Origin of the sequence: Synechococcus sp. 63AY4M2 (assembly GCF_002760475.1) — a bacterium.
Classification (GTDB): Bacteria; Cyanobacteriota; Cyanobacteriia; order Thermostichales; family Thermostichaceae; genus Thermostichus.
In genome coordinates this window covers 1,353,865-1,406,670 of the sequence record NZ_AXUX01000001.1, presented here as the reverse complement: position 1 = coordinate 1,406,670, position 52,806 = coordinate 1,353,865, and the positions used below count along the sequence as shown (strand labels likewise).

Annotated in this window: 46 protein-coding genes, 1 tRNA gene and 2 pseudogenes; 26 read left to right on the top strand and 23 right to left on the bottom strand. The window is 61.3% G+C overall.

Annotated features, from left to right (window positions below):
- Positions 1-103 precede the first annotated feature (103 nt).
- Together SYN63AY4M2_RS06260 and SYN63AY4M2_RS06255 are read right to left on the bottom strand one after the other, a co-directional pair.
- Positions 104-955, bottom strand: coding sequence for a DNA-formamidopyrimidine glycosylase (locus tag SYN63AY4M2_RS06260; protein WP_011429118.1), 852 nt, complete (start codon positions 953-955; stop codon positions 104-106).
- 45 nt (positions 956-1,000) lie between these two features.
- A complete protein-coding gene (locus SYN63AY4M2_RS06255; protein ID WP_011429119.1) occupies positions 1,001-1,222 on the bottom strand; it encodes a photosystem I reaction center subunit IV in 222 nt (73 codons plus the stop codon).
- A gap of 279 nt (positions 1,223-1,501) precedes the next feature.
- Between SYN63AY4M2_RS06255 and SYN63AY4M2_RS06250 the strand changes: the two genes are divergently transcribed.
- A complete protein-coding gene (locus tag SYN63AY4M2_RS06250) occupies positions 1,502-1,654 on the top strand; it encodes a chlorophyll a/b-binding protein (protein WP_011429120.1) in 153 nt (50 codons plus the stop codon).
- A gap of 271 nt (positions 1,655-1,925) precedes the next feature.
- On the opposite strand, the gene SYN63AY4M2_RS06245 is transcribed toward SYN63AY4M2_RS06250, so the two are convergent.
- The 4 genes from SYN63AY4M2_RS06245 to SYN63AY4M2_RS06230 form a co-directional block, all read right to left on the bottom strand.
- The gene (locus tag SYN63AY4M2_RS06245) at positions 1,926-3,596 is read right to left on the bottom strand and encodes an NAD+ synthase (protein WP_099887492.1); all 1,671 of its coding nucleotides are present in this window, start codon (positions 3,594-3,596) and stop codon (positions 1,926-1,928) included.
- Positions 3,597-3,676: 80 nt separating this feature from the next.
- On the bottom strand, positions 3,677-5,542 hold the full coding sequence (gene uvrC / locus SYN63AY4M2_RS06240) for an excinuclease ABC subunit UvrC (RefSeq protein ID WP_099884344.1): 1,866 nt from the start codon (positions 5,540-5,542) through the stop codon (positions 3,677-3,679).
- Between the two features lie 332 nt (positions 5,543-5,874).
- Positions 5,875-8,208, bottom strand: a complete 2,334-nt coding sequence (locus SYN63AY4M2_RS06235) for a transglycosylase domain-containing protein (protein ID WP_011429123.1) — start codon at positions 8,206-8,208, stop codon at positions 5,875-5,877.
- A 3-nt stretch (positions 8,209-8,211) separates the two neighbouring features.
- Positions 8,212-10,056 carry a serine/threonine-protein kinase gene (locus SYN63AY4M2_RS06230; RefSeq protein ID WP_011429124.1) on the bottom strand — a complete coding sequence of 615 codons (1,845 nt, stop codon included), beginning with the start codon at positions 10,054-10,056 and terminating at the stop codon, positions 8,212-8,214.
- Between the two features lie 128 nt (positions 10,057-10,184).
- On the opposite strand from SYN63AY4M2_RS06230, the gene SYN63AY4M2_RS06225 reads away from it, so the two are divergent.
- Entirely contained in the window at positions 10,185-11,102 is a 918-nt protein-coding gene (locus SYN63AY4M2_RS06225; RefSeq protein ID WP_011429126.1) for a histone deacetylase, read from the top strand.
- A gap of 11 nt (positions 11,103-11,113) precedes the next feature.
- Here SYN63AY4M2_RS06225 and SYN63AY4M2_RS06220 read toward each other — a convergent pair whose 3' ends face one another.
- The 12 genes from SYN63AY4M2_RS06220 to SYN63AY4M2_RS06165 all read right to left on the bottom strand — a co-directional run bounded on the left by SYN63AY4M2_RS06220 (position 11,114) and on the right by SYN63AY4M2_RS06165 (position 21,075).
- Complete coding sequence (locus tag SYN63AY4M2_RS06220; RefSeq protein ID WP_011429127.1) at positions 11,114-11,833, bottom strand: Stp1/IreP family PP2C-type Ser/Thr phosphatase; 720 nt, start codon at positions 11,831-11,833, stop codon at positions 11,114-11,116.
- On the bottom strand, positions 11,833-13,536 hold the full coding sequence (locus SYN63AY4M2_RS06215) for an AarF/ABC1/UbiB kinase family protein (protein ID WP_240530505.1): 1,704 nt from the start codon (positions 13,534-13,536) through the stop codon (positions 11,833-11,835). Before SYN63AY4M2_RS06215 ends, SYN63AY4M2_RS06220 begins: the two co-directional genes overlap by 1 nt.
- A 29-nt stretch (positions 13,537-13,565) precedes the next feature.
- A complete protein-coding gene (locus SYN63AY4M2_RS06210) occupies positions 13,566-13,877 on the bottom strand; it encodes a DUF6825 family protein (RefSeq protein ID WP_011429129.1) in 312 nt (103 codons plus the stop codon).
- 139 nt (positions 13,878-14,016) lie between these two features.
- A complete protein-coding gene (locus SYN63AY4M2_RS06205) occupies positions 14,017-14,742 on the bottom strand; it encodes a phycobilisome rod-core linker polypeptide (RefSeq protein WP_011429130.1) in 726 nt (241 codons plus the stop codon).
- Between the two features lie 42 nt (positions 14,743-14,784).
- The gene (locus SYN63AY4M2_RS06200) at positions 14,785-15,426 is read right to left on the bottom strand and encodes a HEAT repeat domain-containing protein (protein ID WP_099812571.1); all 642 of its coding nucleotides are present in this window, start codon (positions 15,424-15,426) and stop codon (positions 14,785-14,787) included.
- A gap of 87 nt (positions 15,427-15,513) precedes the next feature.
- Positions 15,514-16,284 carry a HEAT repeat domain-containing protein gene (locus tag SYN63AY4M2_RS06195; protein WP_228375394.1) on the bottom strand — a complete coding sequence of 257 codons (771 nt, stop codon included), beginning with the start codon at positions 16,282-16,284 and terminating at the stop codon, positions 15,514-15,516.
- Positions 16,285-16,356: 72 nt separating this feature from the next.
- Positions 16,357-16,617 (bottom strand): phycobilisome linker polypeptide, encoded by a 261-nt coding sequence (locus SYN63AY4M2_RS06190; RefSeq protein WP_011429133.1) that lies wholly within the window; start codon positions 16,615-16,617, stop codon positions 16,357-16,359.
- Positions 16,618-16,905: 288 nt separating this feature from the next.
- Positions 16,906-17,394 carry a phycocyanin subunit alpha gene (locus tag SYN63AY4M2_RS06185; protein WP_011429135.1) on the bottom strand — a complete coding sequence of 163 codons (489 nt, stop codon included), beginning with the start codon at positions 17,392-17,394 and terminating at the stop codon, positions 16,906-16,908.
- Positions 17,395-17,541: 147 nt separating this feature from the next.
- Positions 17,542-18,063 (bottom strand): phycocyanin subunit beta, encoded by a 522-nt coding sequence (locus SYN63AY4M2_RS06180; RefSeq protein ID WP_276307372.1) that lies wholly within the window; start codon positions 18,061-18,063, stop codon positions 17,542-17,544.
- 411 nt (positions 18,064-18,474) lie between these two features.
- Entirely contained in the window at positions 18,475-19,290 is an 816-nt protein-coding gene (trpA, locus tag SYN63AY4M2_RS06175) for a tryptophan synthase subunit alpha (RefSeq protein WP_011429138.1), read from the bottom strand.
- Between the two features lie 53 nt (positions 19,291-19,343).
- Positions 19,344-20,744 carry an ABC transporter substrate-binding protein gene (locus tag SYN63AY4M2_RS06170; RefSeq protein WP_011429139.1) on the bottom strand — a complete coding sequence of 467 codons (1,401 nt, stop codon included), beginning with the start codon at positions 20,742-20,744 and terminating at the stop codon, positions 19,344-19,346.
- A gap of 115 nt (positions 20,745-20,859) precedes the next feature.
- A complete protein-coding gene (locus tag SYN63AY4M2_RS06165) occupies positions 20,860-21,075 on the bottom strand; it encodes a hypothetical protein (protein ID WP_011429140.1) in 216 nt (71 codons plus the stop codon).
- A 28-nt stretch (positions 21,076-21,103) separates the two neighbouring features.
- Between SYN63AY4M2_RS06165 and SYN63AY4M2_RS06160 the strand changes: the two genes are divergently transcribed.
- The gene (locus SYN63AY4M2_RS06160; protein ID WP_011429142.1) at positions 21,104-21,916 is read left to right on the top strand and encodes a class I SAM-dependent methyltransferase; all 813 of its coding nucleotides are present in this window, start codon (positions 21,104-21,106) and stop codon (positions 21,914-21,916) included.
- A 10-nt stretch (positions 21,917-21,926) separates the two neighbouring features.
- Here the strand turns inward: SYN63AY4M2_RS06160 and SYN63AY4M2_RS06155 are convergent.
- Positions 21,927-22,331: pseudogene (locus SYN63AY4M2_RS06155) on the bottom strand (ATP-binding cassette domain-containing protein); the annotation flags it as partial.
- 9 nt (positions 22,332-22,340) lie between these two features.
- Between SYN63AY4M2_RS06155 and SYN63AY4M2_RS13785 the strand changes: the two are divergent.
- The 4 genes from SYN63AY4M2_RS13785 to SYN63AY4M2_RS06135 all read left to right on the top strand — a co-directional run bounded on the left by SYN63AY4M2_RS13785 (position 22,341) and on the right by SYN63AY4M2_RS06135 (position 25,912).
- Entirely contained in the window at positions 22,341-22,496 is a 156-nt protein-coding gene (locus SYN63AY4M2_RS13785; protein ID WP_168173320.1) for a hypothetical protein, read from the top strand.
- A 440-nt stretch (positions 22,497-22,936) separates the two neighbouring features.
- Positions 22,937-23,182, top strand: coding sequence for a gas vesicle protein GvpG (locus tag SYN63AY4M2_RS06145; RefSeq protein ID WP_011429145.1), 246 nt, complete (start codon positions 22,937-22,939; stop codon positions 23,180-23,182).
- Between the two features lie 72 nt (positions 23,183-23,254).
- Positions 23,255-23,872: a DUF3727 domain-containing protein gene (locus tag SYN63AY4M2_RS06140; protein ID WP_011429146.1), complete on the top strand. Its 618-nt coding sequence runs from the start codon at positions 23,255-23,257 to the stop codon at positions 23,870-23,872.
- A gap of 219 nt (positions 23,873-24,091) precedes the next feature.
- Entirely contained in the window at positions 24,092-25,912 is a 1,821-nt protein-coding gene (locus SYN63AY4M2_RS06135) for an NFACT RNA binding domain-containing protein (protein ID WP_011429147.1), read from the top strand.
- On the opposite strand, the gene SYN63AY4M2_RS06130 is transcribed toward SYN63AY4M2_RS06135, so the two are convergent.
- Positions 25,899-27,197: a serpin family protein gene (locus tag SYN63AY4M2_RS06130; RefSeq protein WP_099835676.1), complete on the bottom strand. Its 1,299-nt coding sequence runs from the start codon at positions 27,195-27,197 to the stop codon at positions 25,899-25,901. The two genes, SYN63AY4M2_RS06135 and SYN63AY4M2_RS06130, sit on opposite strands and share 14 nt — an antisense overlap.
- A 211-nt stretch (positions 27,198-27,408) precedes the next feature.
- Between SYN63AY4M2_RS06130 and SYN63AY4M2_RS06125 the strand changes: the two genes are divergently transcribed.
- The 8 genes from SYN63AY4M2_RS06125 (at position 27,409) to SYN63AY4M2_RS06090 (ending at position 36,021) form a co-directional block, all read left to right on the top strand.
- The gene (locus SYN63AY4M2_RS06125; protein WP_099812568.1) at positions 27,409-27,975 is read left to right on the top strand and encodes a DUF192 domain-containing protein; all 567 of its coding nucleotides are present in this window, start codon (positions 27,409-27,411) and stop codon (positions 27,973-27,975) included.
- A gap of 265 nt (positions 27,976-28,240) precedes the next feature.
- Positions 28,241-29,506, top strand: a complete 1,266-nt coding sequence (locus tag SYN63AY4M2_RS06120; protein WP_099887269.1) for a bifunctional sterol desaturase/short chain dehydrogenase — start codon at positions 28,241-28,243, stop codon at positions 29,504-29,506.
- Between the two features lie 174 nt (positions 29,507-29,680).
- Complete coding sequence (locus SYN63AY4M2_RS06115; RefSeq protein ID WP_228375396.1) at positions 29,681-30,481, top strand: DUF4397 domain-containing protein; 801 nt, start codon at positions 29,681-29,683, stop codon at positions 30,479-30,481.
- A 74-nt stretch (positions 30,482-30,555) separates the two neighbouring features.
- Positions 30,556-31,413, top strand: coding sequence for an FAD-dependent thymidylate synthase (locus SYN63AY4M2_RS06110; protein WP_011429152.1), 858 nt, complete (start codon positions 30,556-30,558; stop codon positions 31,411-31,413).
- 26 nt (positions 31,414-31,439) lie between these two features.
- Positions 31,440-32,213, top strand: a complete 774-nt coding sequence (locus SYN63AY4M2_RS06105; protein ID WP_240530504.1) for a class I SAM-dependent methyltransferase — start codon at positions 31,440-31,442, stop codon at positions 32,211-32,213.
- A 141-nt stretch (positions 32,214-32,354) separates the two neighbouring features.
- On the top strand, positions 32,355-33,815 hold the full coding sequence (locus SYN63AY4M2_RS06100) for a sugar transferase (RefSeq protein WP_099812565.1): 1,461 nt from the start codon (positions 32,355-32,357) through the stop codon (positions 33,813-33,815).
- A gap of 9 nt (positions 33,816-33,824) precedes the next feature.
- Positions 33,825-34,601 (top strand): phosphoribosylaminoimidazolesuccinocarboxamide synthase, encoded by a 777-nt coding sequence (gene purC, locus SYN63AY4M2_RS06095; protein ID WP_099812564.1) that lies wholly within the window; start codon positions 33,825-33,827, stop codon positions 34,599-34,601.
- Positions 34,602-34,608: 7 nt separating this feature from the next.
- Positions 34,609-36,021 carry a DUF2157 domain-containing protein gene (locus SYN63AY4M2_RS06090; protein WP_099812563.1) on the top strand — a complete coding sequence of 471 codons (1,413 nt, stop codon included), beginning with the start codon at positions 34,609-34,611 and terminating at the stop codon, positions 36,019-36,021.
- Between the two features lie 959 nt (positions 36,022-36,980).
- Here SYN63AY4M2_RS06090 and hemC read toward each other — a convergent pair.
- Positions 36,981-37,967, bottom strand: coding sequence for a hydroxymethylbilane synthase (gene hemC, locus SYN63AY4M2_RS06085; protein ID WP_206337006.1), 987 nt, complete (start codon positions 37,965-37,967; stop codon positions 36,981-36,983).
- A 275-nt stretch (positions 37,968-38,242) separates the two neighbouring features.
- On the opposite strand from hemC, the gene SYN63AY4M2_RS06080 reads away from it, so the two are divergent.
- From SYN63AY4M2_RS06080 to SYN63AY4M2_RS06030, 10 genes are all read left to right on the top strand, one after another.
- On the top strand, positions 38,243-38,704 hold the full coding sequence (locus SYN63AY4M2_RS06080; protein ID WP_011429159.1) for a YlqD family protein: 462 nt from the start codon (positions 38,243-38,245) through the stop codon (positions 38,702-38,704).
- 149 nt (positions 38,705-38,853) lie between these two features.
- Complete coding sequence (locus SYN63AY4M2_RS06075; protein ID WP_228375397.1) at positions 38,854-40,338, top strand: glycosyltransferase family 2 protein; 1,485 nt, start codon at positions 38,854-38,856, stop codon at positions 40,336-40,338.
- A 73-nt stretch (positions 40,339-40,411) separates the two neighbouring features.
- Entirely contained in the window at positions 40,412-41,404 is a 993-nt protein-coding gene (ilvC, locus tag SYN63AY4M2_RS06070; RefSeq protein ID WP_099813279.1) for a ketol-acid reductoisomerase, read from the top strand.
- A gap of 27 nt (positions 41,405-41,431) precedes the next feature.
- Positions 41,432-42,739, top strand: a complete 1,308-nt coding sequence (gene serS / locus SYN63AY4M2_RS06065) for a serine--tRNA ligase (RefSeq protein ID WP_099812562.1) — start codon at positions 41,432-41,434, stop codon at positions 42,737-42,739.
- Positions 42,740-42,830: 91 nt separating this feature from the next.
- The gene (locus tag SYN63AY4M2_RS06060) at positions 42,831-43,265 is read left to right on the top strand and encodes a BlaI/MecI/CopY family transcriptional regulator (protein WP_011429163.1); all 435 of its coding nucleotides are present in this window, start codon (positions 42,831-42,833) and stop codon (positions 43,263-43,265) included.
- Positions 43,262-44,134 (top strand): M56 family metallopeptidase, encoded by an 873-nt coding sequence (locus tag SYN63AY4M2_RS06055; RefSeq protein ID WP_011429164.1) that lies wholly within the window; start codon positions 43,262-43,264, stop codon positions 44,132-44,134. Before SYN63AY4M2_RS06060 ends, SYN63AY4M2_RS06055 begins: the two co-directional genes overlap by 4 nt.
- Positions 44,135-44,283: 149 nt before the next feature.
- Positions 44,284-44,355 (top strand) — tRNA-Asn (locus SYN63AY4M2_RS06050).
- A gap of 384 nt (positions 44,356-44,739) precedes the next feature.
- Positions 44,740-45,258 (top strand): inorganic diphosphatase, encoded by a 519-nt coding sequence (locus tag SYN63AY4M2_RS06040; protein ID WP_041438773.1) that lies wholly within the window; start codon positions 44,740-44,742, stop codon positions 45,256-45,258.
- 98 nt (positions 45,259-45,356) lie between these two features.
- Positions 45,357-46,106 carry a cytochrome c biogenesis protein CcdA gene (locus SYN63AY4M2_RS06035; RefSeq protein ID WP_011429166.1) on the top strand — a complete coding sequence of 250 codons (750 nt, stop codon included), beginning with the start codon at positions 45,357-45,359 and terminating at the stop codon, positions 46,104-46,106.
- A 76-nt stretch (positions 46,107-46,182) separates the two neighbouring features.
- Positions 46,183-47,619: a cytochrome c biogenesis protein gene (locus SYN63AY4M2_RS06030; RefSeq protein ID WP_011429167.1), complete on the top strand. Its 1,437-nt coding sequence runs from the start codon at positions 46,183-46,185 to the stop codon at positions 47,617-47,619.
- Here the strand turns inward: SYN63AY4M2_RS06030 and SYN63AY4M2_RS06025 are convergent.
- Both SYN63AY4M2_RS06025 and SYN63AY4M2_RS14445 read right to left on the bottom strand, forming a co-directional pair.
- Positions 47,616-49,925, bottom strand: a complete 2,310-nt coding sequence (locus SYN63AY4M2_RS06025) for a GAF domain-containing protein (RefSeq protein ID WP_346426064.1) — start codon at positions 49,923-49,925, stop codon at positions 47,616-47,618. The genes SYN63AY4M2_RS06030 and SYN63AY4M2_RS06025 overlap by 4 nt on opposite strands.
- 3 nt (positions 49,926-49,928) lie before the next feature.
- Positions 49,929-50,123, bottom strand: a pseudogene (locus SYN63AY4M2_RS14445) (PAS domain-containing protein); the annotation flags it as partial.
- 1,290 nt (positions 50,124-51,413) lie between these two features.
- Between SYN63AY4M2_RS14445 and SYN63AY4M2_RS06015 the strand changes: the two are divergent.
- Complete coding sequence (locus SYN63AY4M2_RS06015; protein WP_011429169.1) at positions 51,414-52,568, top strand: FAD-binding oxidoreductase; 1,155 nt, start codon at positions 51,414-51,416, stop codon at positions 52,566-52,568.
- Positions 52,569-52,806: the final 238 nt, after the last annotated feature.

The following is a 52,806-nucleotide window of genomic DNA, read 5'->3' as shown; positions in this document are numbered from 1 at the left end:
GACTCCGTCCCGCTAACGCGAATGGAAACAAGCAGAATGCTATCGCTGCATAGTTGAACAGTGATGTTCAGCAGTGTTCAGCGTAAATGTATCAGATACGCCATCAAGTCTCAACCCGGCCTGGAGGCGGCTGGCAGCGGGGGCAAAAGTGGGCCGAGCGGCCCGAGAGCTTACTCCGCTGAATGGGGGTGCCACAGAGGCGACAGGGATCCCCTTCTCGACCGTACACCCACGCCTGCCCCTGGTAGTTGCCGTTGAGCCCACGCAGATCCCGGTAATCCCGCAGGGTGGTGCCCCGCTGCTCCAGCCCGGCCCGTAACACCTGGATCAGGCTTTCTCGCAGGCGGCTCTTGGCAGCGTCGGAAAGCTGCGCGGCGGGTGTTGAGGGGTGGATGCCGCTCAGAAACAGGGCCTCGTCGGCGTAGATGTTGCCCACCCCCGCCACCAGCGACTGATCCAGCAAGGCGGCTTTGATGGGGCGGCGGCTCTTCTGCAAGGCAGCTTGGAAATAGGCCTCGGAAAAGGCCGGCGAAAGCGGCTCCGGCCCCAAGCTCTGCAGGGCAGGGATCACCGTCTCCGGCTCCACCCCGGCGGGCACCAGCCACATCTGGCCAAAGGTGCGCAGATCAACAAAGCGCAGCTCCCACCCCTGCTCCAAATGCAGCCGGACGCGAGTGTGGATCGGCAAAGGCGCGGATCCCTGAACCCAGAGCAGTTGCCCGGTCATGCGCAGATGCACGCCCAGAACCGCTCCAGAGTCCAGGGATCCCAGAAGATATTTGCCTCGCCGCTGCCACTGGGTCAAACAGCTGCCTGCCAGCCCCTGCGCAAACTCGTCTTTGCCGGGGTAGGCCACGGTGCGAGGGAGAAGCACCTCCACCGACAGGATGCACAGACCCAGGGTGAGGCGCTGCAGATCCCGCCTGACGGTTTCAACTTCCGGCAGCTCGGGCACAGGAAGAGGAAGCCAAAGAGCTTGGTTGAGTTGGCAGGGGCAGCCTTAGCTGGAAGCTTTGGCTTTGGGCTTGGGCTCCTCCACCACTTCCAGCTCATCTTCGCGGAAGTTGTTGGTGTTGATGTTGTAGTAGTTGATCTTGTCGAAGCGGACGATCACCGGGTAGAGAATGCCGCTGGTATCCACCGCCGCAACCGTTCCCACATCCCGATACCAGTAGGATTCTTTCCGCAACACCCGGACTTTGGCACCACGCTGAATCGCCATAGAGGTTCTCTCCATTGACCTGCCCTTCAGATTACCCTAGTCCGTGAGAAGGCTGCGATTTCCGAATTTTTGTAACGGGGATCCCTGTGGCTTCCCTGCAGGTGGGAATCTTCTGGACGCTGGTGCCGCCCCTGCGTTAGGGCAAAGCCCAGCCCCCAAGGCTGCCACTCCCCTGCTGCCGTCGGAAGCGGCTGGTGTTGCGATGTGAAGAAATGCAAACTATACTGAAGGGCAGGTGCTCCTCTTGTAGCCCTTCCCAAGCCCTAACTGGAGGTTTCCATGTCCAACCCCAACTTGTCTGAGCCCAAGTTTGGCTTTAACGAATATGCCGAGCGTCTCAACGGCCGCGCGGCCATGATCGGCTTTGTGTTGGCCATTGTCATCGAAGCGGTGACGGGCCAAGGCGTCGCCTCCTGGCTGGGCCTGATCTAGAAAACTCAGCTTGCCGCGCTATGGAGTCGCTCCCGAAGCGGTAAACGCGAGATTCTGGGATCCCTGTGAGCAAAGAGGCAAGCTTGAAAGCCCTGCTCTCTCTGTTTTTTGTTGAGTTGAGGAAAAGCTTTGTTCTGGGGTCTGCCGGCCGGCAGGCCCTCATTCACAGAAAACATACCCGCACCCCTACCCCAATCCTTGCAGGAAAAGCGAAACCGGTTGCGCTCTCCCAACCCTCCTCTCCCTCTGGGAGAGGGACCGGGGGTGAAGGTCAACTGATCCCTTCCTGGCGTTTGGCAATGGGCATGCGCCAGCCGGTGCCAAAGGCGCGATCGGTCACGCGCAGGCCAGGGGGAGCCTGGTGGCGCTTGAACTCGGCACTCTGCACCAGGTGCAGCACCTGCTGAACAGTGTCGGGATCAAACCCTTGGGCCACCAGCTCGGCAGCGGATTGGTGCTGCTCGATGTGCCGCTGCAGGATGGCATCCAGCACGTCATAGGGGGGCAGGCTGTCGCTATCTTTCTGGCCGGGCCGCAGCTCTGCCGAGGGGGGCTTGGTGAGGATGGGGAGGGGAATCCGTTCCTGGTGGCGGTTGATCCAGCGGGCCAGGCGGTAGACCCAGGTTTTGGGCACATCGGAAATCACGGCCAGGCCACCGGACATATCCCCGTAGATGGTGCAGTAGCCCACCGCCAGCTCCGACTTGTTGCCCGTGGTCAAGAGCAGCCGGCCAAACTTATTGGAGAGGGCCATGAGCAGGGTGCCGCGAATGCGCGATTGCAGGTTCTCTTCCGTGATGTCGGGGGGCAGGCCAGCGAAGGGCTCAGCCAGGAGGTGCTGGTAGCTCTCCATAATCGAGTGGATGGGCAGCTTCAGGGTAGGGATCCCCAGGTTTTGCGCCAGTTGGTAGGCGTCCGTCAGGCTGCCCGGGCTGGAATAGGGAGAGGGCATGAGCACCCCCAGCACCCGCTCTGGCCCCAAGGCGTCGGCGGCAATGACGGCAGTTACCGCTGAGTCAATCCCCCCCGACAGGCCCAGCAACACCTCGCGAAAGCCGCATTTGCTGACGTAGTCGCGGGTGCCTAAGACCAGCGCCTCGTAGAGCTCTGCTTCCGGCTCCGTTGGCCAGCGGGATCCCTGAACTTCCGGGCCTTCCTCAGGAGGGTGAACCAGCGCCTCCACATCTACCATCAGGCAGTCCGGCTGAAAGGCAGCGGCTTGGGCCACCAGCCGGCCCCGGCAGTCTAGGGCGCAACTGGCCCCGTCGAAAATGAGGTCGTCGTTGCCCCCCACCTGGTTGACATAGAGGATGGGCAGGGCGTGCTTGCGGGCCAGGGATCCCAGCATCTGCACCCGCAATTTTTGCTTGCCCAGGCTAAAGGGAGAGGCCGACAGGTTGATCAGCACATCGGCGCCGCAGCGGGCCATCTCTTCCACCGGATCCCGGTGGTAGCGGCGGTGTTGCCAAAAGTCGCGGTCGTTCCAGATGTCTTCACAGATGGTGAAGCCCACTCGGCGGCTACGGTACTCAATGGGCTGGGGCGGGGATCCCGGCTCAAAGTAGCGGTCTTCGTCGAAGACATCGTAGGTGGGCAGGAGCGACTTCTGGAACCAGTGGCGGATCTGCCCCCCTTCCAGCCAGGCCGCGGCGTTGTAGAGGGGTCGCCCCTCCGGCAGCGGGTTGGGCTGCACGGATCCCACCACCACCGGAATGCTCTCCCGCAGCCGGGCCGCCAACTGCTGCAAAACTTGGCCTACCCTCTCAATCAGGGCCGGGTAGAGCAACAGATCCCGGGGCGGGTACCCCAACAGGGCCAGCTCAGAAGTAATGGCCAGCTCCGCTCCTGCCGCTGCCACCGCCTCGACCGCCGCACGGATGCGCTCGGCATTGCCGCTGAGATCGCCAACGGTATAGTTGAGTTGCAACAGCGCTACCTTCACTTGGCCCCCTTGGCCGAGAATGGCGGACTCCACGATGATAGGCCAGCTCAGGTCGTTCGGCTTGCCCACAGGCGGGTCGGCTACTCCGCTGTTGCTGGCAACTCTGTTTCGGCTTCTGGATGGAAGTAGCGGTAGATCTGGCGGGCCAGCTTGGGGCCAATGCCAGGTACTTGGGCCAACTGCTCCTCAGTAGCCATCTGGATGCGGGCAAGGGAGCGAAACGCCTCCATGAGCAGCTTTTGCCGCTGCTTGCCTAGACCAGGGATCTCCTCCAGAACCGAAGCCTGTTGGCGTAGTTTCCGCTGCTGGCGATGGTAGGCAAGGGCAAAGCGGTGGGCCTCATCCCGCAGACGCTGCAACAGCAGGCGGGCCGGATCCTGGGGCGGCAGCCGCAGCGGCTCAGGATCCCCAGGCCGAAAGATCTCCTCTTCCCGCTTGGCCAGGGCAAAGACCGGCAGGTGATCCAGCCCCAGCTCTGCCAAGACGGCCATCACTGCTGCCAGTTGCCCCTTGCCCCCGTCGATGAGCACCAAGTCCGGCTGATCCTCGGAAGTCATCTTGCTGAAGCGACGCCGCGCCACCTCGGCATGGCTGGCAAAGTCGTCGGAGTGGCCAGGCCGCACCTGGGGGTTGCGAATCTTGTAGCGGCGGTAGTGTTGCTTGGCCGGCAGGCCATCGATAAACACCACCTGGCTGCCCACAGCGTCGGATCCCTGGATGTGGGAGATGTCGTAGGCTTCTAGGCGACGGGGCGGCTCTGGCAGATCCAAAACTTCCGCCAAGCGCTCCAGCGCTGCTGCCTCCCGCTCCGCCAGGCGCTGGCTGCGGGCTAGCTCTAGCTGGGCGTTCCGCTCCACCAGTTCGATTAGCTCGGCTTTGCTCTGCCGCTGCGGGGCAAGGAGGCTGACCTTGCGCCCCTTTTTCTGGCTCAGCCAAGATTCCAAAAAATCGCGATCCGGCAACTCATACTGGGTCAAAATCTCGGAGGGAATTTCCACCGGGTCGCAATATTGGTAATGTTCCTGCAAAACCCGCTGCAAAATAAGAGCCGGGTCGTCGCCGCGGTTTTCGGCCACAAACCCTAGCCGTCCCACCAACTTGCCCGCCCGCACCTGAAACAACTGGATGCAAGCCCGCGAGTCGTTCATGGCCAAAGCTATGGCATCGCGGCTGGCGGTAGAGTTGGGCAAAGAGACCTTCTGGGATTGGCCCAGTTGCTCTAGGCCGCGGATTTGATCCCGATAGCGCGCCGCCGCCTCATAGTTTTCTTGCTGCGCTGCCTGGGCCATTTTCTCCTTCAACTCACGGATAAGCTCGTCCGTCTGGCCTTGGAAGATCATCGCCACTTGAGCAACGGTCTTGCGATACGCTTCCGGGCTAATCAAGCCCTGACAGACACCAGGGCAACGCCCGATGTCATAGTTCAAACAGGGGCGGTCCTTGTAAAGCGGCTTGGGGCGCTGGCGCAAGGGAAAAATGCGCTTTACCAGACCGAGGGTGTAACGCAGCAGGCCCACATCGGTATAGGGCCCGTAGTACTTATCTTGATTTTGGTTGAGACGGCGGTGGCGGGTAATGTAAATCTGCGGGTAAGGCTCTGACCACGTAATGCACAAATAGGGGTATTTTTTATCCTCTTTGAGGAGAACATTGTAGGGCGGCTGATAGGTTTTAATGAGATTGTCTTCCAGGGCTAGAGCTTCGCTTTCGTTATCAGTGACGATAAACTCGATCTCGCAAACCTGAACTACCATGCGCTGAATACGAGGAGACAGGTCGCCGGTAAAGCGAAAATAGGATCGCACGCGAGATCGCAACTTTTTGGATTTGCCCACATAGAGAATCTGGTCGGTGGCATCCCGCATCAAATAGACACCAGGTTCGGCAGGAATCTCCTTAAGGCGGCTTTCTAGAACCTCAGGGTTTTGAATCAGAGGGACAGTCATACAGCTTCGCTCCAACAGGCAAAGCCAGGGATCCCAAGGCTTTCATTCAGTGATGACCAAGTCACTCCCATCTTAAAATCATCCCATCGCCCAGTTGGCTGCAGTTCATTTTCTGGCCGGCTAAGTGTAGCTATCACTCGACTGAAAAACCTCCCAAGCGTTTCGCAACGCTGCCGGGCCGCAGCCCTGCCGCCCCTAAGCCCGTTTCCTTCGGGGGAGGAGATGTGACAGACGGTTTCGCGACAGCTTGCAACGCTCCCACCGGGCACTTCCCCCTGGAGAAGGGGGAGAGGTTTTCTGTCAAGTTGTTAGAACTTGTTTGCCAAGGTCGCCTATTGAATGACTTGGCTCATGTAGTTTCTCCAAGTTTGGGCGGCGATGCTGCTGCTGCCGCGGGTGGGGCTGGCGTCGTCGTTGCCCAGCCAAATGCCGGTTACCAGAGGCGGATTGGGCGTGTAGCCGACAAAGAGCAGATCCCTGTTGGCGGTGGTGGTGCCCGTTTTGCCGGCCTCCCCGATCCCAAGGCGGGCGGCGGTGCCGGTGCCGGAGCGGATCACCCCTTGCAATACGGCGGTCATCTGCTGGGCGACGCTCTCCGACAAAACCAGCCGCTGCGAGCGGGGATCCTCGCGACCGGGGTAGATCTCGCGGCAGGTGCGAAAGTCGTCGGGGTTGGCGCAATCGCTGCTATCCAGGATGCGGCGGATGGTGTGGGGCCTAGACCAAAGGCCGCGATTGGCCAAAGGGGCAAAGGCCGCGGTCAGCTCCAGCAGGTTCACCTCCATCGTGCCGAGAACCAGGGAAGGATAGGGCTGTAAGGGGGATTGGATGCCCATTTGCCGCGCCATGGCCACCACCCGCTCCAGCCCTACCTGTTGGGCCAGCCGCAGGGCGATCACGTTTTCGGAGAGGATCAGGCCGCGGGCCAAGTCCATGGGGGCACTTCCCGAGCGGCAGCCCTGAAAGGTGAGGTTGCCCCAAGTAAGCGGCTCACAGGAGAGCACCTGCGACAGCGGGATCCCCTGGCTGAGGGCAGCGGCATAGGCGAAGACTTTGAAGGTGGATCCGGGCTGCCGTTGGGCTTGGGTGGCACGGTTAAAGGGGCTGGCGGTGTAGTCGATCCCGCCCACGAGAGCTAGGATCTCGCCGTTGCGGCTGTCGAGGCTGACCAAGGCGCCTTGGTTGAAGCCCAGGCGGGATCCCACCTCGCGCACCGTTTGGGCCAGGGCCTGCTCCGCCAGCCGCTGGTAGGGCAAATGCAGCGTCGTCTCGATGACGAAGTTGCCCTCTGCCGAGAGATCTTGCCCCAAAAGCTGCCGCAGCTCCTGGAAGACGGTGCTGTAGAAGTAGGGGGCAACTGTCGAGGTCTGGGAGCGCAGGTTGGGGTTGAGGGTGAGGCGGCTGCGCCGGGCCCGCCGAATCTCCTCTTCCGGGAAAACTTTGAGCTCGCTGAGGCGATCCAACACCCGATCCCGGCCCCGCACGGCGGCCTCGTAGTTGGCGACGGGGTTGAAGGCGTTGGGGGCGGGCAGAATGGCGGCCAGGGTGGCGGCTTCGGAAAGGCTGAGCTGGCGGCTGGGGATCCCGAAGTAGAACTGGGCGGCGGTCTCAAAGCCGTAGAGGCCGTTGCCCAGGTAGACGTTGTTGAGGTAGAGGGTGAGGATTTCGTCTTTGCTGTAGCGCCGTTCCAGCTTGAGGGCGGCGACGGCCTCCCGCAGCTTGCGGCCAAAGGTGTTGCCTGAGCCGGTGTAGTCGCGCAAGACGGTGCGAGCCAGTTGTTGGCTGATGGAGCTGCCCCCCTGCTGCACCTCCCCGGAGCGCAGGTTGACCCAAAAGGCGCGGGCAATGCCCAGCAGATCGACCCCGAAGTGGGAGTAGAAGCGGTGATCTTCGGCGGCCACCACCACTTTGGGCAGAATCGGGCCAAAGGCTTCCAGGTTGGGCAGCTCCCGGTAGAGATCCCCCTGGTGGCGGCGCAGCTCGGTTTGCCGATCCCCGGCCAGGACGATCAGGGGGTTGCGATCGGCGGCCAGCGGCGGTTCTACTGAGAACTTGCTCCACTCATGGCCGATCCAAAGCCTCGCCCCCAGCCCCAAGAGCGCCATCAGGATCAGGCAGCCGCGCACCCCGTACACCTGCGGCGGCGGTGGATCCAACACCTGAATAACCACGCTCTCCGGATCCCGGGGCGGGCCAAGGCTGAGTCGCTGGCCGTGGCGCAGGATCACCCGCCGCACCCGCTCGGCGCCGCCAAAGGGCTTGAGGCGAAAGACGCCGTTGGTGGAGTCTTGATCTTCCAGTTGGTAGCGACCAGCGTTCCACCCCAGCCAGTAGAGGAGGGGATGCAGAGGGATCCGCCACCCCAAGCCAGGCAGACGCCAGCCCGGACGCGGGCGAATGCGGGCGTGCAGATGGCTCACCGCAGGGGCGGGGATGCGGATGGTGGCCACCGTCTGGCTGCGACCAAGAATGTCGGATCCCTGCAGGACAAACACCTGGGGAGGCTCTCCTGGGCAGGTGATCTGCAGGCGCACCGGGCGTTTGGGGGGAGGGGGCTCGGCAGGCTTGAGGAGGGCCGTAGGCCCGACCGGAAAGGGCCTCGCCAGGGTCTTGAAGAAGCGAGCGACGGTGCCCCGTAGGGAATTCTTGTCTTCAGAAGCAGACATGGCTCAATCTCCCCGCAATTCGCGCGCGCGGCGCAGCAGCTCCTGCAGGGTCTGGCCGGGACGAGGGCCGGCGGCGGCTGGAGTGGCTCTGGGGGCTGGGCGGGGCTGGGCAACGGGGACGGTGGGCGGGGGATCCCAAACGGCCATGTAGAGGTGGCCCTGGGGGGTGCGCTCGACCACGCCAGACCAGGGGCCGACGCGGAACTGGACGCGCTCAGAACGGTTTTCCCGCACCGCCTGCAGTTCTCGCTGCAACTGGGGGGGCAAGGGGGCCTGCAGCATGTCTTCCAGCAGCCCTTCCGCCTGCGGGGCGGGCACGTCGTCGGCGACGGTGGCCTCGATTTGTTGCAGCGCCAGGCTGGATTCGTCGTAGGTGAGGCTCAAGTTCATGCTGCCCAAGCGGTACAGGTCGTAGACGGTGTTGGGCCGAGCGCCTCGCCCCTGCTGGCTGGGGGATCCCAGGGCGGCCCGCACCACCTCGCGGGAAGTCTGGAGAGGGAAGGCGCGCAACACCGGCCCGCTGTAGGGTTCTAGCTCCGGTGCCGGATCCCGACGGGTTGCGCCCTCGTCCTGCCCAGCACTGCTGCCAAGGATATCCGGAACGAGAACTTCAGGGGCCGTATCGGGCTGCGCCTCCGCTCCTGGGCGCTCATCCTCTAACTCCGTGGCAGCTGGCGAGGGGCGAGAGCCGGAGAGCACCGGAGCCGCAGGGCGCTGCAGCAACCGTCCCAACCCCCAACTCACCAAGGCCAAGCCCAGCAAACTGCCCCCCAAGAAGGGGATCAGGCGGGCCCAGAGCAGGGATCCCCTGTTCTCGCTGGCCATTGTCGGGGGCGCAAGCCGCAGCGTGCCGGCCGTGGCCAGGGGGGGCGCCGAGGGAAAAAGCGGGCCAGAGGGGATCGCTGGAAATTGAAGGGCAACAGCCTGGGAAGCTCCTCTGGGGGATCCCTGCGCTCTGGCTTGGATGCGCTCCAGCTCCGCCAACACATTGGCCACCGTGGGCGGACGGGCGGCCGGATCTTTGGCCAAACAACTGAGGATCAGATCCGACAAACCGGCGGGCAGCGCCAACGGCAGTCCCAGCTCTTCCAAAGGCAGGGGACGCTGCTTGTGGTGGGCCTGGTACCAGCCCGGGAAAGATTCGGTGGTAGGCTGGAGGGGCATCTGGCCGGACACCATCTGGTAGAGCATGATCCCGAAGCTGTAGATGTCGGAGCGGGCATCCAGCGGCAACCCTTCCAGTTGCTCCGGGGAGGAGTAGGCCAGCGTCCCCAGGTAGGCGTGGGTAAGGCTGAGCGACTCGCGGGTGTTGAGCAGCTTGGCAATGCCAAAGTCCACCAGCTTCGCCAGCTCCCCCAAGCTTTCGTCGGCCAGCACGATCACGTTGGCCGGCTTGAGGTCGCGGTGGATCACCTGGATCCGCTGTCCTTCCAGGAGGATCCCTTCGTGGGCTGCTTTGAGCCCCAGGCCAATTTGGCGGGCCAGCCGAAAAAAGCGCTCCAGCGGCAGAGATCCCGTCGCCAGAATGTCCTTGAGGGTTTGGCCGTTGAGGTATTCCATCACATAGAAAGGCACCCCATCGGCAGTGATGCCGTAGTCGCTTACCTTGACAATGTGCAGGCTTTTCTGGCCCAAAGCGGCGCAGGCTTTGGCTTCCCGCTCAAAGCGCAGGCGGGCCTGCTCGTCCATCGCCGGCTGGGAGAGCAGCTTAACGGCCACTTCCACCCCGCCAAAAAGCAGATCCTGGGCCAAGTAGACCCGCCCCATGCCTCCTTGCCCCAGCAGATGGGTCAGGCGATAGCGCTGGGCCAAGAGGCGACCCAAAAAGGGATCCGACGCAGTAAACATAGGGAATCGCGGCGGTAGAGAGAACAGCGCAGAGCCCCCGCAGGGATCCGGCCAGAGTGGGCTACCTCTACCATAAGCACTGGGGCCCCAATAGGCTATGCTCACCCCCGTCGATCCGGTTGCTTGGAATGTCTTTGCCCGTCGTTTACCACCCCGACTACAGCGCCCCCCTGCCGCCGGGCCATCGCTTTCCCATGCCCAAATTCCGCCTCCTGCACGAGCTGCTGCTGCGGGAAGGGGTGATCCGCCCTCAGCAAGTGCATCAGCCGGAACTCCCCCCCCTGGCTTGGATCGAATCGGTGCACACGCCAGAGTACGTGCGGGCCTACTGCGAGGGATCCCTGGAGGCCAAACTGCAGCGGCGCATCGGCCTGCCCTGGAGTCCCGAGCTGGTGCAGCGCACCTGTCGCGCGGTGGGCGGCACCGTCCTGACCGCCCAATTGGCCCTGCGCCACGGCCTGGCCTGCAACACCGCCGGCGGCACCCACCATGCCTTCCCCGCCTACGGCTCCGGCTTCTGTATTTTCAACGACCTGGCCATCGCCGCCCAAGTCCTGCTGCAGCAGGGGCTGGTGCAAAAGGTTCTGATTGTAGACCTGGATGTGCACCAGGGCGACGGCACCGCCTGGATCTTCCGCTCCGAGCCGCGGGTGTTTACCTTTTCCATGCACTGCGCCGCCAACTTCCCCGCCACCAAGCAGGCCAGCGACCTGGACGTGCCCCTGCCGGTGGGCCTGGAAGACGAAGCTTATCTGCAAACCCTGGCCGACTACCTGCCCGATCTGTTGGCTCAGGTGCGCCCGGATCTGGTGCTCTATGATGCGGGGGTGGATCCCCACCGCGAAGATCTCTTGGGCAAGCTGGCCCTCAGCGACGAGGGGCTCTTCCGCCGCGATATGCAGGTGCTGGACACCTGCTTAAAGCGAGGCTACCCCGTTGCCTGCGTTATCGGCGGCGGCTACGGCAACGACCTCGCTCAGCTTGTCTACCGCCACTCGCTCCTGCACCGGGCTGCCGGCGAAGTGTACCGGCAATACCGTCTCTAGCTGGCCGCGAACTAGGCGTATTCGGCGATCACCACCGTGATGTTGTCCCGACCGCCCCGCTCTTTGGCCGCCTCGACCAACTGGCAGGCCAGTTGATCCAAATCCTCCACCTTCAGGCAGTACTCGGCGATGACCTCGTCATCTAGCTCTTCGGTGAGCCCGTCACTACACAACAGCAGGCGATCCCCAGGGCGCATTGTAATCGGCTGAACAGCAGGCGGCCCTGCATCGGGGCGGCCCAGGCAGCGCTCGAGAATGTGGCGCCAGGGGTGCATGCGGGCTTGCGCCTGGGTCAACTCCCCTTGGCGAACCGAGCGAGCTACCAAGGTGTGATCCTCCGTCATCTGCTGCATCTCAGATCCGCGGAGGCGGTAAAGGCGAGAGTCGCCGATGTGAGCGCTCCAGCAATTGTTGTTGGGATCCACCAGAGCCACCACCACGGTGGTGCCCATGTCGGCCCGCTCCGGGTTTTCTCGCTGGTCTTTAAGAATGGCCTCGTTGGCCGCTTCTATCGCCTCGCTGAGCAGCTTGGGCGCTGGCACGGTCTGCCAACCCCGCTCAAGGCACTCGCGAATGACCTCGACCGCCAACAGGCTGGCTGTTGCTCCGGCAGCGTGCCCTCCCATGCCATCGGCAACGATGAAGTAACGTCCTTCTGGATCACAGTAGTAGGCATCCTGATTGCTGCTGCGGACCTTGCCTGGATCCGTAGCGCAGGCATATCGTCGCATCACATCAGTGGCTCTGATCCATTTGCCTTTAAGAGTACCCTGACCAGCGCCAAAGCGGCGAGAACGGCCAAAGCCAGGGTGACGATCGCTAAAGTAGCATGCCCAGCCGAAAATAGCTGGGTTGCGCTGAGAAAAAAAGTTGCAAACAACACCGCGTAGATAACTCCCCGTCCGGTGCTGTTCAGCTTGCGCAGCAAACGCTCTGCCTCGCTGGATCGCACCCGCAGGCGTAGCTCCCCCTGTTCCAGCTTGCTCAAGGTCGCTTCAAGACGGCGGGGCAAGCTGAGGCTGCTGCTGGTGAACTCTGCCGCCTGGCGGCTGACCTGGGCTAGCAGAGTCTCCGTCTCCGGTTTGCTACCGTTCATCAGCTCCTCCGCGAAAGGCTTGGCCACTTCCAGGAAATTGAACTCCGGATCCAAGCTTTTCCCCAGCCCCTCCAACGTGGTCAGGGCCCGCATCACAAAGGTAAAGGTGGCGGGAAAGCGAAACGGCTGATCGTAGGCCAGCTCGTAGAGGTCTTCGCTGATGGCCATCACCGAGATCTCGTCGGAGCTGTTGGAAAAGGGCTTGTCCATGAAGTGATCCAACATGTACTGCACCGAGCGGCGTACTGGCGCCAGATCGGCAGTGGGCACCAACACGCCCAGCTCCACCAGCGAGGCCACCACCAGGTCGGCATTTTTGGCCACCACAGCCGCCAGCATGGCCACCAACTTTTCCTTGATGCCAGGGCGAATGCGCCCCATCATGCCGAAGTCGTAGAAGATCAGCGTGCCATCCGGCTTGACGGCAATGTTGCCAGGGTGGGGATCGGCGTGAAAAAAGCCGTCTTTGAGCAGTTGCCGCAAATAGGCCTCTGCCCCCAAGCGGGCCAAGAGCTTGCGATCCAGCCCCGCCGCGCTCAGGGCTTCGTAGTCGCTGATCTTGATCCCTGGCAGGTATTCCAGCGTCAGCAGGCGGGGGGAAGTGTAGCGCCAGTACACTTTGGGGACGGCAATTTGTGGCATGTCCCGAAAGTTGCGGCGAAAGGTGTCGGCGTTGCGGCCCTCGTTGAGGTAGTCCACTTCCTCCCAGAGGGTGCGCCGACACTCTTCGTAGATGCCGATCCAGTCGCGGCCCGGCCCGCCCCAACGGGTGTGGTACTGAAAGAACTCGGCAATACCGCGGCAGATCTCCAGATCGATCGTGAACAGGCGGGTCAGGCCCGGACGCTGCACCTTGACCACCACTTCTTCGCCGGTCTTGAGCTTGGCCCGATGCACCTGCCCCAAGCTGGCCGCCGCCAAGGGGGTGGGATCGAAATAGCTGTAGATCTGCTCAATGGGCTTGCCCAACTCTTGCTGCACGATGGCTGCCACCTGTTCGTAGCCAAAAGCAGGCACCCGATCCTGCAGCTTGGACAGCTCCTCGACGTACTCGGAGGGGAAGAGATCGGCCCGGGTGGAGAAAAACTGCCCCACCTTGATAAAAGTAGGACCGAGGTGGAGCAGCGTCTCGCGGATCCAGATGGCCCTGGCGCGGCGGCGTTTGGCTTTGCGCTCCGCTGTGGGCTGCCCCCCGTAGCTCCACGCCTGCTGATCCAGCCAGAGGTAAAACAGCCAGGTGAGCACAAATCGCCAAATATCAATGAGGCGGCCCCAGCGGGTGTAGTTTTCTCGGGCCCAACGGTAGGCGGTATAGGGCTTGGCGGGTTCGGATCCCAAAACGGCTCGGGATGGGAGTGTGCTGGCGTTCAAGCGTTTCGACTCCGATACTTCTGCAATTCGGAGCGCAACTGCGCCACCTCTGCCCGCAGGTCGTCTAGGGTTGCCTGCAGGTCTTCTGCCTTGAAGGGGGGTGCCGCCATTTCCTGGGCAGCTAGCGATGCTTCCGCCTCAGCCCGGGCCATGACATCCTGGGCAAAGGTCTGCCAGCCCTCTTGGAGCTCCGCCCACACCTTGCCCACTTCCCCGGCAAGGTCGGCAAGGGTGCTCTCCAGGCGCTCTCGCAGCACGTCGGCCACCGCCTTGCCGACAAAAAAAGCCCGCACAACTGGATTGTTCATGTAACCCAAGTGTTAAGAAGCATCACCCAGATTATAACGAATCTTGCCCCAACCAAGCCGAAGAGCCGATCCACCCGAACGGCGTCGGATGATCGGCTTGAGAGCTTGGCAAGGGCGCAGTGGGTAGGAGGCCGAACCCTCAGCGGCGGTTGGTGGTCATGTCGGGGATCTTCAGATCGAAGACGCTGATGTTTTGCCGCGCTGCCGGCTTGGGATTGAGCATGCGGGCCATGTTGAGGAAGTTTTCCGGATCCCCGGGCTTGGGAGGCCGAGTAATCCGGTAGGTGCGCACCACTTCCCGCGTCGAGCGCTTCACGCCGGAAACATCCCGCCACCGCGCCCCGTAGCGGGGGTTGAGCAAGTTGGTCGGCTTCTCGGAAAGGCGGCGGCGCTGGTAAGGCACCACATCGTCCCCGAAGGCGGCGTTGTACTCCTCACTGTCGACAACGGCGTCGATAAAGCCGTTCAGACCGCGGGTGGCCAGGATGATGGAGTACTTGATGCGCTCCTGCTGGCTGTAGGTGGGCCGGCCCAGGAAGCGCTGGAAGGTGATCTCGACGAAGCGGTAGTTGTCGTTAGGAACCATGACCAGATCCCGGTACACCTCCGACTTGCCCAGGCCACGGATAAACTCCTTCACCGAGATCGCCCCGTTGCGCAGCTGGGACTCCAGCGCTTTTTGCCGGTAGCTCTCCAGCATCAGGTGTTCGCTGAAGATCTGCCGGTAGGCGGCGCGGATGACATTTTCGATGCCCGTCGGGTCGTCGGGGCGATAGGCGGGCGGGGTTTCGTCGCTGGGTACAAAGTAGCGCTCCACCCGCACGCTTTGCGTGGTGGGGCGATCGGCAAGCAGCGGAAGAGTCATAGGTTATGCTCCTGAGGAAACGAAACAACAAAATGGCAGGGGTTATGGATCAGCAGCCAGCTCCTGCTGGCTTAGGCGGGCGCGTAGGGGAATCAAGGGATCCGCATCCTGCAAGGCCATTTGCAGGGCTGCCTCGACGGCAGATCGCAGGGACGCCTCTCCCAGCCGAGCCAAATCCGTCAGGGATCCGACGGCGGCATAGCGAACTCCCCAGTCGGCGTCGCCCAGGCATTGCCGCAACAGGTGCAAGGCTCGCTCTTGATCGGAGAGGGGCCGCCGTGCCGCTACCTGTCCCAGCCCACGGGCCGCCGCTCGCCGCACGCTAGGGGCGAAGTCCGCCACAATGGCTTCCGCCAAAAAGGGGTAGGCATCGCCGTGGCCGATACGGGCCAACGCCCGCACCGAATAGGCGCGCGCCCCATAGTCGAAGCCATCGATGTTGGCCAGCAAAGGCCCTACCGCCGCCTCCCCAAAGCGCAACACCTCTTCCAGCGCGGCCTCCCCCACGGCAGGGCGGTTGAAGCCAAAGGCGCGAATGAGCAGGGGGATCCCTTCCACGTGGCCCAAGGATCCCAGCGCTCTCACCACCCGCAACAGTTCTTCCGCTGAGGTGGCCTGTTCCAGTTCAGCGGCCAGTTGAGCCACAGCAGCGGGAAGCACTTGCGCAGCCGAGGAAGAGGACATAGACAACCCAGAGGCCAAGGTAAGTAAAAAACTAACGAAACATCCAAGCGAGCCAATAGGGGGGGAGAGCCCCAAGCCCTTTCACGTCTAGAACAGCCTGTCCAGTTGCGGGATGATCGCTGCTGCCACCCGATCCGGCGGCACTCGCCCTAACTGCAGCGCCACGTCGAACAGTCGCTTCAGAGCATTGATGCGCAGGTTAAGCGCCACATCGGCTGTCGCCAACAGCGGCGCCCCTGCCACCCAGCCGGATTCTGCCAGATCGAAAAGGGCCGCCTGGCGCAGGCTGAAATTGGGGTGGGCCAGCAGCGCCACCAGAACTTGGGTCAGCTCCTCGGCTTGTGTAAAGCGATAGAGCACCCAAGCGGCTGCCGAACGCACCCGCTCCGAGGGGTGGCTTAAGAAAGGCCGAATCGCCGCCTCGGCCTCGGTGGCGTTGAGCTGGCCCAGCGCTTCGATGAAGGCTTCCCAGGGCTGCTCCTGCTCCCGCGACTGCAGCAAGGCCAGCAAGGGAGCCACCGCCCGCCGGTCTCCCAACTGGGCCAGGGCATAGGCAGCCTCTTCCCGCACATGCAGATCGCTACAGCCAAGGGCCTCGATCAGGCCGGGCACGGCCCGCACGTCGCCAATTTGCCCAAGGGCTTTGGCCGCATTGCGCCGTAGCGGGTAGCCCCCCAAGGCGGTGCGATCCCGCTCATCTCGCAACGCCAACAGCAGTGGCTCTACCCCCCGCGGATCCCGAACCGTGCCCAAGTACCAAGCGGCATAGTACCGATCTTGCGGGTCATCCCCCTGCAGCCGCGCTATCGCCTGCTCCCAGGTGAGCGGCTGGGGCAGCACCGCTGTGTTGGATGTCATGGGAACCCTTGCAGAGCCGTCCATGGAATCGAGGCCACCTTGCCGATGACTGCCGTTGAGCAGAGGGATCCCTTACTCAGCAGCGCCGTTGCTCTGGGCAGGGGCCGCCGATAGAGCAGTGACCTGCACGATTTTGCCGCCCATCCGCAGAATGCGCTGCATCTCCGTGGACAGCCGGCTGTAAGGAACTGTGATGCTCATGGTACTGCGACGCACCTTAGCCGAGGTGGCCAGAGCATCGGGTGGGTTGAGCAGGCCAGTGTACTCAACCTTGTAAACCCGGCTGCCGGCTTCCGTCAAAGTTTCAGGGCCGCTGGTGCTTTGACCAAACATCGTTTTCCCCCGAGTCGAGTTCAACTTTGTGCGGCACCTGGGCACGAAGACCTCTTGACCGCCAGAGAGGCCGCAAAAGCCACCTCTAGAGGCAGAACTGTACCCAGGCACAAAAGCTTGGGAAGCAGGCAGACAACCTAGCTGGCTCGAAGAGAGCCGCGGCGCCGAAAACCTGGAAACGACCAGCTCAGCTCCACTTGGGCTGCTGCCTGCTCTGTAGGGGCACTCAATTGGAAGACGAAGAAAGAGATCGCTCCCCCAAAAACGGGATCTCTACTCTGGCATCCCTTAGCTAAGGGCGTTGATGGCGTAGTCGAAGTAAATGGCTGCTTCGTTCGCCGCTTGGCCCTTCAGCATGCCCAGAGCACGGCTCTTCATGTGCTGCAGAGCTACAATGTACCAGCTCGGGGAGAGGTTAAAGGAGCGGTTCACCTCCCGCAGGCCCGCCACCAGGTATTCATCGAGGGGGCCCGTGCCGCCTGCAACCAGCGAGTAGGTGATAAAGCGCAGGTAGTAGCCAATGTCGCGGGCACACTTGGCCTGAAACACATCGCCGTGACCCATTTCGCCCGGCTGGGTCAGGTAGGGGAAGCGCTTGAACACTTCCTGCACCGCTTCGCGCACCAGCGTTTGTTGGTTTTGGGTCAAGACACGGGCCGCTTCCAGAGAGGCAGCAGCGCGCTGGTAACGACCATTAACGGCCTGCAGCTCGCTGGCATTGAGAAAACGCCCTTGATTGTCAGCAGCGGCAATCGCTTCGGTAATGACAGTTTTCACCTTGCAACTCCTAAATGCGTTGACTGTTAGCAAAAGTCTTAGTTGAGCAGCCGGCACTCCTCCAAGTTGGGAATGCCTGTCTGCCTGTCGGAAAAAAGGGATCTAGGCGATCTCACGGAGCTTTAAAGAGGGACGACCGCTTTTAACTTAAACAATGGCGGCAGCCGCCTTGTCGAAGTAGCTGGCCACCTCGCTTTGCAGCGCCGAGCAGTCGCCAGGGGTGATGCCGTTCGGATCCATGATCTTGGCCAGGGCTTCCTTCTTCATGGCCGCAATGGCGTTGGCCATGGAGCTGGTGGGCACCCCCAGCGCAATGTAGGTCTCCCGCAGGCCGTTGAGGCAGCGATCTTCCAGCACCGAGCTATCCCCCGCCAAGGTGGCGTAGGTGATGTAGCGCAAGATGATCTCCATGTCCCGCAGGCAGGCGGCCATGCGACGGTTGGTGTAGGCATTACCGCCAGGGGCGATCAGATCCGGCTCCTGGGCAAACAGGGAACGAGCCGCGTTGGTTACGATTTGGGCGGCGTTGCTGGTCATGCGGTTGACAGCATCCAGGCGTTTGTTGCCTTCTGCCACCAAAGCCGCCAGACGGTCGAAGTCTTGATCACTTAAAAAGGCACCGCGTGCATCTGCCTGAGCGATCACCCGGGTAAAGGCGTCTTGCATGATGGATCTCCTTCTGGTCTTTCCAAAAAGCGATGGGCGACTGGCTGAACCTCTCAAAAGTGGGATCCCAAACTCTGTTGTTTGCGGGATCCTCCTTGCCCAAAAACCGGGGATCCTGTGGAGCGGGTTGCTCAAAACTACCCCCACCGAAGCCCCAGATTTTGAGACAGGTCAAGAACCTCTGCGACTTTCAGACAGCCGAGCATCCAGGTCAATTTTATAGCGTGGGAGGGATGAGTGTTTTGTGAAGATTTACAAATAAACAGGCACCAGAGTGTCTGCTTGGCCGCCAATCCTCTGGCTCTGTTGGGTCAGCAGGCCAGAAACTGGTCGGCGAGGGCAGTAAAAAAATGTAAACATTCGTTTCACTTGTTTTGAGATAAAGGCAAGCCTCTTGCCCACACACTGCAGCAGTCAATGTTGCGGGGTACCTATGCCTTGCAGGGCAGCTTTGAGATCCCGGCAGAAGTGGGCAATTTGTTGCAGCCCTTGGGCGGGGGTGGGGGCCTTGGCCAGCCGTTGCACAAAGGCACTGCCCACGATCGCCGCATCCGCTCCCCAGAGAGCAATCTGGCGGGCCTGGTCGGGGGTGGAGATGCCGAAGCCTACCCCAATCGGCAGGGAGGTGTATTGGCGCAGTTGCTGCAGCAAGGCCGGGATCCGCTGCTCCAGGGTGGCCCGTTCGCCGGTGACGCCGGTGGTGCTGACCAGGTAGATAAAGCCGCTGGACTGTTGGGCAATACGGCGCATTCGCTCGGCGGGGCTGGTGGGGGCCACCAGCAGGATGAGGTCGATCCCCTCCGCCTGCGTTGCTTCCCGCAGGGATCCGGCCTCTTCCAGGGGCAGGTCGGGGACGACCAAGCCGGCACAGCCGGCCTGGCGCAGTTGCCGCACAAAGGTGGGGATGCCGAGCTGGTGGATGGGGTTGTAGTAGGTGAACAGGACGAGGGGAGCCCGCAGCGAGAGGCCCCGCAAGCCCTGCAAGATGTCGCCCAAGGTGACGCCCCGGCTGAGGGCGCGGGTGGCTGCTGCCTGGATCACCGGCCCATCGGCCAGGGGATCCGAATAGGGCACCCCCAACTCGATGAGGTCGGCGCCGTTCTCCTCCAAAACTTGCAGGGCCGCAAAGGTGGTTTCCAAGTTGGGATCCCCGGCGGTGAGGTAGGGGATGAGGGCGGCTTCGCCGCGGCTGCGCAGCGCCTGAAAACACGCGGTGATCCGGCTGGGCATGGGATCTGTCCAAGCTGAGGAGATGGAGAGCACCCCCTACTGTAGCGCCTGCCCTAGGGGAGGGGCACAAAATCGTAGCCGGTGCCGGAGCGGTTGCCCCGTTCAATGCGCACCAGCACATGGGGAGCATCGCGGTCGCCGGAGGGCAAAAAGCGCACCTCCCCGGAAGCGCCGTCTGGCAAGCGGAAGTTGGGGTCGCCCAGGGCAGTGAGAATGCCGCTGCGGCTGGGGGATCCCTGCCGAATAGCCTGGAGAAAAACACGGGTGGCGTCGTAGGCCAGTGCCGTGCGCCAACTCACCTGCCCTCCCCACATCTGGGCTGCCTTCTGGGCAAAGCCGCGGTTGCGGGGCACGTCGGGATGCCAGGGCACCGCCACCACCAGCCCCTCTACTGCTGCCCCCCCTTCCTTGAGGGTGGTGAGACTAAACAGCACATCCCCCCCCACCAGGGCGAGGGGCTGGCCAAGGGCAGCGTTCTCGCGGGCAACGGCCAGCGCTTTTTCGGCCACGGAAGCCGTGGGCGCCAAGAAAGCCGCCTGAGATCCCTGCCCCAGAGCTGTCTGCAGGCTGGCCTGGGGGTTGAAATCGGCTGCCGACAGGTCGAAGGTCGCCAGCACAACGCCCCCTTCGCTGGTCAGGGTAGCGGCAAAGGCGTCGCGCAGGCTGGTGCTGTAGGCGCTGTTGGGGTTGTAGAAGATGGCCACCCTCTGCAGGCGCAGTTTGTTAAGGACATAGCGGGCCAGTTGCGTGCCAGCAATCTGGTCGGAGGGGACGGTGCGAAAGATGGCGTTCCCCAGCAGGCTGATGCGGGTGCTGGTGGAGGTGGAGGAGATCATGGCCAGGCCGGCAGACTGATAGATCTCAGCCGCCGCCAGGGTGGCATCGCTGGCGTTGTGGCCGATCACCCCCAGGATCTCGGGCTGGCCCACCAGGGCTTTGGCCACTGCCGCCGCTCGCTCTGGGTTATCCCCGTCGTCGGCAATCACCACCCGCAGCAGCCGCCCTGCAATACCCCCTTGCTGAAATAGCTCCTCTTGGGCCTGGGCCACGCCGCGCAGGGTCTCCTTGGCGCGGTTGGGGTTGCTGGAGATGGGCACCACCACGGCTATGCTCAAGGGGTTGCCCTGCTGCTGGGCGCGGGCGTTGTTGAGGAAAATGCGAGCTTCCGGGTCGTTGCGGTTGTTCTGTAGCCCCATCTCTAGGAGCGGGATCGCCGCGCCGAAATTGCCCTGGCGCAACAGCTCTGCTGCAGCCACGGCGGCGGGACTGCTATCGGCAAACAGGGTGCGCTCGCCGCTGGTTAAGAGCAGATCTTGGGCCCTACCGCCCAACCCTGGCAGAGGGATCCCTTCTGGCCAGCGGATGTAGCCCGCCTGCCAGGCGCGATGACCACCCCAGAGGAGCAATAGCCCTAGGGCAATGTAGACGATAGGGGGTGGAGACTTCGCAGCCATGGGCCCCAAGGAAGAGAACAGCAGAATCCGGACAGCAGGGGTACCGCTCACGCCTTCAGGAAGCTCTTGGACCCCCCCTCTTCAAGGATCTTCAAGAACTTTCTTGAAGTATACGCTAAGGATCGGGACGGTAGGAAGGGCTGTTGCGGTATTGGCGCTCCAGTTGCTCCACAATGGAAACAGGAACAGATGGGGTTGCCGGGGGCTCTTCTGGAGGTGCGCCGGCCTGTGGCTCGGTCTCCAAGTTAGCCGGCTGAGAGGTGGCCCAAACGACTCCTGCGATCAGCAAAAGAACCAAAGCGGCAGCGTAAAGAAATGCGGCAATGGCCATTGGGGCAAGACTCTAGCTTTCCCTTCCCATGATAGAGGTTGTCGAAAACCCTTTGCCTCAGGATCCGCTCGAGCAAGCCCTGTGGGACTGGCACCGGGGCCAGGCGAGGGGATCCCTGCTCTTGCACGCCTACAGCGCCGAGGGGATCCCGCTGGCAGAGGAGCCCCAGGTGGTCTCGCCGGAGGTGTTCTTCACCCAAGAGCTGCCGGAGGTGGAGGCCCTGGCCTTAGAGCTCTGCCGCGGTCGGGTGCTGGACATTGGCGCCGGCACGGGCCGCCACAGCCTGCTGTTGCAGGAGGAGGGGTTTGCCGTAGCCGCCCTGGATCGCTCGCCGGTGGCGTTGCAGATCATGGCCGAACGGGGGGTGCATTGCCGCATCGCCGCCGACCTGTTCCACTGGGAGGGGCCGGAAGAGCCCTTCGATACGCTGCTGCTGCTGATGAACGGCGCCGGCCTGGTGGGATCCCTGGCGGGGTTGGAGCGCTTTTTAAGCTTGGCCCGCCACTGGGTTCAGCCCACCGGCCAGTTGCTTGTGGATTCCACCGATCTAGCCGATCTCAGTGAAGAGGGCGACGCGGCGGATCTGCCGCAGGTAGAAAGTTCAGCTAATTCTGAAGCCGAGGATCGGGAGAAGGGGAGAGACTGCAGAACAGCGGGCGAGGCAAAAGCCAGGGTGGTGAACTTTGTGGCCGAGTACGGCGGGCAGCGCGGGGATCCCTTTCCCTGGCTGTTTGTGGATCCGGAAACCCTGCTGCGCTGTGCCCACGCCAACGGCTGGCAGGGACAAATTCTCTACCAAGAGCCGGAGGGGGCCTTTCTGGCACGGCTTGCGCCTCTCTAAGCGCAGCCCCTTAGTGGGACAGGATCTGCGACAAGAAAAGGCGAGAACGCTCTTCCTTGGGGTTGCTGAAAAACTCTTGGGGGGTGTTTTCTTCCACGATCTTGCCGCGGTCGAAGAAGACAATCCGATCCGCCACCTCGCGGGCAAAGCCCATCTCGTGGGTTACACACACCATGGTCATGCCCGAGCGGGCCAGCTCCCGCATCACGTCCAGCACCTCTTTGACCATCTCCGGATCCAAGGCCGAGGTGGGCTCATCGAAGAGCATCACCGCCGGATTTATGGCCAAAGCGCGGGCAATCGCCACCCGCTGCTGCTGCCTCCCCGAAAGTTGACCAGGATACTTCTCGGCTTGCTCGGCGATCCCCACTCGTCTCAACACCTCCATAGCCCGTTCAACTGCCTCGGCCTTTTTCTATTTTCTATGAGCGCAACTGCTGAAGCGAGTGGAGCTAGCTTTCTGGCCCGCCATCGGCGGAACATCGCTGTCTCTCTGGCCCATCGTCTAGAAGCAGCCAGGGCAGCCAACAACACCCACCTGCTGGAGTTGCTGGAACAGGAGCATGACTCTAGTCAATAATAAGCTCAACTATACTGAAAATAATGTATAATATGTTCAGTACGGATTACTACCAGTTGATCTTTCTGTTTACTTTCGAGTCTGCCAACATGGTAGCCAAAGCAAAGCAGAAAATTGGTAGTAAGACGACACGGAAACTGCGCTTTGGGTATTCTACTCAAAGCTTTGCGGGATACCGCCATTCTGTTTGGACTCCGTCCCGCTAACGCGAATGGAAACAAGCAGAATGCTATCGCTGCATAGTTGAACAGTGATGTTCAGCAGTGTTCAGCGTAAATGTATCAGCAACGGCAACCAGCAGCAGAGTCCAGCGGCAGGGATCCCTCTGTTTCGGGTCTATGGCGCCACCTTTGGGAGGGTCTGAGCATCGGTTATCGGGCTTTAGGCGGAGGTGGGATCCGCTTGTTAGGATTGACCTAAATCACGGGAGAGGCGCGGGGATGGTTTGGCAATTGCTGACGTGGCCGGCCCAGAGCTTGCTGTGGTTGGCGGAGCAGATTCGCGAGCGGGCCGAGGCACAACTCGACAGCAAAGAAAACCTCCAGAAAGAACTCACCGCTCTCCAGATTCAGCTCGATCTGGGGGAGATCGATGAAGAGACCTATAGCCAGCGAGAAGAGGAGATCCTGCTGGCTCTGGAAGCCCTGGCCCAGGCCGAAGCCGGCAGTGCCGACGAGGATCCCTGAGTTCTGCGGGGGATCAGAACATGGGAGAATAAGCTTGGGTTGACCTCATTTTCCTACCCTGGGTTGCTTTCCATGGCCGAATCCCGCGAAACCTTAGTGCTCCGCGACGAGCAGAACCAGCCTCTGAAATGCGAGATCCTGAGGCAGGTGGTCATTGAGGAACAAGCCTATGCACTGGCCACGCCCGTGGACGCCGTGATCAAAGTTCTGGTTTGGGAGGGGGAAGAAGAGCCCGGCCAAGCGGTGAACGGAGATGCGGACATGGAAGGGATCCTGGATGAGCCGGATCCAGAGGAGCTCCAGGCTGCTATCCCCACCATCCAGGCCGTCTTGGAGGAGTTGAACTTGACTCTGCAGCAAAACGGCTTCGACATCCTGACGGTGCAGGGAGAGTTGCCCCCTGTTGAAGAGGAAGATGTGTTCGAGCTGGGCGAAAGCGAGGAAGATGCCCAGGAATTCCAACTGCTGGCTACCTTCTTCTACAAAGACAAGAAATACGGCATCTTTACGCCCCTCGACCCAGTTCTGGTCTACGTGGCCCTGCCTGACGAGGGGGATCCCTACCTACTGAACCCAGAGGACTCGCCAGCCCTGTTCGACCAACTCAATGCTGTGCTGCTCGATCTGGACGAGGTAGTGGAAGAGGAGGAGTACGATGATGAAGAATATGACGATGAAGACGAGGACTAGGCAGCTCGGGGTTTCTGCCTGAGAATTGAAGGCACCTGGGCCAAAAAGCCCAAAGGTGGAAGTACCAAGCCTCTTGCCCCAATGCAGCCCCTTGGTTGCCGCTCAAGTCGATTGGGCGGAGTCTTTTTGTTGCCAGCGCCAGCTAGGGGAGCGGCAGATAATGGAAGGAGGCCCTCGTTCAGTTCCCCAGGCGTTGCCCGATCCCAAGGAGCAGCAGGGATGCAACCGGTTGACCTGACCACCCTCCGTGCTGTGCTGGCAGATCTAAAAGGGGCTGAGGCCGGGGGGGATCCCTTGCTGCCTGCCCGCGTGGAGTGGATCCAGCAGACGGATCTGTGGACGGTGGTGATTGGCCTGCGCACCCTCAAGGCGCGTCCTTGCTTGCTACTGTCTTGGCATCCTCAGGCGGCCCGAGTTCACCTCTGTCAGGCTCCCCCCAAGGAAGCAGAGGACTTGCCCTTTAGCCAACACCTGCAACGGCACCTGCGGGGTTTGGCGCTGACGGAGCTGGCGCTGCTGGACGAGTGGGAGCGGGTGATTGACTTTCGCTTTGCCCCGCGCCCCGCGGATCCCCCTCAACGCCACCTTTATCTGGAAGTGATGGGCAAGTACAGCAACGCCATCTTGGTGGACGAGGGGGGCATGATCTTGGCCTGCGGCCACGGGGTAAGCGAGCGACAGTCGCGGGTACGGCCGGTGCAGCCGGGTCTACTTTACGAAGCTCCCCCTGCCCTCAGCGATCCCATCCCCCAGCGAGCCGAGCCCTTCTCCCAGTGGCAAGAGCGTCTTGCCCTAATCCCTGGCCCCATTGCTCAGCGGCTGCTGCGCTGCTACCGCGGCCTGAGCCGGCATTTGGCAGAGGCCATGTGCCTGCAGGCCGGGATCCCACCCCAAACCCCCAGCAACCAACTCTCGCCCCAGGAGTGGCAGGCCCTGTTTTTTTGGTGGCAGGACTGGCTGGCCCGCCTGGAAACGGCTCAGTTTAAGCCGGCCCTTACCCCCCAGGGGTACACTGTTCTCGGCTGGAGGGGCTCTGGCGGGGATCCCTCTACACCCAACTTGCATCAGCTCCTGGAAGCCTACTACCAAGCCCAGCTCAACCGCGAACGCTTTGAGCGAGAGCGGCAGCGCCTGGGGCAAAAGCTGGCTGCCCTGCTGAAAAAACTCCGCCAGCGGCAAGAGCACTTCGAGAGGATGCTGGCCGACTCGGCCCAAGCGGAAGCCTCCAAGCAGGCTGCCGATCTGCTCATGGCCCATCTCCACCTCTGGCGGCCAGGGCTGAGCTTGATGGAGCTGCCAGACTTTTTTAGCGGCCAGATGGTCAAGATCCCGCTGGATCCGGAGAAAAACGCTGTTCTCAACGCCCAGGCCTACTACCGCAAGCACCGCAAACAAAAACGAGCCCAGGAGGCCGTCCAGCCCTTGCTAGAAGCTGTAGCGCAAGAGATCCGCTACCTGGAGCAGGTGGAAGCGACCCTGCAGCATCTGGGAACCTATCGGGATCCCCAGGACTTGGCCGCCCTTCGAGAAGTTGAGACCGAGCTGATTCAACAAGGCTACCTAGAGAGCCCCAGCCGGGCAGAGGGATCCAGACGGGCCTCTTCAGCCAGCTTCAACCCCTATCGCTTCACTAGCCCCAGCGGCTTCTCCATCTGGGTGGGGCGCAACAACTGGCAAAATGATCGGCTGACCTTCCGCGTGGCCCAAGACCAAGATTGGTGGTTTCACGCCCAAGAGATCCCCGGTAGCCACGTGCTGTTGCGCCTGCCTCCGGGCGCGGTGGCCGAAAGTGAAGATCTGCAGGCGGCTGCCGATCTGGCGGCGTATTTTAGCCGCGGTCGCTTCAGCGACCAGGTACCGGTGGTGTATACCCGCCCTAAGTGCGTCTTCAAACCCAAGGGATCCCCACCCGGCATGGTGGTTTACCAGCAGGAGCAGGTGCTGTGGGGCCGTCCCAGCCGTGCCCAGTTGCTTGTGGAAAAGGAGGGGGCGCCCAAGCCGGAGGTTCCAGCAGAGCTACAGCCCTCTACTTGGGGTTGACTACGGATCCCATAAACAGCACAGTTTGCGCCTCCCGGTTGGCTCCGGAGGCCACAATGGCAAACCAGAAGGGGCGATCTGCTACGAACTGGAAGGGCTCTTGCCGGTCGCTGGCGGTGCGGGAGACGATGACCCCGGTGGCGGCTGCCGCCCCGGATCCCTTTTCATCTACTTCGATGGCCGCCTTGTGCAAGACTCTGCTGACCTGCGTCGGCTCTGGGGTCATCTGGCTGAAATCGGCCTGAGGGGAAAAGGCGATCCCCAGGCCCAACTGTTGCAAAGCCGGCACCAGATCGGTCTCGTAGGCCAGCTTAAACTTGGGGAGCCGCAGCGAGCCGGGGCGGGTGGGCAGGGATCCCGTCCATTCTTGCCAAGTTTCTGGGCTGAGCTCCTGTCGCAGGGCTTCCAGGCTCACCCCTGGCTTGGGCAGCAGGATCACCATAGCCAGTTCCCCTTCCCCATAGGGCAGGCGCACCACCTGGAGCTGCTCGGTCTCCCGGTAGCCGTAGCGACCGGATTGGGCCATCAGCGGCACTTGGACACGGCGGCCATCTGGGCGGGTAAAGGGCTGGGGCTCTGTCAGGGCCGGATCGAAGGGTTGGGTCCACTCTCCCTTGAAGTAAATGGCGTTGAGCAAAACCAGCCTGTCTTCCCGGCTGAGGCGATCCACGATGCGGTCGATCTGGCCCTGGGTGCGCTCGGCTACCCAACGGTTAATCGCCTGCACCGTCTGGCGGGATCCCAGCTCCACCCGATTGGCCACTGCTTGGTAATAGGTGGCCAGCGCCTGCAAAAAGGGAGGCCGCAGGGTGAGGGTTTGATCGACCCAAAGGCCGTTGGCAATTTGCACCTGGATCGGCCCTTCTGCTTGGGATCGCTCCACCAGCCAGCGCGCCATCTGGGCATTGGTCCAGTTCAACTCATGGAGGGAGAGGTCTTGGGCCTCCAGCACCTCGGCCATGGCCGCCTGCGTTTCCCCAGCGGCGCCGTTGTACAGCATGCTCAGAGCCAAGTGAATGCTCAAAGGAGAGAAAAAGAGGTTCTCTTGCGGCTGCTGCTGGAGCAGGCGATCAAACAGCTTTAGCGCAAAGCGACTTTGGGCTTGTTGGGCCACAGCCTCTTCTCCATAGCCTTCCCCATAGGTCACGGTCGGCTCAAACGGGATCCGCACCGGGGCCTCCTGGGATCCCATCCCCTGTGCGGGCCAGAGACCCAAAAGCAATAGGCCAAACAGAGCCAGAAGCGAGCTCCGGCTCAGCGAGGATCTGCTCAAAAGGTCTTTCATGGGGTCTCTCCTGGCCGGGTGGGGAACGATAGATAGACTCTATGGCTATGGTATCGGGTTGGGGGTGGATGGCTCTTTGCGCTTGAGGAGAGATCGACAGGCCAAAGCCCGCAGGAGATCCCGGCCAAACTGGCTACGGATCCCCTCCCTCTTCAACCTAAAGAGCAGGGTAGGATCAAGCCTGCACAGCTAGCTCGGCAGGAGACAAGGGATGAGTTTGCGGGCAAGGGAGGGGCGGCGCTCTCGCCGGGTTGCCACAGCGGGCGGGATTGCCTTAGGCCTGGCTCTGCTGCTGGGATGTACTGCTGGGGGATCCTCATCTTTAGAAGCCCAGGAGACGGCAGCCGTTGCCAACGCGACCTCGGCCAAAGGAGAGCCCCAGCACCTGCCGGTGGCAGCAGAAGTCACCATCGCTGGCCGGCGCTTTGAGCTGGAAGTGGCCCGCACCCCTGAGCAACAGCGCTTGGGCCTGATGTTTCGCACCGATTTGCCGCCTGATCGCGGCATGTGGTTTCCCTTCGACCCGCCCCAGCCGGCTGCCTTCTGGATGTTTAACACCCTGCTCAACCTGGACATTATCTTTCTCCGCCAAGGCCAGGTGGTGTACATCGCTGCCGATGTGCCCGGTTGCCCCGCCCAACCCTGCCCCGTCTATGGGCCACCCTCTGACCAGTTGGTAGATGGCGTGCTGGAGTTCCGCGGCGGGACGGCGGCGGCCTTAGGTTTGCAAGTGGGAGATACGGTTGAGATCCGCGAGCTTCCCAGCTCCGCCCCTTGATCTCTATCTCCCCTCTCCCTTTCGGAGAGGGGTTGGGGGTGAGGGCTGGGAAAGGGGCTGGGGGTGAGGGAAGACAAGCTTGCAGAAGAGGTTGAGACCATGCTCCTGGGATCCCAAAAGCTGCCGTTGGCCGTCTTGCTTGCGGCCTGGGATGATCTTTTCAGGGATCTTTGCGATGATTTTTGAGGGTCGCCAACTGCTTTGAGATTGATGCCAAGAGGCGACCGCGAGCCCAGGATGGTTTGGCTACTGCCGGCAAAGCCCTATGGATGTTAGCAGCGTAACTCAGTGGCTGGGGGTTGGGGTCGTTGCCCTGGCTTCCGTCCTTTGGGCCGAGGTTGTGCGGGATGAGCGCCATTGGCTGGCCCACCAGTGGCCCTGGCTGATGCCCAAGCACACTCTGCACCACCGCCTGTTTCGCCCCGATCTCAGCGTGGTAGACCCGAAGCTGTACCGAGAATCCCAGTGGCACCACGATGTCCCCGAAGCGGCGACGATGATCCTGGCCGGGATCCCTTGGGTGGTGCTGTTGGGACAGGGATCCTGGCTGTATGGCCTAGCGGCGGCGGTGGGAGTGGTCTACTCGGCCAGTTTCTTAGCTGCTGGCCTGCTGCGGGGCTGCGGGCTAGCTCTGCAAACGGATATTACCCACCAGCCGGGGCCTTTCCCTACTCCTCCCAGCCAGTGGCATGTCAACCGCGCCTACCACTGGCGGCACCACTTTGACGACACCAACGCCTACTTCTGCGGCACCCTAACCTTGCTGGATCGGATCATGGGCAGCAGTCTCTCTTTTAAAGGCAAGCGCGTGGCCATCACTGGCGCCTCTGGCACCCTGGGCCGGGCCCTCTTGAAGCACTTTTCCCGCCATGGGGCCAAAGTCATCGCCCTCAGCTCCCATGCGGATTCGGTTTCCATCGAAGTGGACGGACAACTTCAGCCGGTGCCGACTGTTCGCTGGCAGGTGGGGCAGGAGGGATCCCTGGCCGAGCTCCTGGAGGAGGTCGATATCCTGGTAATCAACCACGGCCTAAACGTCCATAGGCAACGGGATCCCGAATCGGTTCGCCAGTCCTATGCCGTCAACACCTTCTCGGCATGGCGCCTGATGGAGCTATTTTTCCAGACGGTGCGCGGCAATCGGGAAATGGCCACCAAAGAGGTTTGGGTGAACACCTCCGAAGCCGAGGCCAGCCCTGCTTTTAGCCCCCTCTACGAGCTCTCCAAACGGGCACTGGGCGACCTGGTTACCCTACGCCGTCTCGATGCTCCCTGCGTGGTGCGCAAGCTTATCCTTGGCCCTTTCAAGAGCCAGCTCAACCCGATTGGAGTTATGTCGGGGGATTGGGTGGCCGCCCAAATCCTGGCCCAGGCCAAACGCGACTGCCGCAACATCATCGTCACTATCAATCCCCTCACCTACCTACTTTTCCCGCTGAAAGAGTTGGCCGTCAGCACCTATTTCCGGCTCTTCAGCCGCCGCTCTTCTCCACTAGCCGTCCCCGATCCCAGCGCTGGGATCCCAATCTAGGGAGTCGGGCAAGTCCTAGCCAGCTTATGGCATTGGGCGCAAAGGTGGAGTAAGACAAAAGCAGGTTCTTTGGCGTCAGCAGGATGGGATCCCTTGCGCTAACCCGAACTTTTGGGGAGCGAGAGGGCTCTTCCGCTCGATCTCCCTTATGAACCCTGGGTGTGAGGAGTAGGAGTGAGTGTAAACATGGTGCGACAGTGGGTGAGCGCAGTCCTCTGCGTGGTGGGCGGGGCTTTAATGCCGGGGCTTTTGTCCGGCTGTGCCATCCCGATGCCTTCGGCATCCGCGGGAGTTTCTGAGATCCAGGTGCGCTTGGTGCATGTGGCCCCCAATGCCCCTCGGATCGACTTGGAAGTGGGAGGGGTAAGGGCTGCTCAAGGTGTAGCCTATGGCTCGGTGAGCGAGTACGTGCGTATGCCGGCGGGCGAGTACGACATTGTTTTGTTTTCAACCCCTGAGACGACCAGCCCTGGCCAGCCCGCGAGTTTTAAGGACTCCGTTCCGCTAGCGCGAACGGTTGCGGCCAGAACTGTGGCCAACCTCAGAGGCGGGGGAGTGTTCTCGGTGGTGGCTGCTGACGAGCCCAATCGCGTGACGGCCTTAGTTTTGGAAGACAACATCAACTCGCTGTTTGACCAAGCCCTGGTTCGGTTTGTTCACGCTGCCCCTGATGCGCCGGCCCTGCAATGGCAGGGGGAGCAAGGGCGGGTGCTGATACCTCAGTTGGCCTTCGGGCAAGTTTCCACCTTTCAAGCCATGCGACCCGGCTTTACCCAAATTCAGGTGGCCATAGCTCCTTCAGCCCCCGCGCCAGGTGGGCAGTCGTCTCCTGGCCGGAGCATTCCCTTGCAACGGTTTGACCTCCAGTTAGAGGCAGGGAAAGTCTATACCCTTTACGTGGCGGGGCTGATGCGCAGCAATCCGGGCCTAAACTTGGTGCTGGCAGAGGAAACGCGGGCTCGTAGGCTCCTATAGCAAGGCTGCTTGCGGCTTGATCCTCTCTATACTGTGAGACTAGCCAGTCGTCTCTAGCTTTGGGGACACAGCCCGTGGATGCCTTATTTCAAGTGGTGGTGCTCAGCCAAACCCCAGATCCCGAACGGGTGATCTACCAGGCGATGCACCAAGATCACAGCCCTGATTTTGTTACCCCAGAGAGCCGGATCCCGGAAAAATATGGCGAGGCCGTGGTGCGGCATCTGCTGGAGGGCAACCGTGGCCACTATGGGCCGCTGGAGCACCCTCAGATCACGTTTGGGGTAGGCTATTTTCCCCATGCTGTCATGCAACAGGCCCGTACTCATCGGGTGGGAATTTCTTTCGACGTTCAATCTTTTCGATATACAGGCCAGCAAATTGCCGATTTGGGCAAAAGACTCTTGTCTGGGCCCCGGAGAACGCCCCCCAACCCCCCGCCCGGCCCCCCCAACCAGCCCCCCAGCCCCCCGTATACGGGGGGCTGGGACGAAACTTCTGCTTTTGCCGACAAAACCGGGGCAGAGTTAGCTTTGCAAGAGTTGGAAACTCTATTTTACGTTCCCGCCAGCGTCAAGGAAGGCAAAGCCAAAACCCGCCAAGGCTTCAAGCCCATCTCTCCCGAGGCCCTAAACATCATTCTTGAGCAGTATCGCAGCCAGGCCATTGCCTATTATCGCCTGGTCGAAGAGTGTGGGGTGCCCTATGAGGATGCTCGTAACATCATCGGCTACGGGATCCGCCAACATTTTGTAGTGTCTTTTAATTGCCGCAGCTTGATGCACTTTCTGGATTTGCGGGCTAAGGAGGATGCCCAGCGGGAGATCCGCGAGCTGTGCGAGTTGATGTGGCCCCACTTCGAGGCTTGGTGCCCCCATGTGGCCGCCTGGTACCGCCAAAACCGCTGGGGCAAGGCCAGGCTTTCTCCCTAACAAGTTCCCAACCATTGGGGACGACTATGGATCCCAAAGCTTATGAACAAATGGCAGGCCTAGAGGATCGACATTGGTGGTTTGTGGGCCGCCGACAGATTCTCAGCCGGGTTATTGCAGGGATCCCTCTTCCTCCCTCAGCTTGTATCTTGGAAGCGGGATGTGGCAGCGGTGGCAACCTGGAAATGTTGTCTCAGTTTGGCCAAGTCTGGGCCATGGAAAGAAGCGAAATAGCATTGCCTTTGGCCCGGGCTCGTGGCATTGCGATTGTGGAAGAAGGCGAATTGCCGCATCGGATCCCTTTTGGCTCTCAACAATTTGATTTAATTGCTCTGCTGGACGTTCTGGAACATTTAGACGAAGACACAGCAGCTCTGGAAGCCCTCATCCAGAGGTTAAAGCCATCTGGCTACATGGTGATCACGGTGCCGGCTTATCCCTGGCTGTGGAGCGCCCATGACGAGCTTAATCACCACAAGAGACGCTACACAGCGGCACAACTTCTCTCCTTACTCAAGAGCGCCGGCTTGCAAATTCATACCTTTACCTTTTTCAACAGCTTTCTCTTCCCTCTGGCAGCAGGGATCCGCCTAGCCCAGAAAATACTTCGCCTGCGGGAAAGTCCAGACTTGAAAATGCTGCCCCTTTGGCTCAATCAACTTCTAGCAGAGATTTTTGCCGCGGAAGCCTATTTGATCCCCAAGTTTTCGTTGCCCTTTGGCCTGTCGTTGTTGGCGGTAGCCAGCCCTATTGCGGCAGCGGGACGGAGCCCTTTGAAAATTGCTCCTCTGGGAAACTGAGCCTCTTAATCCTCAACTTCTCGCCGTTATTACCAGTTTTTTGAGTCAACTTGGCCGATCGCGCTAGCGAGACGGAGTCCTTGCAGCCTCAAGGGGATAATCTAGATTGTTCCCAGTCTTCGTTTTTGGAGGAGATAGCTCTTGGCCGATCGCGCTAGCGGGACGGAGTCCTTTCGCACCAGGGAGACGGAACCTTTGCGCAGCTACGCCCTTCGCTTGGATCCGCATCGTCTGTGGGTGCCCCTAGCTTGCTTCGGGGATGGCCTTTGTATTTGGTTGGCCTTTGGGGCAGGTTACTGGCTGCGCAGCTTGCGCCCTCACCAGCTTTTGCCGTGGGATGTTTATGCCGGCCTGGGATTGCTGACCGTTCTCAGCTACTGGGGCGTTCAGGCCGGTTTGGGCGGATATGGCGAATCGAAGCGCCTATCCCGCTTTGAGGAATGGGCCAGTTTGCTGCTGGGGCTGGGGGTGACCTTTGGCCTGGTGTTAGCAGGGGCCTTCTTCGTGCGCTCTGTCTCGCTGTCGCGCTTGGTAGTGGGCTATGCCGGCCTGCTGGCCCTGCTCGGCCTGACGGGGATGCGGTTAGCGCTGCGGCTGGGCATGGGCTGGCTGTATGCCCGCGGCCAGGGGCGGCGACGGGTGATCTGGGTGGGATCCGGCTTGCTGTTGGCCGAGGTGCTGGAGCGGCTAGAGCGCTGCCCGGCTTTGGGGTTTGAGATCAAGGCTTGGGCCGTGGCCGGGGATCCCTCGGCGCCAGAAGCGGGGCCTCTGCAAAAGCTGGAGCGCCTGGATCCCGCTCATCTGGTGGCCTATGTGCAAGCTCACCCTGAGATCCAAGAGGTGTGGTTTGGGCAGCCGGAGCTGGCCAACGCGCCCCTGCTTCTTACTTTGCAGGCTCTGTCGGTGCAGGTGCGCCTGGTGCCAGATATTCTTGGCTTCTTAACGGTTAACCTGCAGTTCCACTCTCTGGACGGGATCCCGCTGCTGACGCTGCGCCACCCCCCTTTGCGCTACGCCCACAACCGTTTCCTCAAGCGAGCTATGGACATCTTGGGAGCTTCCCTGGGCTTACTGTTGCTCAGCCCCCTGTTTGTGGTCATCGCCGTGCTGGTGGCCTGCAGCAGCCCCGGCCCCATCCTGTATTGGCAGGAGCGGGTGAGCTTGGATGGGCGTCGCTTTTGGATTGCCAAGTTCCGCACCATGCGGGTGGATGCTGAAGCACCCGGCCAGCCGCGCTGGACGCGCCCCGGGGATCCGCGCCGAACCAAGATAGGAGCCTTTTTGCGCCGCACCAACCTGGATGAGCTGCCCCAGCTTTGGAACGTTTTGAAGGGGGAAATGAGCTTGGTGGGCCCCCGACCGGAGCGGCCCTACTTTGTCGAGCAATTTAGCCAGGAGATCCCCAAGTATCTGGATCGGCATTTGGTCAAAAGCGGCCTCACCGGCTGGGCTCAGATCCACGGCCTGCGGGGAGACACCAGCATCGCCCGCCGCACCCAGTATGATCTCTACTATGTGCAAAACTGGTCCCTGTGGCTGGATCTGCGCATCCTGGCCATTACCCTTTGGCAAGGGATCCGCGGACGGCTGACCGGATATTAGGGGTTGCTTATGCCATCCTCGCCCACGCCCCAAGAACTCCTTTACGAGGGCAAAGCCAAACGGGTCTACCGCACCGCCGATCCCCAGGTTTACCTCTGCCAATACAAAGACGACGCCACGGCTTTTAATGCCCAAAAGCGGGGATCCATCCCCGGCAAAGGAGAAGTCAACTGCACCGTCTCTAGCCGGGTGTTTGCCTACCTGGCGCAGCAGGGTATTCGCAACCACTTCTTGAGCCAGACCGGCCCCCGTGAGATGCAGGTGCGCGCCCTACAGATCCTGCCTTTGGAAGTGGTGGTGCGCAACCGCACTGCCGGCAGCCTCTGCCAGCGCTTAGGCCTGGAGCAGGGCCTGCCCATCGAGCCACCCCTGGTGGAGTTCTACTACAAAAACGACGCCTTGGGAGATCCCCTGGTCACTCCCGACCACATCCGCCTGTTGCACCTGGCCACGCCGGAGCAGGTGGAGAAACTGGGATCCCTGGCTTTGGCAGTCAACACTCACCTTGGCAACTTCTGGCGGCGCTGCCGGCTGGAGCTGGTGGACTTTAAGCTGGAGTTTGGCCTGGACGAGGAAGGGCAGATTTGGCTGGCGGACGAGATCAGCCCCGACACCTGCCGCCTGTGGGATCTCCAAGGGACCGAGCCGCGGGTGCTGGATAAAGACCTTTTTCGCTTTGATCTCGGCGATCCGGCAGCCGGCTACCAAGAGGTGCTGCAGCGAGTGCTCCAGGCTACTGATCCCAATCTCCCCTCTCCTGCAGCGCGGGAGAGGGGCAGGGGGTGAGGGTGCCATGACTTCTCCCCGCCCCCCCGGCCCTGACGAGCGCTTCCGCCGCCAACTGGCCGACCTGTTGGACACCTGGGTGGAGCAGGGGCTCATCCAGCCGGCGCAGCGGGATCGCCTGCGCGAGCACTACCAACTGGACAGCTTGCCGCGAACAGCTGGCAGCCGCTTTGCCCTGTTGCTGCTGCTGTTGGGCGCCGTGCTGGTGGGCTTGGGGGTGATCTCCTTCGTGGCCGCCAACTGGGACGCCATTCCCCGCTCGGCCCGAGCCTTGGGATCCCTGGCCCTCATGGTGGGGCTGCAGGTGGCCGGCTTGCGGCTCTGGCAGCAGGGATCCCCGCGCTTAGGCAGCGCTTTGTTGATGGCCGGCGAGCTGTCTTTGGGGGCCGCCATTGGCCTGATGGCCCAGTGGGTTCAAATCGGGGGATCCCTGGCGGGCTTGTTTTTGGGCTGGGGGCTGGGCAGCTTGGCCGTGGCCTACAGCTTGGTCCACACCCCCAGTGGCGTCTTGGCCTGTCTTTTGTTTGCCCTGGCTGGAATGACTGCCGTCTGGGAAGGAGGGATCGGCTCGGCTCTGGATCCCCTCTACCCCTGGCTGGCCCTGGGCCTGTTGCTGCCTCTTGCCTATGGGTGCCGCTCCCGCTGGATCTTGGCTTTGGCGCTGGTGAACTTCGGCCTGGCGCTACAAAGGTTGGCAGAGCGCTGGGACAGCTGGACCCTCTGGCTGCTGCTTGGCCTTGCCGTCGTCTGGGGGCTGGGAGTCGGGCACCAACGCCATGGGCACTGGCTAAGCCGGATCTGGACCGGAGAAGAGGGCCAGGGTGGCGAGCAGGAGCAGGGCTTGGATCTGATCCCGACGGCGGAGGGGCTGGCTTTGCTGGGGTTGGGCTTCTTGCTCTACATTTGGAGCTTTCGTGACGCCTGGGACTGGGATCCCAAACCCCTGCCCTTGTTCCAAGCTGGGGATCCCTGGGCGGGCCTGTCGGCAGCAGGATTGCTATTGCTAGCCGGTTGGAGCTGGTGGCAGGGCTGGCAGGCAAAGAGTTCCCAGCCCGTTTCTGCCTGGCTGAAGGACGCTCTGGTTCTCATCTCCCTGGCTGCCCTGGCCCTTTTGCTGGCGATCCGTGCGGCTGTTTCTGGGAACTTGACCTCAAGGGTGGCCCTGGCCTTTGTTGCCCCCTGGCTCCTGACCCTGCTGCTGGTGGGATTGTCGGTGATCCTCTGCTGGGAAGGTCTGCAGCAAGGGCGACGGGGGCGCTTCTGGCAGGGGCTATTGGGCCTGACCTTGGTGGTGCTGACCCGCTTTTTCGAGTACGAGACCGGCCTCTTGGCCAAGTCGGCAGTGTTGGTGGCCTGTGGGATCGGAGTGATCTGGATGGGGCTGAAGTTTGAGAGACGTATCTTTAAGAGTAATGCCTAGGTCGATAAAAGTTTACAAGAAATCGGGACACATCGGGAACTTACTCTTCCCTGAAAAGTCTTTGTTGGTAGAAGGTTTCCTGGAGAACGTCAATGAAAAAAACAGGCCTGGGTCTAGGGATACTGGCTCTACTCTCTTTTTCTAGTTTTTGGAGTTATAGCTCTTCTTCAATTGCTGCGGGCGGAGATCCGTTTTGGGAGCATTTCCCAGTAGCGCAAGCTCCGAGGCCGGCTGTGCCCGCAAGGCCTAGGTCTCCAGGAGCCGCACCCTCGCCCGTTCCCCAAACTGGGGATCTCGATGAGCTGTTCCGCCAGATCCCTATTCTCCCTTCCTCAAGACCGTTGCCCAAACTCCCCTGTTCTCAGCCTATGCAGTTGCAATCGGTAAGGCTGCAGGCTCCGCCACCCAGCCCTGCTGTTCCTTTGCAGTCAGAGATCCCGGCCACCATTTGGAGCAATCTCCAGGGTTCTTACGGAACTACCAACTGGGCAGAACCAAGCCCCAACAAAGTCTTTGCCCATACTTTTCAATGGGATCCTCCTTGTAAAACAGGCTGCCGGCTGGGAGGTACCCTGACATTTGCCTACCGCAACAATCTGCCGGCTAGCAGTAGCAGTGCTCCGGATGCGGGCAACGACAAGTACTACGTGTACAACGGCGGCACTCTAACTCAATCGGGGTTCTTATATGCTTCACCTGTGAGTTCGGCCGGTCAGACTTTTACCAAAACCCTAACGCTCTCTCCCGCTGAAGTTGCCAACAACAGAGTTACGTTGGTGGTTCAAGACGACACGGCTGTTTTGGAAGCTAAGGTAGAGCTCAACTACTGCTGCTGTGAATGTGAGTTCCCTATCTAAGGTAAGTTCTTGGCAGCAGCGACGGCAGAGGGGAGGATTTGAAACTCTCCCTGCCGTTTTTCTCTCCCTTGGCTGGCTTTTTTCAGAGCTAGCCCACAGAATTTAGCGGCGAGCCTGGGCAAAAATGGCCTGCAGGATTTCGTCAGCCCCCTGTTGCTTCAGCTTTTCCGCCAGGGCTGTTCCCACCGCTTCCGGATCGGCAGGGGAGCCTGTTTGGGTATCGCGGATGAGCTGTCGCCCCTCCAGGTCGGCCACCATGCCGGTCAGGTGCAGCTCTTCCCCCTGGACTTGGCTGTGGACGCCGATGGGCACCTGACACCCCCCCTCCAAGGCCCGCAGGAAAGCTCGCTCGGCCAAACAGCGGGCTGTGGCCTCCGCATCGGCTAAGGGTCGGATGAGCTCCAGAATCCGCTCATCCCCCTGCCGGCACTCGATCCCCAGGGATCCCTGGCCAACCGCGTACAGAGACACACTGGGATCCAGCACCTCGTGGATCCGCTGTTCTTGGCCCAGGCGCTTCAGCCCCGCCACCGCCAAAATTAGGCCGTCGTACTCCCCCCGATCCAGCTTGGCCAGGCGAGTGTTGAGGTTGCCCCGCACATTCTTAAATTGCAGGTGGGGAAAGGCGTGGCGCAGTTGGGCCAATCGCCGCAAAGATGAAGTGCCGATCACCGTTCCTGCTGGCAGGGTGGCCAGTTGGTAGCCGCGCAGCTCTTCCCGCAGCACCAGCGCGTCCAAAGGATCCTCCCTCTGCGTAATCGCCCCCAGGACCAGGCCTTCCGGCAAACGGGTGGGCAGATCCTTAAGGCTGTGCACCGCTAGATCGCTGCTGCCGTTGAGCAGGCTGACCTCCAGCTCCTTGGTAAACAGGCCCTTATCGCCAATTTTGGCCAGCGCCACATCCAGGATGATGTCTCCCTGGGTGGAAAGGGTGTGCAGCTCTAGCGGCAATCCCGGATGGTGGGCCTGCAACTGTCCCATTACCCAGTAGGTCTGGGCCAAGGCCAGCTCACTTTTGCGGGAGGCGATCCGCACCGGCTGGGCAGCCCCTGCCGAGGGTTGCCAGGGAGTTGAGGCCAGTTCGCTCATGGCTGCTGCAAAATCCGAGAACACCGTCTTTCACGCTAACTGACTTTGCGGCGCCGCACGGCAGCGGCCTTCAAGATCCTTAACCAAAACTGCCATTTCCCCCCGATCCAGACTTTACTACGGGGATCCCAGCCGGTAGGATAAGTAGACGGATTCTCCGCCGCGGCGGGGAGAGTTGTGGTCTGTCAAGCCTCCTTCTCCAAGGTTGCTAGAGGACAATTCTCTGTAAGCACAGGGCCCCCTGATTTGCTTGGTAGTCTGCCTGGATAGGTCTTATGGAAGAAAACAACGTCGGCAACGGCACTCAGTTACTGCTCAAGCGCACCATCCCTGTCAAGGTGGTGGTCACCCCCCTTTGGAAGAAAGAAATGCAGGAGCAATTGGAGCGGCAGATCGAAGCCACCGATGCTCAGATGCAGCAACTGGAGTTTCAGGGCAAGCGGGCCATTGCCGAGCTGGAGAAGCAAAGCCCTAACCCCAACAGCCCCCAGGTGCTCCAACAGGTGGAAGCGGTGAAAAGCCGCGTGAACGAGCAAAAGATCAAGCTCTTGGATCAAAAAAACCAGTTGCTTCAGCAGATCAACCAACTGAACAACCTGGAGCTGAACCAAGAGGTGCTCCAGGGCAGCGTGGAGAGCTTCTTCCGCGTGCAAAAGGGAGACAACCTGATCCAGAAAATGCAGGTGGAGATCCTGCTGGAAGATGGGGTGATCAAGGAAATTCGCGGCAACCCATAAGCTCTTCATATCCTTTGGGAGGACAGGGATCCCTTGCTGTGGGGTAGCAGATCAAGACCTTTGGTCTTAACCCAAGTCGGTGGCAACACAATAGGTGACAATAATTAACGGCCTCTTAGCAGCCGCTGGGCTCAAGCTTGGGACGGCTGGTGCGTACGGGCAAAGTTGTTACCTACGAGATGCTCGCCATGTCTGAGTTTGTCTGGTCAGAGCCTGCCCCCCTCGAGGACCTACATCTTCCCGATTGGTTGCTCACCTCGGCTCAGCGCCGCCGTCTCAAAGCTTTCCTGGTTCTGGCGACGGTGTGGGGGCTGGTCAGCCTGATGCACCAGGTAGCGGTAGCCCGCTGGTTTACCGTTGGCCTGGCCACCTTCATGGTCATCCACATCAACCGCCTGTTCCGGCTGCAACCGGCGGCTCTGCCGCCCCCCTTGAGGCTTTACCCTCCTGGAACAATGGCCTGGGATCCCGCCGCCGCCGAAACGGCCTCCCTGCCTTTGCCTGAGGTGGGCGGGGCTCAGCCCTTAGCGCTGGCGGGTTCTCCTCTGCCGCGAGTGGCGGTGTTGATCCCGGCCAAAAACGAAAGCGCAGTGCTGCCGCGGCTGCTGCACAGCCTCACCCAGTTGGATTACCCCAGCAGCCACCTGGAGCTGTGGGCCATTGACGATGCCAGCAGCGATGCTACCCCCGACATCTTGCAGGAAGCCCAAAAGCGGATCCCTCACCTGCGAGTTTACCGACGGCCACCAGGGCGAGGAGGCGGCAAGTCTGGCGCCCTCAACGAGGTGCTGCCCCTGACGCGGGGGGAGATTATCTTGGTCTGCGACGCCGACGCCATTGTGCCTCCGGATTTGCTGACTCGCACCCTGCCGCTGTTCGGCCAGACCCCCCGCCCCGGCAGACGGACAATCGGCGCCGTTCAGGTGCGCAAAGCCTTGAGCAACCCCAACGTCAACTTCTGGACCCTGGGCCAGGTGGCGGAGATGGCCTCCGATGCCTACTTGCAGCAGCAGCGGGTGGCCATCCGCGGGATTGGGGAGCTGCGAGGCAACGGCCAACTGGTGCGACGGGATGTCCTGGAAAAGTGCGGCGGCTGGAACGAGAACAGCCTCACCGACGACCTGGATCTTACTTTTAAGTTGCACCTGGCGGGGGTGGATATTGCCTTTTTGACGGAGCCGGCCATCGTCGAAGAGGGAGTCACCTCTTGGAAAAGCCTTTGGCACCAGCGTTGCCGCTGGGCGGAGGGGGGCTACCAGCGCTACCTCGACTACTGGCCAGGGATCCTCAGCCGCCGCCTGGGCATGGCCAAGACAGTCGATCTCTGGGCCTTTTTCATCTCTCAGTACCTGCTGCCGATGGCCTTAGTTCCCGATACCCTCTGGGTGCTGTTGACGGGCCACTCCTCGGTGCTGCTCCCCTTGAACGCCCTGGTCATGGGATCTGTGACGGTGGCCTTCTACCGCGGCCTGCGCCAGGTGGAGGGGCTGCGCGGGCGAAAACTCTGGTGGCGTACGGCTCTGGGCTTGGTGTACATGCTCCACTGGCTGCCGGTCATGATCGTGACCACGGCTCGTATGTGTGTGCAGCCCAAGCGGTTGCGGTGGGTAAAAACGGTGCACCATGGCCTCTAGTTCTGCTGTTGGGGATCCCCCAGATCCTGCTATCCTAATCAAACGCCAGCTCACCAAACTACCCAGCCCGACTATGGCCCGCCTCTACTACGACACTGACGCCAACCTGGATCTGCTGGACGGCAAGACCGTCGCCATCATCGGCTACGGCAGCCAGGGCCATGCCCACGCCCTCAACCTGCGCGACAGCGGTGTCAACGTCCTCGTCGGCCTCTACCCCGGCAGCCCCTCTTGGCCCAAAGCGGAGCGGGACGGGTTGACGGTCAAGACTGTAGCAGATGCTGCGGCTGCCGCCGACTGGGTGATGATCCTGCTACCGGACGAAGTGCAAAAGACCGTCTTCCAGAGCGAGATCCGCCCGCATCTAAAGCCGGGGAAGGTGCTCCTATTTGCCCACGGCTTCAACATCCACTTCGGGCAGATCCAGCCGCCCGCAGACGTGGATGTCATCATGGTCGCTCCCAAGGGCCCCGGTCACCTGGTGCGGCGCACCTACCAGGAAGGCCAGGGGGTGCCGTGTCTGTTTGCCGTCCATCAAGATGCCTCCGGGATGGCGCGGGAGCGGGCCATGGCCTATGCCAAGGCCATCGGCGGCACGCGGGCCGGCATTTTGGAGACCAGTTTCCGCGAGGAAACTGAAACAGATCTCTTCGGCGAGCAGGTGGTGCTCTGCGGCGGCCTCACGGCTTTGATCAAGGCGGGGTTTGAGACCCTGGTGGAAGCAGGCTACCAGCCGGAGCTGGCCTACTTCGAGTGTCTGCACGAGGTTAAGCTAATCGTGGATCTCATCGTCGAGGGGGGCCTGGAAAAGATGCGCCACAGCATCTCCAACACAGCAGAATACGGCGACTACACCCGTGGCCCCCGCATTATTACCGAGCAAACCCGCGCTGAAATGAAGCGGATCCTGTCAGAAATCCAAAGCGGCCAGTTTGCCCGCGAGTTTGTCTTGGAAAACCAGGCCGGCAAGCCCGGCTTTACGGCAATGCGCCGCCGCGAGGCGGAGCACCCCATCGAGAAGGTGGGCAAAGAGCTAAGGGCCATGTTTAGCTGGCTGAAGCAATAGCCAGAGGTCGTCTCACAGGCAAGTCTCGTGCTGGATCTGAAGCTGCTGCGGGATCGCCCAGAAGAGGTACGCCAAGCCCTGGACAAGCGCGGGGCCAGTGTCGACCTGGACGGCATTCTCCAGTTGGATCGGGAGCGCCGCCGCTTGGAGGCCCGACGCGGCTCTCTGCAGGCAGAAAGCAACAGCCTCGGCAAGAAGGTCGGCGAGCTCATCCGCCAGGGAGCGGATCCCCAGGGAGCGGAGGTGGCGGCCCTGCGGCAGCAGGGGGCAGATCTCAAGGCCGAGATCGCCCAACTGGAACAGCGGGAGCGGGAGCTGGAGGAGGAGGTGCGCGCCCGGTTGCTCACCTTGCCCAACTTGCCCTTGCCCAGCGTGCCGGTTGGCCAGGATGAGGCCGACAATGTGGAGGTGCGCCGCTGGGGGGATGCGCTAAAACCCACCCACCCCGTCCTTCCCCACGACGAGGTTGCCGAAAAGCTGGGCCTCCTGGAGGTTGGCCGTGCCGTCAAGGTAGCCCAGAGCCGTTTTGTGGCTATGGTAGGGGCAGGGGCGGCTCTGGAGCGGGCCTTGATCGCCATGATGCTGGAGCGCCACATTGCCGCTGGCTACACCGAGGTGATCCCTCCCTTTTTGGTCAACAGCGCTGCTCTGGAGGGGACAGGGCAACTGCCCAAGTTTGCCGCTGAGAGCTTCCGCTGTGCCGACGACGACCTCTGGCTGATCCCGACGGCGGAAGTGCCCCTCACCAACCTGTACCGGGAGGAGGTGATCCCAGCCGAGCGCCTGCCGCTCTATTTCTGTGCCTACACACCTTGCTTTCGCCGCGAGGCCGGCAGCTATGGCCGGGACACCAAGGGCCTGATCCGGCTGCACCAGTTTCAAAAGGTGGAACTGGTCAAAGTTACCCACCCCACCCAGTCGGAGGCAGAACACGAAAAGCTGGTGCAAGATGCCGAGGCCATTTTGCAGATGCTGGAGCTGCCCTACCGGGTAGTGGAGCTGTGTACCGGCGATCTAGGTTTTTCAGCAGCCCGCTGCTTCGATCTGGAGGTGTGGTTCCCCTCCCAAAACCGCTACCGCGAGATCTCCAGTTGCTCCAACTGCTGGGATTTCCAGGCCCGCCGCGCTAACCTGCGCTACAAAGAAGCAGGGCAAAAGGGCACCCACTTCGTCCACACCTTGAACGGCTCCGGCTTAGCGGTGGGACGGGCTCTGGCCGCCCTGTTGGAAAATCACCAGCAGCCGGACGGCTCGATTCGCATCCCCCAGGCGCTGCGTCCTTTCCTCAGCTCCCGCTTCCTCTCGGAAGACGGCGCTCTCCGGACTGCTCCCTGAGCCATTCTGCCGCGGTGCTCCAGCAAGCCATAGCTGTGGAGAGTATGAGAGTATGTCAATCTAGATAGGGATCCCTACCCTGCCAGGGTTTATGTTGCCCAAGCATCGTCCCAAGCAACTCTCACTAGGCCCTCTGGAATCCGAGATCCTCGATATCCTTTGGGAGCTGGGCAGTGCCAGCACCCGCCAAATCCACGAGCGCATCTTGGCCGATCCCGACCGAGAGTTGGCCTATGCCTCTGTAACTACGGTTTTGCGGCGCCTAAGCCAGAAGGGCTGGGTGAGCTGTGAACGTCGCACCGATGCAGAAGGGCGGAGTCTGCCGATGTTGTGGCGGCCCCGTCTTTCTCGCCAGGAAGCTGCCAGCCTCAGGGCCTTTGCCCAGTTGCAGCAGTTTTTGGCGGTGGGCGACCCAGACACCGTGGCAGCCTTTGCCGATAGCCTGGATCAGGCCAGCGTGTCCCAGTTGCAGGCGATTGCCGAGCGGTTGCGGGCGGCCCGCGAGGCCAGGAGGGATCCCCAATGAGCCACTTGGGCATGTTGCTGTTGGGTTTGGCCCTGAGTTGGCTGTGGCGGGCCCAGGTGCGGCTGGATCGAGCTGGTTCCTGGGCCCAGCGCTGGCAGTGGGCCTGGATCCACTTCTTGCTGCCGCCGCTGTTTTTGCTAATGACTGCCCTTGCTTTGGCTTGGATGGGGCCGTGGGGACAAATGGCCGGGGCAGGAGGCTGGTTCTGCTACGGCTGTGCGCTGCTGTTGCTGGCGCTGGCTGCAGGCGTGGCCCTGCGCTGGGCTTGGGAGTACTGGCGCGTCTGCCGACGCGCCCGCCTGCGGGCTCTGGCCCAAGTCAATTTGTATGGCTCTTCGGCCTATGTCTTGAATTTGGAGATCCCTTTTGCTGCCCAAGTGGGGGTATGGAAGCCGCAATTGGTGGTCAGTCGCGGCCTGCTGGAGCAGTTGGATGAAGAACACCTGCGGGCGGTGCTGGCCCACGAAGAGGCCCACCGCCACTACGGCGATACCTTGTGGATGTTTGCGGTGGGCTGGCTGCGCCATCTCAGCAGCTGGCTGCCGAATACAGAGGTCCTCTGGCAGGAATTGCTCACCCTGCGGGAGCTGCGGGCAGATCGCTGGGCGGCCCAACGGGTGGATCCCTTGGTGCTGGGAGAGGCTCTGGTGCAGGTGGTGGGCTATGGCATGGCGCAGCAACCGGCAGCGGCTTGGGTTGGCTTTGCCCTAGAAATGGGATCCGGTGCGGGGGGACGGCTGCAAGAGCGCATCGATGCCCTATTGCAGCAAGAGGAGTCAGGCCCGGTCGCCTCCCACCTTTCCCTGCAGGGTTGGGCCTGGCTGGGGCTGGCTCTCCTGCCTCTGTTGGCCATCCCCTTTCACAACTGAGGTTGACGCCATTCCCCAGCTTGCCTTGGCGCGCCGGTGGGCAGCAGCTTTACAGCCGCTTGAACCATGGCCTGGACAGAGCCAAGAATTTCTTCCTCCGCGGGAGTTGCTTGATGGCCTTTTTTTTCCTACGATGGAAAATACTTCGATCCTCGGTAGCTCAGCGGTAGAGCGGTCGGCTGTTAACCGATTGGTCGCAAGTTCGAATCTTGCCCGAGGAGTTGGGCGGGGGGATGCAAGCTTGATGTTCTCCTCAGCCCGAGAGGACGAGGATTCTTTCTCGCTTGTCGCAAGCTACGCGGACGGGCTGGCGCCGCTGCCACCGCGCCCCCTTTTTCCCACCCTATACGGGGGGATGAAAGGGAGGCCGGGGGCGCCATCACCCCGACTCCTGGGCGACGGCAGGGACATCGAAAGCGTGGGCAGTCGACTCCAGCCTGCAGGATGTCGAGATGGGGAGACTTATCTCCAGGACTAAAGTCCGGGGCTTGTGCCTCCCGACTTGCTGGTCACCCCTAGTTGGGGTTGGGATGCCGCTGCTGAAGGAACGCTTCGATTTATAATGCCCTCTGGCCGTTTCACCTATTCCGAGGGTAATTGCTGTGATCGACCTGTCGCGGATCCCTGCCCAACCAAAGCCAGGCCTACTTAACCTCCTGATTGAGATTCCGGGCGGGAGCAAGAACAAGTACGAGTTTGACAAAGACATGGGCGTAATGGCCCTAGACCGGGTGCTCTACTCTTCGGTGCAGTACCCCTACGACTACGGCTTTGTGCCCAATACGCTGGCAGGGGACGGGGATCCTTTGGATGGCCTGGTGATCATGGATCAGCCCACCTTTCCAGGGTGTGTGATTGCGGTGCGCCCGCTGGGCATGCTGCAGATGATCGATGCGGGGGAGCCGGATGAGAAGTTGTTGTGCGTGCCCGCTAAGGACCCTCGCTATGCTTCCGTAACCAGGCTGGAAGATATTGCCCAGCACCGCCTGGACGAGATTGCCGAGTTTTTCGCCACCTACAAGCGCCTGGAGAAGAAAGAAACCCAGATCTTGGGCTGGAAAGGCCTAGCCGAAACCGAGGCAGTGATCGCCAGCAGCATTGCCACCTACCAACAGTCCAAGTAGCTCCCCAACTTTTCTGGACTGAAGCTCCCAGTTGGCGCCAATCTGTTCTGGCTTGGATTCCTCGAGCTAGCTTAGGGTTGGACTCGATGGCTTCTGCTATGGCCGATACCCTTCAGCTTTGGCTTTACCACCTGGAACAATGGGCAACGCAACTTGTCCAAGGCCAACTGCAGCACCTTTCTCCGCTGAGCCTGCTGCTGGTGGGTCTGGCAGGTCTGGTCACCAGCCTTTCTCCCTGTATGCTCTCCCTGTTGCCGGTAACCATCGGCTACATCGGCGGCTACGCTCCCACTACCCCCGCCGCTGCCGGAGAAGTGCGCTGGCAGGTTTGGGTGCAATCGCTAGGCTTTGCGGCTGGCGTGGCTTTGACGCTCAGCGGGCTGGGCTTGGGAGCAGCTTTGCTAGGCCGGGTTTATGGACAAACCGCTGCCTTTGGATCCCTAGTGGCGGGAGGGATCGCCATCCTCATGGGCCTGAACCTGCTGGAAGTTGTCCCCTTGCGCTTCCCCGATTGGTTTAACCGGTTGGAGATCCCTGGCCAGTGGCCTGGGCTAGGCCGGTCGGTGTTGCTGGGATCCACCTTTGGCCTGGTAGCTTCTCCCTGCAGCACGCCGGTTTTGGTGGCCCTGCTCGGCTGGGTCTCCACCACAGGGCAGCCCTGGGTGGGGGGCGGGCTGCTGCTGGCCTATGCGCTGGGGCTGGTCTCGCCGCTGCTGTTGGCGGGGGTGTTCGCCGGCTCGATGAAGCAACTGTTGGCCTTGCGGCGCTGGTCGATCTGGTTTACCTATGCCAGTGGCGTGGTGTTGGTGGGCTTTGGCACCGTGACGATCCTCTCCGCTTGGGCCTAAGGGATCCCTGCTGCAAGCTAAGATGGGGCTGCCCTCCAGTTGGGGGGCAGTTCAGATCTTGAGCTGACAACTTCCCATGGTTATCCCCTCTCTGCCGCTGTCGCGGTGGCTTTCCCCCTTGCGTCGGTACTTTCGCCATGAGCTGCTGCCGCTGCTGGCGGATCTGCGTCTGGCCATCGGCCTTTTCTTGGCAATTGCCCTTTTGAGCGCGGTTGGCACGGTCATCGAGCAAGAGGAAACCGTGGCCTTCTATCAGGCCCACTACCCCGAGCATCCGGCCCTGTTTGGCTTTCTCACCTGGCGGCTGATCCTCAAGCTGGGGCTGGATCACGTCTATCGCACCTCTTGGTTTCTGGCCCTGTTGATCCTCTTTGGCAGCAGCCTGGCCGCCTGTTCTTTGACGCGCCAGTGGCCGATGCTCAAGGTGGCCCGTCGCTGGAGCTACCTCACCCGTCCCCACTCCTTCCAGCGGCTGCCCTTTTGGACCTATCTGCCCCAACGCTCCCTGCAGGGGCTGCCGCAGCGGCTGCGCCAGCGGGGCTATGCGGTGTTTCAGGACGGATCCCGACTTTACGCCCGCAAGGGTCTGATTGGGCGGTTTGGGCCTATCCTGGTGCACGTCAGCCTGCTGCTGATCCTGCTGGGGGCCATCTGGGGCAGCCTTGCCGGCTTCAAGGCCCAAGCGCTGATCCCCAGCGGCAGCGTCGCCGCCATTGAACAGGTAACCGGGGCAGGGGATCTGGCTCATCTACCCACCTGGCAAATTCGGGTCAACCGCTTCTGGATTGACTATGCTCCTGATGGCCGGGTGAAGCAGTTTTACTCAGATCTCTCGATTTTGGATGGGGGCCAGGAGGTCAAACGCCAGACCATTTCCGTCAACCATCCCCTCTCCTACCGGGGGGTGACCCTCTACCAGGCTGATTGGAGCATCGACAGCATCCGCATCCGCCTCAACAACAGCCCTCCCTTTCAAATCCCGGTGGTGCCGGTGCCCACCCAAGCGGGCAGCAAGCTCTGGGGCGCTTTTGTCCCCACCCGGCCAGACCTAAGCGAGGGCCTGACGCTGTTGTTGCCCGATTTGCAGGGGACGGCCCTGCTCTACGACACCCAAGGCCAGTGGATAGGATCCCTGCGCCAGGGCATGAGCCTGGCCCTGGACGAAGTTGCCCCCCAGCGCTTCCCCAACCGTCTTACCCTGCACCTAGACGAGGTTATCGGCGCCACCGGTCTGCAGATTAAATCCGACCCAGGGATCCCGCTGGTCTATCTCGGCTTTGGGCTGCTGATGCTGGGGGTGGCGATGAGCTATTTCAGCTACAGCCAAGTTTGGGCCCTGGAGACGGAAGCAGGGCTCTACCTGGGAGGCAAAACCAACCGCGCCCTGGTGAGCTTCGAGCGGGAGTTTGCCCGCCTGGTGGAGCAGCAACTGCTCTCCTCTCCCCCTTCGCCGGCAAAAGAACCCCCTCCTGCCGCTCGCGTCGGCGGGACGGAGTCCTTAGCCAACGGCTAGCCATGGCGGCTGTTTGACCGGCAACGCTGCCCAGGGTCATCTAGCTCCCCTCTCCCTGAGGGAGAGGGGCTGGGGGTGAGGGCGGAACTGCCCAAATCCGGCAGGCTGACCGCGAACAGGGTGCGGTTCTCGCCGCTTTCCACTTGCAGGATCCCTTGCAACAGCTCCACCGCCTTTTTCACCAGCGGCAGGCCCAAGCCGGTGCCCCCCTGGTGGGCGTAGTCCAGGTGCGGGATGCGGTGGAACTTCTCGAAGATGCGCGGCAGGTGCTCCGCTGGGATCTCGACACCGGTGTTGGTGACCTGCAAATGGAGACCCGACGAATCGACCGCCACTTCCAGATGAACCTGCTGGCCGGCAGGGGTGTACTTGGCGGCGTTGGCCAGCAACTCGCTCAAGATGCGGGTGAGCAGCCCCACATCGGTGTTGAACAAGATGGGTTCAGAGGGGGGGTAGGAGATAAAGGTGAGCTGGCGCTCTTGAAAGCGCAGGGCAAAGGGCGGCAACAGCTTTTCCAGCCACTCGCGCACCTCGAAGCGGGCGATCTCCAGACTGCGGCTGCCGGCCTCTAGCCGCTGCAAGTCCAGCAGGTCGTTGACCAAGTCCAGCTCTTTTTGCCACTCCTGTTTGAGGATGTTGAAATAGGGGATCTGCGCCTCGGAAAGGCCGCGCACCTCCAGCATTTTCAGGGCCATTTTCATGCTGGTCAGAGGCGTGCGCAGCTCGTGGAAGACCATGCTGAGAAACTCTTCTTTGAGCTCGTTGAGCTGCTGCAGTTGCTGGAGCTGAGCCTGGGTTTCCTGGTAGAGGCGGGCCTGGCGAATGGCGATGCTGCACTGGGTGGCCACCTGCTCGGCAAAGTGGATCTCGGCCTCGGTAAAGCCCTCCTGGGGCAGGCGAACTAACTTGAGAAAGCCCAGCAACGAGCCGGTGCCTGAGACAAGCTGCCCTTCTTGCTCTTCTACAACCAGGGGGCAGGCAAGCAGGGTACAGCGCCCCCGCAGCGGGTGATCCGTGCTGAGGTAGAGGGTCTGGCCTTGGCGGAGCTGGCGCAAAAGCACGGGATCCAAGGGCAGAGTGACCTTGCCCAGGGGGGGCAGGGATCCCGCCGCTTCGTAGGCCAGCGTGTAGGTCTGGGTTTCCGGATGGATGAGGGCCACACCGCAGGCGCCCAGTTGGAAAGCCTGGGTGAGCTCCCGCACCACGGTGGCCAAGATCTCCTGTTCGTCCAGGCTGGAGCGCACCTTGTCGCCAATCAGCCGCAGCAGTTGCTCGTATCTCACCCGCTGGGCCAGCTCGGCATTGCGCACCTCCACCTGGTAGCGCAGCTCGGCGTTGGCAGCTTGGAGTTGCTCAAACAGCTCCGCCTGTTGCAGCGCCAGCCCCAGTTGATCGGCAATTTGTCGCAAAAAATCCGGCATCCAGGGATCCCATTGTTTGGGGGCGCTGCACTGGTGGGCGATCAACAGCCCCCAGAGGCGGGCCGGCTCGCTGTCTTTGCCGTCAGGGCCAGCCGCCTGCAAAATGGGCACCACCAAGTTGGCCCGCACCCCCAAACCGGCCAGCAGCTCGCGGTGGCAGGGCTGGATGGGGGCGGTGTCGATATCTTCAATGGCCGAAATGCGGCCCTGCTGATAGGCCTGGTGCCACTGGCTAACAAAGCATTGATCTTCGATAACCAGGCCCAGCAGGCTCAACTCTGGCCGGCTGACCGATTGCATGGCGATCTCGCCCACCCAATTGGGGAAAAAGCGGTAGATCACCACCCGCTCCACATCCAACAAACGGCGGACTTCTTCTACGGCAAAACCCAGGATGGACTCCACCTGCAACGATTGCCGGATCCCTTGGGCGATGCGGTTGAGCAGCCGGGCTTGGTGGAGTTGCAGTTGAGCCTGCTCCTGGGCTCGCTTGCGCTCGGTAATATCGACAATGGAGGCAATGCCGTAGATTTGTTTGTCGGGAGTCTCCGCCACAAAAGACGAGAGGTCAACCCAGAGGATCTCGCCGCTTTTGCGGATGTAGCGTTTTTCCATGCGGTAGCCCCGGCGGCGGCCCGCTCGTATTTCTTCGACATAGATTGCCTCCTGCCGCAGATCCTCAGGGTGGGTGAGGTCGGCGTAATTCATGCTCAAGAGCTCGGCCTCGGTGTAGCCGGTGAGCTGGCAAAAGCTCTCGTTCACCTTGACGATCTGCCCCGCCGCATCCGTAACTGCCATGCCCACCGGGGCTTGCTCAAAGAGGTTTTGAAACAGATCTGGCTGATCGTGCAGCGAGTGCTGCCGTTTTTGTTGTGGGTTCTGCAACTCTTTTTCCTGGGTCAAATCCTGTACGCTGGCAATGCCGATTACCTTCCCCTGGGCATCCTGCCAGGGGGCATCCAAAATCCGCACCGGAAACCGCTCGCCGTTGCGACGCATAAAGGTCAGCTCCCAACCCTGCGGGGGCCGACCCTGAGCCAGCCCCTGGGCGAAGGCGGTGGCGATCTTCTCCATCTCCTCCGGGGGCCAATAGACAAAAGGGGGATCCTTAACGCCAGCGGATCCCGGTAGTCGCCGGCGGCCAAGGTTACAACAGGGGCGGTCATCGCCTCAGCCAGGGTGGATCCCTGCCAAGATCGGTCGCTGGCCACCCACCGCAACACAAAAGGATAGCTTGGTAGCCCCGTACTAAAGTACGGGGCGGAAAAGCCCTTGAGCCACTTTAGTTGCTTCTTTGTTATAGTTAGTACAGAGCTTCTCCAGGAAAACAACCTACTGCGGTGCAAAACCCGCGCGGCAATAACTAACCTGGAGGAACTTAAGTCCGAAGTAAGCAGAACTTTGAGGTTATGCCTCAAAGGACTGTCTAGGGGCGTCTTGACAGCGCCTTTGCGAGTCCATTTTGGGCTGCGTAAGAATCCCCTGGGTGGGAGTGTCAAATCCACAGCCGTCAAAATGTCCACCACTCGGCCTGCATCCACCACCAAGGCGTAGGGCCGGGAGCCATTCTTTTGCGCCAACAGGGAGAGAACCTCGGCAAGGGGGCTGTCGAACCCGACCAAGAGTGGCATCTGGCCAAAGCACTGTTCCAGGGATCCCGATGAAGAGCGCAAGTCTTGCACCATGTCGGTGTCAGGGGATAACCGAACCTTAAATTGCAGTCAGAAAAATTTGCAAACAGTATGGCAGAGGGAAACTTTAGCCAAGACCAGACAAAATACTTACTTACGGACTTACTTGCAGGCAGTTTTAGCTTTAGGCATTTGATAGCTTTAACCCAAGCTTAACTTTACTTACAAGTTAGAGTACCACGTCGCGCAAAGAAGTTTCGAATTTTGATATAAATCTTTACATCTATCTGCTGTTTAATTTGCTGGTGCCGAGACTTGGGGAGCAAGTTAAGCTCTTAGCTCGCTGTTAACAGGAATTGTCGATCTAAGTTGCGGCTCTTCCGGTTTATCGAGGTTTTTCCTTCATCTAAAAAGGGGCAATCGCCATCCTGTTGCTCTGTTTTTTTCAAGTATCTTCGCGTCATCGAGTTGAGCTTGGGTTGGTTTCATTGGAGACAGATTTGACAGATTTTGAGCGGCTGCCAGATTACTTGAGTTCAGCCCGTGCTGCCGCGACCCCTCTCAGCCCTCCGCTCCCGGCGAGGGAACTTGGGAAGCTGGCTGCATTCTAAGCCTCATCAAGTACCCATCTGTGGCTGTGCTGCCCAGGTGAGGAGTTTGCCCCCTACACTGAAATTGGGCAAGTTGATCCCGATAGCTAGGGGATCAGATGTTGCCGGCGTTTTGGGCTTAGCTCTTCTCGATGGCTTTTTCTCCGCCGCTGACAGATTTTCTCTCCGGCCAGGCCGCTCCTATTCCCATCCAAACTCCCTCGACGGTTCCAGAATTGGCGCAGCTCCTAAAAGAGTGCCGCGAGCGGAAGGTGCTGCCGCTCGGGCAGGGGAGCAAGTGGGGATGGGCTCCTCGCTTGGAGGCTGTGGATCTCATCCTCAGTACCCGTGGGCTGCGCCGCTTGATCGACCATGCGGCTGCCGACCTAACGGCGACAGTGGAGGCCGGTATGACCCTAGGGGAGCTACAAGCCATCTTGGCAGAGCGGGGGCAATGGTGGCCGGTGGATCCCCTTTACCCTGACTGGGCCACAGTGGGGGGCATCGTCGCCACGGCCGATACGGGCTCGCTGCGCTGGCGTTACGGTGGGATCGGCGATTTGCTGCTGGGCATCACCTGGGTACGGGCCGATGGGGAGGTGGCCAAAGCGGGTGGGCGGGTGGTTAAGAATGTGGCCGGCTATAACTTGACGAGACTGTTCGCCGGATCCCTGGGCAGTTTGGGGATCCTGACGCAGGCGACCCTACGGCTCTATCCCCTGCCGGCAGCCCAAGCAACTTTGGTGGCTACAGGATCCCTGCCCGATTTGGAAGCCTTGGCTCGGCAGGTGCTGAGGGCGCCGGTCAGCCCGGTGGGGGTGGATCTCTGGCTGAAGGCAGAAGGGCCCCAGCTCTGCCTCCATTTCCACGGCTCCGAGCGGGTAATTGCCCAACAGATGACCCAGGTGCAACAGCTAGCTCCTGCAGGATTGAGCTGGCAAGAGGCAAGACCTGAAGCCCCGCCTCTGCCCTCCCGCCGTGCGGGGATGGTGTTGGCCAAGTTCGGCTGCTTGCCTAGCCAGAGCCTGGCTACTCTAGAGCAGTTTCAGTCTCTATTTCCCGACGCTCAGGTGCAACTGCATCGCGGCTGTGGATTGGGGCGAGCCTGGATCTCCCAGCCTGAGGTGGGATCCCTGCTACAGTTACAGCGCCACCTCAAGTCGGTGGGCGGGTTTCTCCTGCTGCTGGAGGCACCGGCAGCCCTGAAGACAGCTCTGGCCCACGATTTCGGCCCGACGGCGACCCTAATGCGCAAGCTGAAGCAGCAGTTTGATCCCGCCGCCATCTTCAGCCCCAGCTTGATATAGCTACTCCAAATCACGCCGAAACGTGACATCCTCTCCCGCTAAGCCCTGACGGGCTGTAGACGGGAGCTTCCGAGAATCACTTCCCGGAGTTGCTGCTTCAACGGACTGGTAAACCAGGATCCTCCACAGCCAGAGAGCGGCAGTCCCACCGCCCCCCTATATCCCCCCGTATACGGGGGGACCTGAGTCCACGCTTCAAAATCTCGATAGCAGCGTTCAAGTCTCTGTCCCACGACCC

Excerpts from the sequence above, each read along its gene's own strand:
- SYN63AY4M2_RS06130 (WP_099835676.1), bottom strand. The coding sequence starts at position 27,197 with ATGAAAGACCTTTTGAGCAGATCCTCGCTGAGCCGGAGCTCGCTTCTG.
- SYN63AY4M2_RS13785 (WP_168173320.1), top strand. The coding sequence starts at position 22,341 with ATGAGCGCAACTGCTGAAGCGAGTGGAGCTAGCTTTCTGGCCCGCCAT.
- SYN63AY4M2_RS06125 (WP_099812568.1), top strand. The coding sequence starts at position 27,409 with ATGAGTTTGCGGGCAAGGGAGGGGCGGCGCTCTCGCCGGGTTGCCACA.
- SYN63AY4M2_RS06235 (WP_011429123.1), bottom strand. The coding sequence starts at position 8,208 with ATGTCTGCTTCTGAAGACAAGAATTCCCTACGGGGCACCGTCGCTCGC.
- SYN63AY4M2_RS06170 (WP_011429139.1), bottom strand. The coding sequence starts at position 20,744 with ATGGCTGCGAAGTCTCCACCCCCTATCGTCTACATTGCCCTAGGGCTA.
- trpA (WP_011429138.1), bottom strand. The coding sequence starts at position 19,290 with ATGCCCAGCCGGATCACCGCGTGTTTTCAGGCGCTGCGCAGCCGCGGC.
- SYN63AY4M2_RS06250 (WP_011429120.1), top strand. The coding sequence starts at position 1,502 with ATGTCCAACCCCAACTTGTCTGAGCCCAAGTTTGGCTTTAACGAATAT.
- SYN63AY4M2_RS06090 (WP_099812563.1), top strand. The coding sequence starts at position 34,609 with ATGACTTCTCCCCGCCCCCCCGGCCCTGACGAGCGCTTCCGCCGCCAA.
- SYN63AY4M2_RS06105 (WP_240530504.1), top strand. The coding sequence starts at position 31,440 with ATGGATCCCAAAGCTTATGAACAAATGGCAGGCCTAGAGGATCGACAT.
- SYN63AY4M2_RS06230 (WP_011429124.1), bottom strand. The coding sequence starts at position 10,056 with ATGTTTACTGCGTCGGATCCCTTTTTGGGTCGCCTCTTGGCCCAGCGC.
- SYN63AY4M2_RS06195 (WP_228375394.1), bottom strand. The coding sequence starts at position 16,284 with ATGACATCCAACACAGCGGTGCTGCCCCAGCCGCTCACCTGGGAGCAG.
- SYN63AY4M2_RS06120 (WP_099887269.1), top strand. The coding sequence starts at position 28,241 with ATGGATGTTAGCAGCGTAACTCAGTGGCTGGGGGTTGGGGTCGTTGCC.
- SYN63AY4M2_RS06145 (WP_011429145.1), top strand. The coding sequence starts at position 22,937 with ATGGTTTGGCAATTGCTGACGTGGCCGGCCCAGAGCTTGCTGTGGTTG.
- SYN63AY4M2_RS06015 (WP_011429169.1), top strand. The coding sequence starts at position 51,414 with ATGGCTTTTTCTCCGCCGCTGACAGATTTTCTCTCCGGCCAGGCCGCT.
- SYN63AY4M2_RS06035 (WP_011429166.1), top strand. The coding sequence starts at position 45,357 with ATGGCCGATACCCTTCAGCTTTGGCTTTACCACCTGGAACAATGGGCA.
- SYN63AY4M2_RS06255 (WP_011429119.1), bottom strand. The coding sequence starts at position 1,222 with ATGGCGATTCAGCGTGGTGCCAAAGTCCGGGTGTTGCGGAAAGAATCC.
- SYN63AY4M2_RS06190 (WP_011429133.1), bottom strand. The coding sequence starts at position 16,617 with ATGTTTGGTCAAAGCACCAGCGGCCCTGAAACTTTGACGGAAGCCGGC.
- SYN63AY4M2_RS06055 (WP_011429164.1), top strand. The coding sequence starts at position 43,262 with ATGAGCCACTTGGGCATGTTGCTGTTGGGTTTGGCCCTGAGTTGGCTG.
- SYN63AY4M2_RS06140 (WP_011429146.1), top strand. The coding sequence starts at position 23,255 with ATGGCCGAATCCCGCGAAACCTTAGTGCTCCGCGACGAGCAGAACCAG.
- SYN63AY4M2_RS06205 (WP_011429130.1), bottom strand. The coding sequence starts at position 14,742 with ATGACTCTTCCGCTGCTTGCCGATCGCCCCACCACGCAAAGCGTGCGG.
- ilvC (WP_099813279.1), top strand. The coding sequence starts at position 40,412 with ATGGCCCGCCTCTACTACGACACTGACGCCAACCTGGATCTGCTGGAC.
- SYN63AY4M2_RS06080 (WP_011429159.1), top strand. The coding sequence starts at position 38,243 with ATGGAAGAAAACAACGTCGGCAACGGCACTCAGTTACTGCTCAAGCGC.
- SYN63AY4M2_RS06220 (WP_011429127.1), bottom strand. The coding sequence starts at position 11,833 with ATGCGACGATATGCCTGCGCTACGGATCCAGGCAAGGTCCGCAGCAGC.
- uvrC (WP_099884344.1), bottom strand. The coding sequence starts at position 5,542 with ATGACTGTCCCTCTGATTCAAAACCCTGAGGTTCTAGAAAGCCGCCTT.
- SYN63AY4M2_RS06160 (WP_011429142.1), top strand. The coding sequence starts at position 21,104 with ATGATAGAGGTTGTCGAAAACCCTTTGCCTCAGGATCCGCTCGAGCAA.
- SYN63AY4M2_RS06165 (WP_011429140.1), bottom strand. The coding sequence starts at position 21,075 with ATGGCCATTGCCGCATTTCTTTACGCTGCCGCTTTGGTTCTTTTGCTG.
- SYN63AY4M2_RS06200 (WP_099812571.1), bottom strand. The coding sequence starts at position 15,426 with ATGTCCTCTTCCTCGGCTGCGCAAGTGCTTCCCGCTGCTGTGGCTCAA.
- hemC (WP_206337006.1), bottom strand. The coding sequence starts at position 37,967 with ATGAGCGAACTGGCCTCAACTCCCTGGCAACCCTCGGCAGGGGCTGCC.
- SYN63AY4M2_RS06210 (WP_011429129.1), bottom strand. The coding sequence starts at position 13,877 with ATGAACAATCCAGTTGTGCGGGCTTTTTTTGTCGGCAAGGCGGTGGCC.
- purC (WP_099812564.1), top strand. The coding sequence starts at position 33,825 with ATGCCATCCTCGCCCACGCCCCAAGAACTCCTTTACGAGGGCAAAGCC.
- SYN63AY4M2_RS06225 (WP_011429126.1), top strand. The coding sequence starts at position 10,185 with ATGTCTTTGCCCGTCGTTTACCACCCCGACTACAGCGCCCCCCTGCCG.
- SYN63AY4M2_RS06060 (WP_011429163.1), top strand. The coding sequence starts at position 42,831 with ATGTTGCCCAAGCATCGTCCCAAGCAACTCTCACTAGGCCCTCTGGAA.
- SYN63AY4M2_RS06135 (WP_011429147.1), top strand. The coding sequence starts at position 24,092 with ATGCAACCGGTTGACCTGACCACCCTCCGTGCTGTGCTGGCAGATCTA.
- SYN63AY4M2_RS06030 (WP_011429167.1), top strand. The coding sequence starts at position 46,183 with ATGGTTATCCCCTCTCTGCCGCTGTCGCGGTGGCTTTCCCCCTTGCGT.